The sequence below is a fragment of the Pseudomonas sp. NPDC089758 genome (assembly GCF_044748705.1).
GTDB classification, from domain to species: domain Bacteria; phylum Pseudomonadota; class Gammaproteobacteria; order Pseudomonadales; family Pseudomonadaceae; genus Aquipseudomonas; species Aquipseudomonas putida_X.
In genome coordinates, this window is the sequence record NZ_JBIVGN010000014.1 from 32,284 (window position 1) to 88,554 (window position 56,271).

General features: G+C 63.3%; 50 protein-coding genes and 1 riboswitch (1 of these 51 only partly in view). Of the genes, 23 read left to right on the top strand and 27 right to left on the bottom strand.

What is annotated here, in order from left to right:
- The first annotated feature begins 296 nt into the window (after positions 1-296).
- The 3 genes from ACIPZH_RS18560 to ACIPZH_RS18570 are packed head-to-tail and all read left to right on the top strand — an operon-like array spanning position 297 to position 4,460.
- The gene (locus ACIPZH_RS18560) at positions 297-953 is read left to right on the top strand and encodes an ABC transporter ATP-binding protein (RefSeq protein ID WP_400637252.1); all 657 of its coding nucleotides are present in this window, start codon (positions 297-299) and stop codon (positions 951-953) included.
- Complete coding sequence (locus ACIPZH_RS18565; RefSeq protein WP_400637253.1) at positions 953-3,412, top strand: FtsX-like permease family protein; 2,460 nt, start codon at positions 953-955, stop codon at positions 3,410-3,412. The genes ACIPZH_RS18560 and ACIPZH_RS18565 overlap by 1 nt, the downstream gene beginning before the upstream one ends.
- Positions 3,402-4,460: a lipocalin-like domain-containing protein gene (locus ACIPZH_RS18570; protein WP_400637254.1), complete on the top strand. Its 1,059-nt coding sequence runs from the start codon at positions 3,402-3,404 to the stop codon at positions 4,458-4,460. The genes ACIPZH_RS18565 and ACIPZH_RS18570 overlap by 11 nt, the downstream gene beginning before the upstream one ends.
- 63 nt (positions 4,461-4,523) lie before the next feature.
- Here the strand turns inward: ACIPZH_RS18570 and ACIPZH_RS18575 are convergent, their stop codons facing one another.
- A complete protein-coding gene (locus ACIPZH_RS18575) occupies positions 4,524-5,519 on the bottom strand; it encodes an aldo/keto reductase (RefSeq protein ID WP_241806875.1) in 996 nt (331 codons plus the stop codon).
- Positions 5,520-5,614: 95 nt separating this feature from the next.
- Positions 5,615-6,466, bottom strand: coding sequence for a LysR family transcriptional regulator (locus ACIPZH_RS18580; RefSeq protein ID WP_400637256.1), 852 nt, complete (start codon positions 6,464-6,466; stop codon positions 5,615-5,617).
- Between the two features lie 241 nt (positions 6,467-6,707).
- Here ACIPZH_RS18580 and ACIPZH_RS18585 point away from each other — a divergent pair, with 241 nt between their 5' ends.
- The 8 genes from ACIPZH_RS18585 (at position 6,708) to ACIPZH_RS18620 (ending at position 15,860) form a co-directional block, all read left to right on the top strand.
- Positions 6,708-7,445 (top strand): gluconate 2-dehydrogenase subunit 3 family protein, encoded by a 738-nt coding sequence (locus tag ACIPZH_RS18585; RefSeq protein WP_241806879.1) that lies wholly within the window; start codon positions 6,708-6,710, stop codon positions 7,443-7,445.
- 3 nt (positions 7,446-7,448) lie between these two features.
- Positions 7,449-9,233 (top strand): GMC family oxidoreductase, encoded by a 1,785-nt coding sequence (locus tag ACIPZH_RS18590; protein ID WP_241806881.1) that lies wholly within the window; start codon positions 7,449-7,451, stop codon positions 9,231-9,233.
- An 11-nt stretch (positions 9,234-9,244) separates the two neighbouring features.
- Positions 9,245-10,492 carry a c-type cytochrome gene (locus tag ACIPZH_RS18595; protein ID WP_400637257.1) on the top strand — a complete coding sequence of 416 codons (1,248 nt, stop codon included), beginning with the start codon at positions 9,245-9,247 and terminating at the stop codon, positions 10,490-10,492.
- 221 nt (positions 10,493-10,713) lie between these two features.
- Positions 10,714-11,736: a LacI family DNA-binding transcriptional regulator gene (locus ACIPZH_RS18600; protein WP_400637258.1), complete on the top strand. Its 1,023-nt coding sequence runs from the start codon at positions 10,714-10,716 to the stop codon at positions 11,734-11,736.
- A gap of 72 nt (positions 11,737-11,808) precedes the next feature.
- Positions 11,809-12,594 (top strand): sugar phosphate isomerase/epimerase family protein, encoded by a 786-nt coding sequence (locus tag ACIPZH_RS18605; RefSeq protein WP_400637260.1) that lies wholly within the window; start codon positions 11,809-11,811, stop codon positions 12,592-12,594.
- Positions 12,581-13,531 (top strand): sugar kinase, encoded by a 951-nt coding sequence (locus tag ACIPZH_RS18610; RefSeq protein ID WP_400637261.1) that lies wholly within the window; start codon positions 12,581-12,583, stop codon positions 13,529-13,531. Before ACIPZH_RS18605 ends, ACIPZH_RS18610 begins: the two co-directional genes overlap by 14 nt.
- Positions 13,532-13,592: 61 nt before the next feature.
- A complete protein-coding gene (locus ACIPZH_RS18615; RefSeq protein ID WP_241806887.1) occupies positions 13,593-14,885 on the top strand; it encodes an MFS transporter in 1,293 nt (430 codons plus the stop codon).
- A 9-nt stretch (positions 14,886-14,894) separates the two neighbouring features.
- Positions 14,895-15,860, top strand: a complete 966-nt coding sequence (locus ACIPZH_RS18620; protein WP_400637262.1) for a 2-hydroxyacid dehydrogenase — start codon at positions 14,895-14,897, stop codon at positions 15,858-15,860.
- Positions 15,861-15,902: 42 nt separating this feature from the next.
- Here ACIPZH_RS18620 and ACIPZH_RS18625 read toward each other — a convergent pair whose 3' ends face one another.
- The 7 genes from ACIPZH_RS18625 to ACIPZH_RS18655 all read right to left on the bottom strand — a co-directional run bounded on the left by ACIPZH_RS18625 (position 15,903) and on the right by ACIPZH_RS18655 (position 25,162).
- Positions 15,903-17,090, bottom strand: a complete 1,188-nt coding sequence (locus tag ACIPZH_RS18625) for an MFS transporter (RefSeq protein WP_400637264.1) — start codon at positions 17,088-17,090, stop codon at positions 15,903-15,905.
- Between the two features lie 87 nt (positions 17,091-17,177).
- The gene (locus tag ACIPZH_RS18630) at positions 17,178-18,551 is read right to left on the bottom strand and encodes an APC family permease (protein WP_400637266.1); all 1,374 of its coding nucleotides are present in this window, start codon (positions 18,549-18,551) and stop codon (positions 17,178-17,180) included.
- A 191-nt stretch (positions 18,552-18,742) separates the two neighbouring features.
- Positions 18,743-21,280 (bottom strand): HWE histidine kinase domain-containing protein, encoded by a 2,538-nt coding sequence (locus tag ACIPZH_RS18635; RefSeq protein ID WP_400637267.1) that lies wholly within the window; start codon positions 21,278-21,280, stop codon positions 18,743-18,745.
- A gap of 230 nt (positions 21,281-21,510) precedes the next feature.
- The gene (locus tag ACIPZH_RS18640; protein WP_400637269.1) at positions 21,511-21,681 is read right to left on the bottom strand and encodes a hypothetical protein; all 171 of its coding nucleotides are present in this window, start codon (positions 21,679-21,681) and stop codon (positions 21,511-21,513) included.
- 140 nt (positions 21,682-21,821) lie between these two features.
- Positions 21,822-22,961 (bottom strand): FUSC family protein, encoded by a 1,140-nt coding sequence (locus tag ACIPZH_RS18645; RefSeq protein ID WP_400637270.1) that lies wholly within the window; start codon positions 22,959-22,961, stop codon positions 21,822-21,824.
- Between the two features lie 135 nt (positions 22,962-23,096).
- Positions 23,097-24,104, bottom strand: a complete 1,008-nt coding sequence (locus ACIPZH_RS18650) for a zinc-binding alcohol dehydrogenase family protein (RefSeq protein WP_400637271.1) — start codon at positions 24,102-24,104, stop codon at positions 23,097-23,099.
- Between the two features lie 137 nt (positions 24,105-24,241).
- Entirely contained in the window at positions 24,242-25,162 is a 921-nt protein-coding gene (locus ACIPZH_RS18655; RefSeq protein WP_400637273.1) for a bestrophin family protein, read from the bottom strand.
- Positions 25,163-25,333: 171 nt separating this feature from the next.
- Between ACIPZH_RS18655 and ACIPZH_RS18660 the strand changes: the two genes are divergently transcribed.
- Positions 25,334-27,403, top strand: coding sequence for a PAS domain-containing protein (locus ACIPZH_RS18660; RefSeq protein WP_400637275.1), 2,070 nt, complete (start codon positions 25,334-25,336; stop codon positions 27,401-27,403).
- Between the two features lie 63 nt (positions 27,404-27,466).
- Here ACIPZH_RS18660 and ACIPZH_RS18665 read toward each other — a convergent pair whose 3' ends face one another.
- The 5 genes from ACIPZH_RS18665 to ACIPZH_RS18685 all read right to left on the bottom strand — a co-directional run bounded on the left by ACIPZH_RS18665 (position 27,467) and on the right by ACIPZH_RS18685 (position 32,744).
- The gene (locus ACIPZH_RS18665; protein WP_400637277.1) at positions 27,467-28,021 is read right to left on the bottom strand and encodes a membrane integrity-associated transporter subunit PqiC; all 555 of its coding nucleotides are present in this window, start codon (positions 28,019-28,021) and stop codon (positions 27,467-27,469) included.
- 17 nt (positions 28,022-28,038) lie between these two features.
- Positions 28,039-29,694 carry an intermembrane transport protein PqiB gene (locus ACIPZH_RS18670; protein ID WP_400637278.1) on the bottom strand — a complete coding sequence of 552 codons (1,656 nt, stop codon included), beginning with the start codon at positions 29,692-29,694 and terminating at the stop codon, positions 28,039-28,041.
- Positions 29,675-30,319 (bottom strand): paraquat-inducible protein A, encoded by a 645-nt coding sequence (locus tag ACIPZH_RS18675; protein WP_241806901.1) that lies wholly within the window; start codon positions 30,317-30,319, stop codon positions 29,675-29,677. The genes ACIPZH_RS18670 and ACIPZH_RS18675 overlap by 20 nt, the downstream gene beginning before the upstream one ends.
- Complete coding sequence (locus ACIPZH_RS18680; protein WP_400628278.1) at positions 30,316-30,912, bottom strand: paraquat-inducible protein A; 597 nt, start codon at positions 30,910-30,912, stop codon at positions 30,316-30,318. The genes ACIPZH_RS18675 and ACIPZH_RS18680 overlap by 4 nt, the downstream gene beginning before the upstream one ends.
- A gap of 179 nt (positions 30,913-31,091) precedes the next feature.
- A complete protein-coding gene (locus ACIPZH_RS18685; RefSeq protein ID WP_349975497.1) occupies positions 31,092-32,744 on the bottom strand; it encodes a mechanosensitive ion channel domain-containing protein in 1,653 nt (550 codons plus the stop codon).
- A gap of 189 nt (positions 32,745-32,933) precedes the next feature.
- Here ACIPZH_RS18685 and ACIPZH_RS18690 point away from each other — a divergent pair, with 189 nt between their 5' ends.
- Positions 32,934-33,551 (top strand): dTMP kinase, encoded by a 618-nt coding sequence (locus tag ACIPZH_RS18690; protein WP_400637280.1) that lies wholly within the window; start codon positions 32,934-32,936, stop codon positions 33,549-33,551.
- A gap of 12 nt (positions 33,552-33,563) precedes the next feature.
- Here ACIPZH_RS18690 and ACIPZH_RS18695 read toward each other — a convergent pair whose 3' ends face one another.
- The 6 genes from ACIPZH_RS18695 to ACIPZH_RS18720 all read right to left on the bottom strand — a co-directional run bounded on the left by ACIPZH_RS18695 (position 33,564) and on the right by ACIPZH_RS18720 (position 39,791).
- Complete coding sequence (locus ACIPZH_RS18695; RefSeq protein ID WP_400637281.1) at positions 33,564-34,508, bottom strand: PDR/VanB family oxidoreductase; 945 nt, start codon at positions 34,506-34,508, stop codon at positions 33,564-33,566.
- The gene (locus tag ACIPZH_RS18700) at positions 34,505-35,935 is read right to left on the bottom strand and encodes an amidohydrolase family protein (RefSeq protein ID WP_400637283.1); all 1,431 of its coding nucleotides are present in this window, start codon (positions 35,933-35,935) and stop codon (positions 34,505-34,507) included. The genes ACIPZH_RS18695 and ACIPZH_RS18700 overlap by 4 nt, the downstream gene beginning before the upstream one ends.
- Before the next feature lie 16 nt (positions 35,936-35,951).
- Positions 35,952-36,680, bottom strand: a complete 729-nt coding sequence (locus ACIPZH_RS18705; RefSeq protein ID WP_400637365.1) for an ABC transporter permease — start codon at positions 36,678-36,680, stop codon at positions 35,952-35,954.
- A gap of 111 nt (positions 36,681-36,791) precedes the next feature.
- Positions 36,792-37,646 carry an ABC transporter ATP-binding protein gene (locus tag ACIPZH_RS18710; RefSeq protein WP_400637285.1) on the bottom strand — a complete coding sequence of 285 codons (855 nt, stop codon included), beginning with the start codon at positions 37,644-37,646 and terminating at the stop codon, positions 36,792-36,794.
- A 66-nt stretch (positions 37,647-37,712) separates the two neighbouring features.
- Entirely contained in the window at positions 37,713-38,738 is a 1,026-nt protein-coding gene (locus ACIPZH_RS18715) for an aromatic ring-hydroxylating dioxygenase subunit alpha (protein ID WP_241806908.1), read from the bottom strand.
- Between the two features lie 39 nt (positions 38,739-38,777).
- Positions 38,778-39,791 carry an ABC transporter substrate-binding protein gene (locus ACIPZH_RS18720; protein WP_400637287.1) on the bottom strand — a complete coding sequence of 338 codons (1,014 nt, stop codon included), beginning with the start codon at positions 39,789-39,791 and terminating at the stop codon, positions 38,778-38,780.
- 645 nt (positions 39,792-40,436) lie between these two features.
- Here ACIPZH_RS18720 and ACIPZH_RS18725 point away from each other — a divergent pair.
- The 3 genes from ACIPZH_RS18725 to ACIPZH_RS18735 all read left to right on the top strand — a co-directional run bounded on the left by ACIPZH_RS18725 (position 40,437) and on the right by ACIPZH_RS18735 (position 43,392).
- Entirely contained in the window at positions 40,437-41,243 is an 807-nt protein-coding gene (locus ACIPZH_RS18725) for an outer membrane protein OmpK (RefSeq protein ID WP_400637289.1), read from the top strand.
- Positions 41,244-41,447: 204 nt separating this feature from the next.
- Entirely contained in the window at positions 41,448-43,070 is a 1,623-nt protein-coding gene (locus ACIPZH_RS18730; protein WP_400637291.1) for a methyl-accepting chemotaxis protein, read from the top strand.
- An 88-nt stretch (positions 43,071-43,158) separates the two neighbouring features.
- Positions 43,159-43,392: a hypothetical protein gene (locus ACIPZH_RS18735; RefSeq protein WP_400637293.1), complete on the top strand. Its 234-nt coding sequence runs from the start codon at positions 43,159-43,161 to the stop codon at positions 43,390-43,392.
- A 33-nt stretch (positions 43,393-43,425) separates the two neighbouring features.
- Here the strand turns inward: ACIPZH_RS18735 and ACIPZH_RS18740 are convergent, their stop codons facing one another.
- Positions 43,426-43,617 carry a hypothetical protein gene (locus tag ACIPZH_RS18740; protein ID WP_241806913.1) on the bottom strand — a complete coding sequence of 64 codons (192 nt, stop codon included), beginning with the start codon at positions 43,615-43,617 and terminating at the stop codon, positions 43,426-43,428.
- Between the two features lie 197 nt (positions 43,618-43,814).
- On the opposite strand from ACIPZH_RS18740, the gene ACIPZH_RS18745 reads away from it, so the two are divergent.
- Positions 43,815-44,192 carry a VOC family protein gene (locus ACIPZH_RS18745; RefSeq protein ID WP_267823670.1) on the top strand — a complete coding sequence of 126 codons (378 nt, stop codon included), beginning with the start codon at positions 43,815-43,817 and terminating at the stop codon, positions 44,190-44,192.
- A gap of 168 nt (positions 44,193-44,360) precedes the next feature.
- Here the strand turns inward: ACIPZH_RS18745 and ACIPZH_RS18750 are convergent, their stop codons facing one another.
- The 3 genes from ACIPZH_RS18750 to ACIPZH_RS18760 all read right to left on the bottom strand — a co-directional run bounded on the left by ACIPZH_RS18750 (position 44,361) and on the right by ACIPZH_RS18760 (position 46,920).
- Positions 44,361-45,002, bottom strand: coding sequence for a 3-oxoacid CoA-transferase subunit B (locus ACIPZH_RS18750; protein WP_241806915.1), 642 nt, complete (start codon positions 45,000-45,002; stop codon positions 44,361-44,363).
- An 8-nt stretch (positions 45,003-45,010) separates the two neighbouring features.
- Positions 45,011-45,706, bottom strand: coding sequence for a 3-oxoacid CoA-transferase subunit A (locus ACIPZH_RS18755; protein WP_039601534.1), 696 nt, complete (start codon positions 45,704-45,706; stop codon positions 45,011-45,013).
- Positions 45,707-46,011: 305 nt separating this feature from the next.
- Positions 46,012-46,920 carry an AraC family transcriptional regulator N-terminal domain-containing protein gene (locus ACIPZH_RS18760; RefSeq protein ID WP_400637294.1) on the bottom strand — a complete coding sequence of 303 codons (909 nt, stop codon included), beginning with the start codon at positions 46,918-46,920 and terminating at the stop codon, positions 46,012-46,014.
- Positions 46,921-47,180: 260 nt separating this feature from the next.
- Here ACIPZH_RS18760 and ACIPZH_RS18765 point away from each other — a divergent pair, with 260 nt between their 5' ends.
- Both ACIPZH_RS18765 and ACIPZH_RS18770 read left to right on the top strand, forming a co-directional pair.
- Entirely contained in the window at positions 47,181-48,209 is a 1,029-nt protein-coding gene (locus ACIPZH_RS18765; RefSeq protein ID WP_372490484.1) for an alpha/beta hydrolase, read from the top strand.
- 79 nt (positions 48,210-48,288) lie between these two features.
- Complete coding sequence (locus ACIPZH_RS18770) at positions 48,289-49,503, top strand: MFS transporter (RefSeq protein ID WP_400637296.1); 1,215 nt, start codon at positions 48,289-48,291, stop codon at positions 49,501-49,503.
- A gap of 27 nt (positions 49,504-49,530) precedes the next feature.
- Here ACIPZH_RS18770 and ACIPZH_RS18775 read toward each other — a convergent pair whose 3' ends face one another.
- The 3 genes from ACIPZH_RS18775 to ACIPZH_RS18785 form a co-directional block, all read right to left on the bottom strand.
- On the bottom strand, positions 49,531-49,803 hold the full coding sequence (locus ACIPZH_RS18775; RefSeq protein ID WP_400637298.1) for a hypothetical protein: 273 nt from the start codon (positions 49,801-49,803) through the stop codon (positions 49,531-49,533).
- 194 nt (positions 49,804-49,997) lie between these two features.
- Positions 49,998-50,537: a type 1 glutamine amidotransferase domain-containing protein gene (locus ACIPZH_RS18780; RefSeq protein WP_400637299.1), complete on the bottom strand. Its 540-nt coding sequence runs from the start codon at positions 50,535-50,537 to the stop codon at positions 49,998-50,000.
- 81 nt (positions 50,538-50,618) lie between these two features.
- Positions 50,619-51,944: an SDR family oxidoreductase gene (locus tag ACIPZH_RS18785; RefSeq protein ID WP_400637300.1), complete on the bottom strand. Its 1,326-nt coding sequence runs from the start codon at positions 51,942-51,944 to the stop codon at positions 50,619-50,621.
- A gap of 237 nt (positions 51,945-52,181) precedes the next feature.
- On the opposite strand from ACIPZH_RS18785, the gene ACIPZH_RS18790 reads away from it, so the two are divergent.
- The 4 genes from ACIPZH_RS18790 to ACIPZH_RS18805 form a co-directional block, all read left to right on the top strand.
- Positions 52,182-52,568, top strand: coding sequence for an NUDIX domain-containing protein (locus tag ACIPZH_RS18790; RefSeq protein ID WP_241806918.1), 387 nt, complete (start codon positions 52,182-52,184; stop codon positions 52,566-52,568).
- Between the two features lie 212 nt (positions 52,569-52,780).
- Positions 52,781-52,989: riboswitch (cobalamin riboswitch) on the top strand.
- 108 nt (positions 52,990-53,097) lie between these two features.
- Positions 53,098-55,236 (top strand): TonB-dependent receptor, encoded by a 2,139-nt coding sequence (locus ACIPZH_RS18795; RefSeq protein WP_400637302.1) that lies wholly within the window; start codon positions 53,098-53,100, stop codon positions 55,234-55,236.
- 47 nt (positions 55,237-55,283) lie between these two features.
- A complete protein-coding gene (locus ACIPZH_RS18800; RefSeq protein ID WP_400637304.1) occupies positions 55,284-56,069 on the top strand; it encodes an ABC transporter ATP-binding protein in 786 nt (261 codons plus the stop codon).
- Positions 56,066-56,271, top strand: the start of a protein-coding gene (locus tag ACIPZH_RS18805) for an ABC transporter substrate-binding protein (RefSeq protein ID WP_400637305.1). It continues 763 nt past the right edge of the window; only the first 206 of its 969 coding nucleotides appear in the window; its start codon is at positions 56,066-56,068; its stop codon lies beyond the right edge, outside the window. Before ACIPZH_RS18800 ends, ACIPZH_RS18805 begins: the two co-directional genes overlap by 4 nt.

Here is a 56,271-nt window from a genome sequence, read left to right on the forward strand (position 1 = left end):
GAAGGCAGCCCAGGTCCGCGCAGTGCTTGAGCTCTGTGCTGTACCTGGACTGCCCAGGGCATTGGATTGGTGTCCAGATTCCTGAAGGCAGCCCAGGTCCGCGCAGTGCTTGAGCTCTGTGCTGTACCTGGACTGCCCAGGGCATTGGATTGGTGTCCAGCTTCCTGAAGGCAGCCCAGATCCCTGTGGGAGCCGGCTTGCCGGCGATGAGGCCAGTGAAAACGGTGCAAACAGTTGCCCCAAAGCGGCGTTTGCAGCTATGCCTACTGTTGCCCCCCAAACAAGGTCCCAAGCTAATGTTGGTCGTCGAAAACCTGCGCAAGTCATTCGCCACCGCCCAAGGCCCTCTGGAGGTGCTGCGCGGGGTGGACCTGACGCTGGACCGTGGCAGCAGCCTGGCCCTGATGGGCGAGTCGGGCAGCGGCAAGAGCACCTTGCTGCACCTGCTGGCAGGCCTGGACCGCGCCGACAGCGGGCGCATTCTGATCGATGGCCAACCACTGGACAACCGCGGCGAAGCTGCCTTGGCACGCTGGCGGCGCGAGAGCATCGGCCTGGTGTTCCAGCAGTACAACCTCATCAGCAGCCTGGACGTGGCGGCCAACCTGGCCTTCCAAGCGCGCCTGGCGGGGCGCCAAGACCCGGCCTGGGTGACCCACTTGGCCAGCCGGTTGGGGCTGGCCCCATTGCTGCAACGTTACCCGGAGCAACTGTCTGGCGGGCAGCAGCAGCGCGTTGCCATCGGCCGCGCGCTGGCCAGCCGGCCGTTACTGCTGCTGGCTGACGAGCCCACCGGCAGCCTTGACGAGGCCAGCAGCGACGAGGTGTTGGCGCTGCTGCTGCAACTGGTGCACGAGGCGGGTAGCAGCGTGCTGATGGTGACCCACAGCCAGCGCCTGGCCGCCAGGCTGCAGCGCCGCTGCATGCTGCAGATGGGCCGGGTGCAGGGGTGATGAACAGTTTACGGATCACCTTGCAGGCCCTGTGCAGCCATTGGTGGCGCCACCGGCTGCAGTGCATCAGCATCTTCACCGGGCTGTGGCTGGCCACGGCGCTGTGGAGCGGCGTTCAGGCGCTCAACACCCAGGCCCGTAACGACTACGCACAAGCCAGTGCAGTGCTCGCCGGGCCTGCCCGCCCACAACTGGTAGCACGCTCGGGGCAGCGGTTCGACCAGGCGTTGTATGTGCAATTGCGCAGGCTGGGCTGGCCGGTGACGCCCGTGCTGGAAGGGCGCCTGCGCCTGGCGGGGCAGCAGCAGGTCGCGTTGCGGCTGATCGGCATCGAGCCGCTTGGCCTGTTGCCGGGCATGGCCGTGGCCGGTGCCGATGTGCAGAATTTTGACGTGCAGGCGTTCGTGGGCACGCCGGGGCAAGCGTGGGTAGGCCCGGACACGCTGCGCCAGCTGGGCCGCCAGCCCGGCGATCAGGTCAGCACGGTGGACGGGCAGGTACTGCCGCCGCTTACCTTGCACGCGCAGCTGGCACCGGGTGTAGTGGTGGTCGACATCGGCCAGGCGCAGGACTTGCTCAATGCCCCCGGGCAATTGTCGTGGCTGCTCAGCGACAGTGATCGGCCACTGCCGAGTGACATCGCCGCCAGCCTGAAGCTGCAGCCGCCCGGCGACGATGCCGACCTGCAGCGGCTGACCGCCAGCTTTCACCTGAACCTCACCGCCCTCGGCCTGCTGGCCTTCGTGGTGGGGTTATTCATTGCCCATGCTGCCATCGGCCTGGCGCTGGAGCAGCGCCGCGGGTTGATCCGCACCTTGCGCGCATGCGGTGTGAGCCTGAAGGTGCTGTTGACAGCGCTCGCCTTGGAGCTGGGGTTGTTTGCGCTGCTGGGTGGTGTGGCGGGCGTGGCTGCAGGCTACCTGCTGGCCGCGCTGATGCTGCCTGATTTCGCCTCCAGCCTGCGCGGGCTTTATGGGGCCCAGGTGGCAGGGCAATTGCACTTGCCGGCGCACTGGTGGCTGGCAGGCATTGCCGTCAGCTTGTTCGGCGCACTGCTGGCGGGGCTCGACAGCCTGCTGCGTGCGGCGCGCCTGCCATTGCTGGCCTTGGCGCAGCCCCAGGCCTGGCGCCTGGCGCAAGTACCTTGGTTGCGGCGCCAGGGTGGCGCTGGCGCGGTGCTGCTGATGGTGGCGGCAGGCTGCGGCTACCTGGGTCAGGGGCTGCCCAGTGCGTTTGGCATGCTGGCCGCTTTGCTGCTGGCGGCGGCGTTGTGGTTGCCGGGGTTGCTGGCGCTTTTGCTCGGCGGCCTGGCGCGGGTGTGCAAGCGCCCGCTGGCGCAGTGGTTCGTTGCCGACAGCCGTCAGCAACTGCCGGCCTTGAGCCTGGCATTGATGGCGCTGTTGCTGGCCTTGGCCGCCAGTGTGGGGGTCGGCGGCATGACCGAAGGCTTTCGCCGCACCTTCATCGGCTGGCTGGACCAGCGCCTGGCCGCCGATGTGTACGTCACGCCCCGCGACAGCGCGCAGGCGCAGCAGATCTACGCGCGCTTGCGGGCAGACCGTACCGTCAGCGCGGTGCTGCCCAGCTGGCGGGTGGACTGGCGCCTGCAGCAGTGGCCGGTGCAGGTACAGGGGGTGGATGATCACCGCTTCTATCGTCAGCACTGGCCATTGCTGCAGCAGGCACCGGGCGCCTGGCAGGCGCTGGCCGACGGCCGTGGTGCGATGCTCAGCGAGCAGCTGGCCCGTCGCCTTGGCCTGGCTGTAGGGCAGGCCCTGCAGTTGCCTGGCGAGCCACCGCAGGCCATGGCCGTGGTGGGCATCTATGCCGACTATGGCAACCCCAAGGGCCATGTGCTGGTCAACGCTGACTGGTTGCGCAGGCATGCACCAGCGGCCAGCCTGGCCGGCTTGAGCCTGCTGGTACCGCCTGAACGGGTAGCTGGGCTGAAGGATGAACTGCAACGACGCTATGCCCTGGATGACAATCAGGTGGTGGAGCAGGCCCGCCTCAAAGCCTGGTCGAGCGAGGTGTTCAGCCGCACCTTCGCGGTCACGGCGGCATTGAACAGCCTGACGCTAGGGGTTGCCGGCGTTGCGTTGTTCATCAGCCAGCTGACCTTGAGCCAGCGCCGTTTGGGGCAGTTGGCGCCGTTGTGGGCGTTGGGTGTGCCACGGCGCTGGCTGGCCTGGCTGAGCCTGGGGCAAACGCTGATGCTCAGTTGCTTCACCGTGCTGCTGGCGATACCCCTGGGCCTGCTGCTGGCCTGGTGCCTGGTGGCGGTGGTGAACGTGCAGGCTTTCGGCTGGCGGCTGCCTTGGCATGTATTTACCGGGCAGCTGGTGCAACTGGCCGTATTGGGTCTGTTGACCAGCCTGCTGGCCAGCGCCTGGCCGTTATGGCAGCTGGCACGCAGCCAGCCAAGCGCACTGTTGAGGCAATTTGCCGATGAAAGCTGAAACGTGGCTGTTGATGGCATGCCTGCTGCTGGCCGGCTGCGACCCGCCTGCGCCAGCAGCCAAGAGCTTTGCGGGCCTGGGTGAGGATGCGGCGGCGTTCGCCCAGGTGGTACCGGGGCATGCGCTGGCATTCCCCCGTGACCATGGCGCGCACGAGGGCTTTCGTATCGAATGGTGGTACGTCACCGCCAACCTGCGCGATGCCCAGGGCCGTGACTGGGGCGTGCAATGGACGTTGTTCCGCTCGGCCTTGCGGCCCGGGCCTGAGACCTGGAACTGGAACAGCCCCAACCTGTGGATGGGCCACGCCGCGCTGACCGGCCCGGGCGGCCATCAGGTCAGTGAAACCCTGGCGCGCGGTGGCATCGGCCAGGCTGGCGTCGAGGCGCAACCGTTCCGGGCGTGGATCAACGACTGGTCGCTGCTGGGCAAGCCCGGTGTCGAGCGCCTGCAGATGCGTGCCAGCGGGGAGGGGTTTGGCTATGACCTGGCCCTCACCAGCGATCAGCCGCTGCTGCTGCACGGGGTGCAGGGCTACAGCGAAAAATCCGGCAAGGGCCAGGCGTCGTACTACTACAGTCAGCCGTTCTACAGGGTCAGTGGAGAGGTCGAGCGAGCGGGGCAGCGTGTCGCCGTCACAGGGCAGGCCTGGCTTGACCGGGAATGGAGCAGCCAGCCGTTGGCCGCCGGGCAAAGTGGCTGGGACTGGTTTTCCCTGCACCTGGATACGGGCGCCAAGCTGATGCTGTTCCAGGTACGCGAGGATCAAGGGCCGCCTTACCGCGCGGGCACCTGGGTCGATGCCCAGGGGCAGGTACGGGCGCTGCAGGGCGGGCAGATCGAATTGGCACCGCTGGCCTGGACGCGGCAAGACAATGGCAAAAAGGTGCCCACCCGCTGGCGGGTGAAAGTGCCAGCGGTGCAGGTGGATGTCGAGGTGGATGCGCTAGAGCCCAAAGCCTGGATGGGCACACGCTTCCCTTATTGGGAGGGCCCGGTACGTGTGGGCGAGAAGGGCCGTGGGTATCTGGAGATGACGGGTTACTGAGGCCCGCACTGGCAGCGCAGTGCTGTGCGGGCATCGGATTGCCACAGGTGGGACTTCACCGGCCTACTTGAAGCCCGTCACCGCATGGGGCACGTACGGGGCTTGCAGGCGCTCCACTTCCTCAGCGCTGAGCTCGAACTGCAGCGCGCCAATCGCATCGTCGAGGTGCGCCACCTTCGATGCCCCTACGATCGGCGCCGAAACCCCTCGCTTGCCCAGGACCCAGGCCAGCGCCACCTGCGCCATGGGCACGCCACGTTCGCCGGCTATCTGTTCGACCACATCGATCACCCGACCGTCTTCCACTTCAGTTCTTTCATAGAACGACTGGCCGGAAATGTCGGTACGGGTACGCTCGGTCTGCTGGCCATGCGGGCGGGTCAGGCGGCCGCGGGCCATCGGGCTCCACGGCATCAGGCCCACGCCCTGGTCCAGGCACAGCGGGATCATTTCCCGCTCTTCCTCGCGGTAGATCAGGTTGAGGTAGTTCTGCATCGACACGAAGCGGCTCCAGCCGTTGCTGGCTGCCACCTGCTGGGCTTTGGCGAACTGCCAGGCATACATCGAGGAGGCGCCGATGTAGCGCGCCTTGCCGGCTTTGACCACATCGTGCAGCGCTTCCATGGTCTCCTCGATGGGCGTGTGGTAGTCCCAGCGGTGGATCTGGTAGAGGTCTACATAGTCGGTGCCAAGGCGGGTGAGGCTGGCGTCGATATTGGCCATGATCGCCTTGCGTGACAGGCCTTGCTCGTTGGGCCGGGTGCTGCCTTCCCACATGTTGGCCGGGAAGAACACCTTGGTGGCGATCACGGTTTCTTCGCGGCGGGTGAACGCCTTCAGCAGCTTGCCCAGGATCAGCTCCGAGGTGCCGGCCGAGTAGCTGTTGGCGGTGTCGAAGAAGTTGATGCCTTGCTCCACGGCGTGGCGGATGATCGGGCGGCTGTCGTCTTCGCCGAGGGTCCAGGGGTGGGTGCCGGCGCCCGGCTCGCCGAAGGTCATGCAGCCCAGGCACAGTTTCGAGACATCCAGGCCGGTGTTGCCCAACTTGACGTACTGCATCCGCTTCTCCTCGTGGTCGTTTGCGATGGGTGAAGCTTAGCGGGGCTATGGCCCTGCGGAAATCCCGTATCGCTGCAGGCGAGCTCTGCAGAAATTCACAAGCGCAGCAGGGGCTTGACCTGTTGCTGCAAAAAGTCGGTGACGGCCTTGATGCGTGGTGTATTGCGCACGTCCTCATGCACGGCCAGCCATATTTCGATGCTCATGGTTTGTGTTTCTTCCCCGATGGCCTGCAGGCCATGCTCCTGGGCCATGAACGCCGGCAGGCAGGCGATGCCGATGCCGCCGGCCGCCGCCTGGGCCTGGATACGCAGGTCGTTGCTTTGCAAGACAAAGGTTTGATGGTGGGTTTGCGCGAGCAACCACTGCTGCTGCGGCGACTTGGCCTGGGACTGGTCGTAGCCAATGTAGCGTGGCGCGCTGGTGCTGCGCAGGTAGCCGGGGGCGGCATACAGGCGGTAATCCAGGTGGCCGAGCAGGCTGGCCACCAGCGTCGGTTCGCTCGGCCTGGCCAAGGTGATGCTGATATCAGCCTCGCGCCGTGCCAGCGAGGCCCGGGACTTGCTGCCGACCAGTTTGAGGCGCAGCTGCGGATAGCGGCTGCACAACTCGCCCAGGCGCCGGGCGATGATGCTGCCCAGCAGCGCGGGCGGGGCGGCCAGCACCACGTCGCCTGCAACCTGTTGCTGGTCCGCCGTGGCGAAGTGTTCGAGGGCGAAAGACGACTGGGTCATTTGCTCGGCATATTCGCCCACGCGGCGGCCCTGCTCGGTCAGCACATAGGCCCTGGGGCGGCGGTCGACCAGTTTTAGGTTGAGCGCAGCTTCCAGCGCGGCGATGCGCCGGGCCACGGTGGCGTGGTCGACGCCCAATTGCTTGGCCGCAGCCGAGAGCGAGCCTTCGCTGATGAAGGCAGAGAAATGGCGCAGATCTTCCCAATCGAACATGGCGGGCCTCAGGTAAGGGGGCCCCATGATAAAGCCGTCAGGTCATTCTGTGGGCACGCGTTCACCCGCCAGACGCCTGCGCGAGGGGGCCTGCGCGGGTGGCCAAGGCCCATGCAAGTGATATGAAACCGGTTTCAAAATGTTTCCGAACCAGCTAGATTAGGCGGTTTATCAGGGCCTCTCCCTGACCGAAACCCAGACGGCGCAACCCAAGGCCGCCCAATGCTGATGAGGACTCGCAATGCCTGAGCATGCCCCCGACAACCCGCGCCGGGACTTCCTGCGCAAAACGTTGACCCTGATTCCCGTGGTCACCGTGGCGACCAGCACCGGCCTGGGTGCCGGCCAACTGCTGGCCCAGCCGGCCCGCGAACCGAAGGTGCCCGCGACACCACCCGCTGGCCATTACCAGCCGACGTTCTTCACCGCTGAGGAATGGGCCTTCGTGCAGGCGGCGGTGTCGCGCATCATCCCCGCTGACGAACTGGGCCCCGGCGCACTCGAAGCAGGCGCCGCCGAATTTATCGACCGCCAGATGAACACCCCCTATGCCACAGGTGCCCAGTGGTACATGCAAGGCCCGTTCAAGGCCGACGCCGCGCCGGAGCTTGGCTATCAGCTGCAACTGAGCCCACAGCAAATCTACCGTCTGGGCATCGCCGCTGCGGACGCCTGGTGCAAAAATGCCAGCGGCAAAACTTTCGCCGAGCAAGATAGCGCTACCCGAGACAAGGTTCTTGGCAAGATCGAAGCCGGTGAGATCGTTTTCGACCAATTGCCGGCAAAGGTGTTTTTCAGCCTGCTGGTGCAGAACACCCGCGAGGGGTTCTTCTGTGACCCGATTCACGGTGGCAACAAGGGCATGGTCGGCTGGACGCAAATCGGCTTCCCAGGTGCCCGCGCAGACTTCATGGACTGGGCCGAGCGCAACGAGCCTTACCCCTTCCCGGCAGTATCGATTCGTGGCGAGAGGGCGTAAGGCATGGCCAATGCAATGAAGAAGGTCGATGCGGTGATCGTCGGTTTCGGCTGGGCGGGCGCCATCATGGCCAAGGAACTCACCGAGGCCGGGCTGCAGGTGGTCGCGCTGGAGCGCGGGCCGATGCAGGACACCTACCCCGAGGGCAGCTACCCCCAGGTCATCGATGAGCTGACTTACAGCGTGCGCAAGAAGCTGTTCGTGGATGTCTCCAAGGAAACCGTCACCATCCGCCACAGCGTCCACGATGTCGCGCTGCCCAACCGCCAGCTCGGTGCCTTCCTACCCGGCAAGGGCGTGGGCGGCGCGGGCTTGCACTGGTCCGGCGTGCATTTTCGGGTAGACCCGATGGAACTGCGCATGCGCAGCCACTACGAAGAGCGCTACGGCAAACGCTTCATCCCTGAAGACATGACCATCCAGGACTTTGGCGTGAGCTACGAGGAGCTCGAACCTTGCTTCGACTTCGCCGAGAAGGTCTTCGGCACCTCGGGCCAGGCCTGGACCGTGAACGGCAAGGTGGTCGGCGAAGGCAAGGGCGGCAACCCCTATGCACCAGACCGCTCAAACCCCTTCCCGCTGGTGTCGCAGAAGAACGTGGTGTCGGCGCAGCTGTTCCAGAAGGCCGCCGCCAGCCTGGGCTACAAGCCCTACAACCTGCCTTCGGCCAACACCTCGGGCCCCTACACCAACCCGTATGGCGCACAGATGGGGCCGTGCAACTTCTGCGGCTTCTGCAGCGGGTACGTCTGCTACATGTACTCCAAGGCCTCGCCCAACGTGAACATCCTGCCGGCGCTGCGCCAGGTGCCGCATTTCGAGCTGCGGGCCAATGCCCACGTGCTGCGGGTGAACCTGGACGACAGCAAGCGCAAGGCTACCGGCGTGACCTACATCGATGCCCAGGGGCGGGAAGTAGAGCAGCCGGCGGACATCGTCATCCTGGCCGCGTTCCAGTTCAACAACGTGCGCCTGATGCTGCTGTCGGGCATCGGCAAACCCTATGACCCGATCAAGAACGAAGGGGTCGTGGGGCGCAACTTCGCCTACCAGAACATGGGCACGGTGAAAGCGTTCTTCGACAAGGACACCTACACCAACAACTTCATCGGCGCCGGTGGCAACGGTGTGGCGATCGACGACTTCAACGCCGACAACTTCGACCATGGGCCGCACGGTTTCGTCGGCGGCTCGCCGATGTGGGTCAACCAGGCCGGCAGCCGGCCGATTGCCGGTGTTGCCAACCCACCGGGCACGCCCGCGTGGGGCAGTGCCTGGAAGAAGGCCACGGCCGATTACTACACCCACCAGGTGTCGATGGACGCCCACGGCGCGCACCAGTCCTACCGTGGCAACTACCTGGACCTCGACCCGACCTACCGTGACGCCTACGGCCAGCCGCTGCTGCGCATGACCTTCGACTGGCAGGAAAACGACATCAAGATGAACCAGTTCATGGTCGACAAGCTAAGCAAGATCGCCCAGGCGATGAACCCGAAAACGATCGCTGTGCTCGGCAAGAAGGTCCAGGAGCACTTCAATACCGCCAACTATCAGACCACCCACCTCAACGGCGGCGCGATCATGGGCACCGACCCCAAAACCAGTGCCCTGAACCGCTACCTGCAAAGCTGGGACGTGCACAACGTGTTCGTCCCGGGGGCTTCGGCGTTCCCCCAAGGCCTGGGTTACAACCCCACCGGCCTGGTGGCTGCACTGACTTACTGGTCGGCGCGGGCCATCCGCGAGCAGTACCTGAAAAACCCCGGCCCGCTGGTTCAGGCGTGAGGAGCGATGGCATGAAACGACTGTTGATCGCGACCCTGCTGTTGGGCACGGGCCTGGCTGCCCAGGCTGAGGAAACCACCGATGCACTGGTGAAGAAGGGCGAGTACCTGGCCCGTGCCGGTGACTGCGTGGCCTGCCATACCGCCAAGGGCGGCAAGCCTTTTGCCGGTGGGCTGCCGATGCAAACCCCTATCGGCACCGTGTACTCCACCAACATCACCCCGGATGCCACGGGCATCGGCCAGTACAGTTTCGAAGAGTTCGACCTGGCCGTGCGCAAGGGCGTGGCCAAGGACGGCAGCACGCTGTACCCGGCCATGCCGTACCCGTCCTATGCGCGGGTCAAGGACGAGGACATGCGCGCGCTGTACGCCTACTTCATGCAAGGCGTGCAACCGGTGGCGCAGCCGAACAAGGCCACCGACATCCCTTGGCCCCTGAGCATGCGTTGGCCGCTGGCGATCTGGCGGGGCATGTTCGCGCCAGAGGTGAAAGCCTGGCAAGCGCCGGCCGGCGCAGACCCGGTGGTCAGCCGCGGTGCCTACCTGGTGGAGGGCCTGGGCCATTGCGGCGCGTGCCATACCCCGCGTGCCCTGACCATGCAGGAAAAGGCCCTGAGCCCCGCCGATGGCGCGCAGTTCCTTGCCGGCAGCGCGCCGCTGGAGGGCTGGATCGCCAAGAACTTGCGCGGTGACCACAAGGATGGCCTGGGCAGCTGGAGCGAGGAGCAGCTGGTGCAGTTTCTGAAAACCGGCCGCAGTGACCGCAGTGCCGTTTTCGGCGGCATGAGCGATGTGGTCGAACACAGCATGCAGCACTTGAGCGATGGCGACCTGACGGCCATTGCCCGCTACCTCAAGACGCTACCGGCAAGCGACCCGGACGACCAGCCGCATGTGTATGACAAGCAAGTGGCACAGGCTTTGTGGAATGGCGATGACAGCAAGCCGGGTGCGGCGGTGTACATCGACAACTGCGCCGCCTGCCACCGCACCGACGGCCAGGGGTATACCCGGGTGTTCCCGGCGCTGGCCGGCAACCCGGTGGTACAGACGGCCGATGCCACCTCGCTGATTCATGTGGTGCTCGAAGGCGGCACGGTGCCGGCGACCCATACCGCGCCGTCGAACCTCACCATGCCAGCGTTCGGCTGGCGCTTGAGCGATCAGGAAGTGGCTGAGGTGGTGAACTTCATCCGCACCAGTTGGGGTAACCAGGGCAGCGCTGTTTCGGCCAGTGATGTGAAGGCCATTCGATAGGGCAGGCGCTATCCCTTTGTGGGAGTCGGCTTGCCGGTGACCCCCGGCAAGTCATTAGCGACAGAGAGTGATTTCAGATCTGAAAATTGAATTACTCGGTGCCCCGTAAAAGGGGCACCCCTGTAAAATCCCGACGAACGGTAGGTGACGAAAGCGCGTGGTTTTGATGTATTGAAACCGGTTTCATTCACCGTCACCGACAATAATCACAAGGGACCGAAATGACCGATTTGCCTGCCCATTCCCGTGAGCGCGTGACCATCAGCGAGGTCGCACGCGTTGCCGGCGTCTCCAAGGCCACCGTGTCGCGCTACATCGGCGGCGATCGCCAACTGCTGGCAGAAGCTACCGCCAAGCGCCTTGAAGAAGTCATCGAACGCCTGGGCTACCGGCCCAACCAGATGGCCCGCGGCCTCAAGCGTGGCCAGACGCGTTTGATCGGCATGCTGGTCGCAGACATCCTCAACCCCTACTCAGTCGCGGTGATGCACGGCGTTGAAACCGCCTGCCGCCAGCACGGCTACAGCCTCGTGGTGTGCAACACCAACCGCGACGACGAGCAAGAGCGCCATCACCTGGCGGCCCTGCAGTCTTACAACGTCGAGGGCCTGATCGTGAACACCCTCGGCCATCACCCCGGCGAACTGCTGAACCTGCAGCGTGACATGCCCATGGTCCTGGTAGACCGGCAACTGCCAGAACTGAACGTCGACCTGGTGGGGTTGGATAACGCCCACGCCATCGGCCAGGCTTTGGACCATTTGCAGGCCCGCGGCTACCGCGACATCCTGGCGGTCACCGAACCGCTGGACGGCACCAGCTCCCGGCTGGAACGCACCCAGGCATTCACCGCGTCGATCAGCCGCCGCGCCGGCATGCGCCAACAACTGGTGGAAATAGACAACGCGTTGCACGCCCGGCTTGACGCCTTTCTCGCCAGCAAGGGCCATGGCCCGCAGGCCATCTTCACCTTCAACGGCGTGGCCACCCTGGCGGTGACCCGTGTACTGCACGACGCTGGTTGCAACCTGTTCCAGGACGTAGGCCTGATTGCGCTGGACGAACTGGACTGGTATCCGCTGGTTGGCAGCGGCATCACCGCGCTCGCCCAACCCACCCAACGCATCGGCGTGGCCGCCTTCGACTGCCTGCTCGACCGCCTGCGCGGGGAGAGCGGGGCGCCCCGGCGCCTGGACTTCGAAGCAGAGTTGATCATCCGAGGTTCCACTCAATCACGCGACTGAAGCAACGGCCGGCAACGACGCTGGTCATTGCTGCAGCCTATAAATGAAACCGGTTTCATAAGGATAAGAACAATGCACGCGAACCCCGTTTCCATCAGCCTTTCCAGCTACGGTGCCAGCCTGGTCCGGGAGCGTGGCCAGGAGAGCTTCGTTGAAATGCTGGCAGCTGCCGGCGTGAGCTGTGTCGAACTGCGCGAAGAGCTGTTCGACGAGGCGCCGGATGCCACCGCGCTGTCGGCGGCAATCACCGCGCTGCAGTTGCAGTGCCTGTATTCCTCGCCACTGGAGCTGTGGACGCCTCAAGGGCAGCTGGACGCGCGCTTGCCCGCCAAGCTGGCGCTGGCCCGCGCACTCGGCGCTGTGGCGCTGAAGGTGTCGTTGGGGCATTACCCTGGCGCAGGCGACCTGGCGGGCTTGCGAGCGCACCTGCGCCCGGGTGACCCGCTGTTGCTGGTGGAGAACGACCAGACCGTGCAGGGTGGGCGCATCGCCCCGCTGCAGCAGTTTTTCCAGCGCTGCGAGGAGCAGGGGCTGGCGCTGGGCATGACCTTCGATATCGGCAACTGGCAATGGCAGGGTGAATCCGCCGCGCAGGCAGCCCAGTCGCTTGGCCGCTGGGTGCGCTATGTGCATTGCAAGGCTGTGCAGCGCGAAGCCAGCGGGCGCCTGGTAGCCGTTGTGCCCCAGGCACGCGACCTGATGGCTTGGGAGGCACTGTTCGCCGAGTTCACCCCTGGGCTGATGCGCGCCGTGGAGTACCCGCTGGCCGGCGCTGACTTGCTGGCGTTGACCCGCGCCCAGGTCAACAACCTGGCCCGCATCGCCATAAGCGAGGAGGTGAGCCATGCCTACGCATGACGTTCTGTGTTTTGGCGAAACCATGGCCATGTTCGTTGCCGAGCAGGTCGGTGACCTGGCGGCTGTAGGGGCATTTACCAAGCGCATTGCCGGCGCCGACAGCAATGTGGCCATCGGCCTTGCCCGCCTGGGTTTTCGGGTGCGTTGGCTGAGCCGGGTGGGCAACGACTCGCTCGGCCGCTTCGTGCTCGACACCCTGCAGCAGGAGGGGCTGGACTGCAGCCACGTGGAGGTCGATGACCAGCACCCGACCGGCTTTCAGCTCAAGGGCCGTTGCGATGACGGCAGCGACCCGGTGGTGGAGTATTTTCGCCGTAACTCCGCGGCCAGCCACCTGTCGCTGGCGCAGCTCAGCCCGGCGTTGCTGCAGGCCCGCCACCTGCACGCTACCGGTATTCCACTGGCGCTGTCGGCCGGCTGCAGGGCGCTGGCCCATGAGCTGGTCGAACGCATGCGCAGCAAGGGGCGCAGCATCTCCTTCGACCCCAACCTGCGCCCGTCGCTGTGGCCCGACAGCGCGAGCATGGTTCGTGAGGTCAACGCGCTGGCGGTGAAGGCGCATTGGCTGCTGCCAGGGCTGGAGGAAGGGCGCCTGTTGACCGGTTTGCAAAACCCGGCAGATATCGCTGCGTTCTACCTGGACCGTGGTGTCGAGCATGTGGTGATCAAGCTGGGCGGCGAGGGAGCCTACTACCGCAATGCCCAAGGCCAAGGGCAGGTCGCCCCTGTACCGGTGGCCAGGGTGGTGGACACCGTCGGCGCCGGCGACGCCTTTGCCGTTGGCGTGGTCAGTGGCCTGCTCGAAGGCCGCCCGCTGGCCGAGGCGGTCGCTCGCGGCAACTGGTGCGGCAGCCGCGCCGTGCAATCGCGCGGCGACATGGAAGGCCTGCCCCTGCGCCGGGAGCTGGAAGCGTACGCGTTACTCAAGAGTGCCTGAAACTTTGATCGCCGGTACGCCGGCCGGTTGCTACAAAAACAACAAGCTCAGGAGCCGCATCATGCAATCGACAAGCCTCGCCCCACGCCGTTGGTGGTACATCATCCCGATCGTCTTCGTCACTTACAGCCTGGCGTACCTGGACCGCGCCAACTACGGCTTCGCCGCCGCCTCAGGCATGGCCGATGACCTGAAAATCACCCCGGCGCTGTCTTCCCTGCTGGGTGCGCTGTTTTTCCTCGGCTACTTCTTCTTCCAGGTGCCTGGCGCCATCTACGCGCAAAAACGCAGCGTCAAAAAGCTGATTTTCGTCAGCCTGATCCTCTGGGGCAGCCTGGCGACCCTGACCGGCATGGTCAGCAACGTCTACCTGCTGATCGGCATCCGCTTCCTGCTCGGGGTGGTCGAGGCCGCGGTGATGCCGGCGATGCTGGTGTACCTGTGCCATTGGTTCACCCGCGCCGAACGCTCGCGCGCCAATACCTTCCTGATGCTGGGCAACCCGGTGACCATCCTGTGGATGTCGGTGGTCTCGGGGTACCTGATCAAGCATTTCGACTGGCGCTGGATGTTCATCATCGAGGGCCTGCCGGCGGTGCTCTGGGCGTTCATCTGGTGGCGCCTGGTGGATGATCGGCCAGCCCAGGTGGGCTGGTTGAGCGAGCAGGAAAAAGCCTCGCTCGAACAGGCCCTGGCCGCTGAGCAGCAAGGCATCAAACCGGTGAAGAACTACCGCGAAGCGTTTCGCTCGGCGCAGGTCATCGTGCTGTCACTGCAGTACTTCTGCTGGAGCATCGGGGTGTACGGCTTCGTGCTGTGGCTGCCTTCGATTCTCAAGCAAGCAGCGAACGTCGACATCGTCGAGGCCGGCTGGCTGGCCTCGGTGCCCTACCTGGCCGCGGTGCTGGCCATGGTCGGGGTGTCGTGGGCCTCTGACAAACTGCAAAAGCGCAAGCGCTTCGTCTGGCCGCCCTTGCTGATCGCCGCGCTGGCGTTCTATGGCTCCTACGCGTTGGGCACCGAGCATTTCTGGGCGTCCTATGCATTGCTGGTGATTGCCGGGGCTTGCATGTACGCCCCCTACGGCCCGTTCTTCGCCATCGTGCCGGAGATCCTGCCCAGCAATGTGGCCGGTGGGGCCATGGCCTTGATCAACAGCATGGGCGCGCTGGGTTCGTTCGGCGGCTCGTGGCTGGTCGGCTACCTCAACGGCGCCACCGGTGGCCCTGGCGCTTCTTACCTGTTCATGTGCGGTGCGCTGCTGACAGCAGTGGCGCTCACGGCTGCACTGAAAACACCGCAAACCTCCGGCCAGGCCAAGCCCCGCGGCCAGCGCCTGGCCATGAGCCAATAGGAAACAGCCATGAAAAAGCGAATCGTCCTTTACAAGCGCCTGCCCGAGGCCCTGCTGGCGCGCCTGCAACAGCAGGTCGAGGTGACCTGGGTGGATACCACCGGCAGTGACGGCCTGGCCCGGCTGCGCGATGCCTTGCCCGGCGCCCACGGCCTGCTGGGCGCCAGTGTGCGGCTGGACAGCAGCCTGCTGGACCTGGCGCCCCAGCTTGAAGTGGTGGCCAGTGTCTCGGTCGGCGTCGACAACTACGACATTGCCGAACTCACCCGCCGTGGTGTGATGCTGACCAATACCCCTGATGTCTTGACCGAGACCACCGCCGACACCGGCTTTGCCTTGATCCTGGCTACTGCCCGACGGGTCGTGGAGCTGGCCGGCTGGGTACGTGACGGCCACTGGCAGGCCAACATTGGGCCGGCGCACTTTGGCAGTGACGTGCACGGCAAGATCTTGGGCATCGTTGGCATGGGGCGCATTGGCGAGGCCTTGGCAAGGCGTGGCGCCGCCGGGTTCGGCATGCGCGTGCTGTACCACAGTTCGCGGGCCAAACCAGAGGTGGAGGCCCGCTATGGTGCCCGCTATCGCACCCTGGACGCGCTGCTGAGCGAGGCGGACTTTGTCTGTTTGACGGTGCCTTTGAGCGCCAGCACCGAAGGCTTGATCGGTGCGCGGGAGCTTTCGCTGATGAAGCCCGAGGCCATTCTGGTGAACATTGCCCGCGGACGTGTGGTGGACGAGCAGGCACTGCTTGCGGCGTTGCAGGCCAAGCGCATACGCGGCGCCGGGCTGGATGTGTTCGTGCAGGAGCCGTTGCCGGCACATTCGCCCCTGTTGCACCTGGACAATGTGGTGGCAACCCCGCATATCGGCTCGGCAACCCATGAAACCCGCGAGGCCATGGCGCGCTGTGCGGTGGAGAACCTGTTGAGCGCGTTGGCGGGGCACAGGCCGGCGAATCTGGTGAATGAGGTCTGAACGTGAGCGCCGCCGGTGCGGCGCTCACTGGAAGGCAGCCTGCTACTGGCCACCCTTCATGCGCCGCGCCACCGCGTATATCCCCAAGCCCACCAGCGCCGCAGCGGCGCCGATATAGCCGGTGCTGGTCCAGCCCAGCCCGGCACTGATGGCCATGCCGCCAAACCAAGGCCCCAAGGCATTGGCCAGGTTGAAGGCCGCATGGTTGGAAGCCGCTGCCAGGCTCGGCGCTTCGTGGGCAATGTCCATCAGGCGGATCTGCAAGGGCGCGGCCAGTGCGATCATGGTGCCGACCAGGCCGATGCCCAACAACAGTGTCCACAGCGAATGGGCAGCGAAGGTGAAAAACACCAGCACGGCGGTCGACCACACCAGGACGATGCCCACGGCGCGGAACTGCAGCCGGTCGAACAGCTTGCCGCCGGCAATGTTGCCGATGATGCCGCCAAGACCGAAAGCTGCCAGGCCAAAGGGAATCCACTGGGGCGCTACTCGAGTCACTTCCAGCATGGTCGGCGCCAGATAGCTGAACACACAGAACATGCCGGCAAAACCGATCGAGGCGATGCCCAGCGCCATCCACACCTGCGGCAGGGTGAAGGCTTTCAGTTCCTTGCGTGGGTCGCTGCGTACTTCATCGCTGCGTTGCGGCACGTAGTGCCAGACCAGGGCGATGGTGCACAGGGCGATCAGGCCCACCAGCAAAAACGCCGAGCGCCAGCCAAAGTACTGCCCCAGGAATGTCGCCACCGGGTTACCCAGCAACATGGCCAGTGTGAGGCCCATCATTACCCGGGCTACGGCGCCGGCGCGCTGGTTGCTCGGTACCATGCTCGAGGCAACCACCGCAGCGATGCCGAAGTACGCACCATGGGGCAGGCCGCTGATGAAGCGGAAGGCCACCAACCCTGCAAACGACGGGGCGAAGGCGGTGGCCAGGTTGCCGATGGCATACAGCGCCATCAACAAAAGCAGCATGTGCTTGCGCAGCAGCTTGGCACCGAGAATGGCCAGTGCCGGCGCACCCACCACCACACCCAGCGCGTAGGCGCTGATCGCATGGCCTACCTGGGGCTCGCTCAGGTGCAGGTTGGCGGCGATGTCCGGCATCAGCCCCATGATCGCGAATTCGCCGGTGCCAATGGCAAAACTGCCCAAGGCCATGGCGGCTTCCATCTTGCCGATTTCGCCTTTGGAAAGGGCGACTGGCGGTACTTCATGAACTGACATTAAGGTCCCTATTGAAACATGCTGAAACGTTCAACGCGGGATCATAGTCAATTCGTCCACTGAGCGTCGAGGACGACGGGCAGTGGATCAGTCCATCATCTGCAGCTCGGGCAGCTTCACCCGAAAGGCGCGGGTCAGCCCGAGCAAGCAGACGAAACCTGCCGCCATCCAGCACAGGCCGATGGTGAACGACATGCTCGACAGGCTGCTCCACAGCCACAGTGTGCTCAAGAAACCCAGCGCCGGCAGGACGCCATACAGCAGGCAGTTGCGTGTGCCACGCAGCTTTTGGTCGACGAGGTAATGCTTGACCACCGCTAGGTTGACGGCCGAAAAAGCGAACAGTGCGCCGAAGCTGATCATGTTGGCGACGGTATCCAGGGTGATGAACAGGGCGACCAGCGACAGGGTGCTGACCAGCATGATCGCCGTGGCTGGCACGCGCTTTCGCGTCACCAGGCGGCCAAACGCCCGCGGCAATGCGCCGTCGCGGCCCATGGCGAACAGCACGCGGGACACGCTGGCCTGGGACACCATGGCCGAGGCGAAGCAGCCGGCCACGTAGGTGGCGGTAAAGCCGGTCACCAGCAGCTCGCCACCGACATGGCGCATCACATCCACCGAGGCGGAGTCCGGGTCAGCGAACGAGGCCCAGTCGGGGAAGACCATCTGGGCGCAGTACGACACCAGCAAAAACATCAGGCCACCGATCACCGACACTGCCAGGATCGCCTGCGGGATACGCCGGGTCGGCTCGCTGGTTTCCTCGGCCATGGTCGACACCGCGTCGAAGCCCAGAAACGACAGGCACAGCACCGCAGCGCCGGTCATGATCAGCGGAACACTGAAGCCCTCGTGATGGAACGGTGCCAGCAATGACACCGGTGCGCTCTGCTCGCTGAGGTTGCGCACCGACAGCGCGACGAAAACGATGATGAACACCAGTTGCGCCACCACCAGTATCCAGTTGACCCGGGTGATCGACTCGATGCCAATCAGGTTGAGGAAGGTGACCAGGGCGATCGAGCCCAGCACCCACACCCAGGCGGGCACCGCCGGGAAGTATTCGGACATGTAGATGCCGATCAAAAGGTAGCTGAGCAAGGGCAGGAAGATGTAGTCGAGCAGCAGGGTCCAGCCGGCGATGAAACCGAAGTGGCTGCCGAAGGCCTTGCGGGTGTAGGTGTAGACCGAGCCGGAGTAGGGGTGGGCCTGGACCATGCGGCCGTAGCTGTAGGCGGTGAGCAACATGGCGGCGAGGGTCAGCAGGTAGGCGGTGGGCAGATGCCCTTTGGTCATCTGGGTGACCAGCCCGTAGGTGGTGAACACGGCCAGGGGCACCATGTAGGCGAGGCCGAACAGCACCAGTGCGGTCATGCCCATGGATTTTCTGAAGCGGCCTGAAGCGGTGGGGTGCGACGCAGAGTGGGGCGGGTGGGCTGTATTTGTTGTTGTATGCATTGCTGACTCCTGGTTCTGGATGCAGGACGCCGCAATATGCGAGCAGGCTCGATACTGTTGATGGCGTTGGATCAGGGGCAGAGCTTGGGGTGGGACGTGGGAATGCTCCCACACTCGCGGCGCACCCGAAATCACCCTTTGGGGGGAGCCTGAACAGGGGCCGCACCCTGGCCCCTGCACGCAGTGGCGCGCTAGGCCAGCAGGTTTTCCAGGTTGTGTAGGATCGAGGCTGCGTCGTAGGGCTTGCGCACCACCGGCACATGTTTCAAATGCTCGGGGATGTTCATGCTGTCGCCGTAGCCGGTGGCGAACAGGAAGGGGATATTCAGGTTTGTCAGCGCTTCGGCCACGGCAATGGAGGTGCCGGTGCCCAGGTTGATGTCCAGCACTGCGACATCCGGGGTGTGGCTGGCAAGCAACTTCAGGGCTTCGGCTTCAGAGCTGGCGGTGAGCACTCCCTGCACCTGCGCGTCGGCCAGGATCTGCTCAAGGCCAACCGCAATCACCAGTTGGTCTTCGAGTATCAGCACGCGCGCCTTGGCCAGGCTGCTGCAGTCTAGCTGTGGCTGCTGTTGTGTAACGGCCGGGGTCTCGCTGGCGAGCTCTTCGACCAGCGTCAGGTGCTTCGCCGGAATCCGGAAGAAGCCCTGCAGGCCCTCTGGCCTGTATTCAAGGGTGCTGCTGCCACCCAGGTCGAACGGGATGCTTCGCTCGATCAGAACAGAGCCGAAGCCGCTGCGGGTCGGTGCGCGTACGGTTGGCCCGCCGCTCTCGCGCCAGGTGATGTCACAGGCCCCGCCCGTGTCGACCACCCAGTTGACGGCCAGCTTACCGCCCGCCCTGGACAAGGCCCCGTACTTTGCCGCATTGGTCGCCAGTTCGTGAAGCACCAGGGCCATCACCGAATAGGCGCGGGCATCGAGCAGCAGCGCGGGGCCGTTGAGCGCCAGTGCATCGGCGCTGGTGCGGTAAGGCGACAGTTCGGCCTCCAGCAAGTTGCCAAAGCGGCCGCCACCGTCACCGCGTACCACCTGATCATGTGCCAGGGACAATGCCTGGATCCGCCCTTTGAGCGTCGCCACATAGCCACTGAGCGTCTGGTTTTCCGAGGTGGGGTGGGCCACCAGCGCACCGATGAGCGAAAGAATGTTCTTCACCCGGTGGTTCAGTTCCTCGTTGAGCATCCGCTGGCGAACAGCCGCCCTGGAACGCTCATCGGCCAGCAGTTCGCTGTTATGCAGCGCCACCTCGACCACCGCCGCACGGATGGCTTCGCCAAACTGGCGGTCCTGCTCTGACCAGGGCAAGCAGTGGTGGTGGACTGTCTCTTTCCACACGGCGAAGCTCTTGCGGGGGGTGAGGCGGTCGCCCAGAGGGCCGCTTTCGTACGTCTTGTTGGGGTCGCCCGCCCAGCTCAGGGTTTCGACCACCTCCTTGCGAAACAGCATGAGGTAGTCACGTGGGTGCTGCGACATCGGGATGATCAGCACCCCCGCGACATCCATGGCATAGTCCTTGGCTGCAGGGTGCGCCAGCGACAGGCAGTTCGACGCCCAGGTACGGCCTTCGGCGACGCCTTCGGCAAAGCTGAGCAAGCCGGGTACCGCCTGCCTTGGCGGCGTCAGCCCGGCCACGGTCCATTGGCCTTGCAGCGACATGCCAATACCGTCGCAGGGGATCAGGCCCTGAAAGTCGGGCAAGCGCGCGCGCAGCAGTTCGTCGATGTCCGTTGTGCGGTGCGCATCGTGCAGCAGGTTGTCGAGCACCTGCCGGGCGTGGGCGGCGGCCTCCAGCGTTTGGCGGGCGTTGAGGGTCTGGATGTGCAGGGAAAAGAACTCGCCGAACATCTCAGCCGCGACCCGCTGGCCCATGCTCAGCGTGCGTGGTGCGTAATGGTGGCAGGCGATCAGCCCCCAAAGGGCACCGTCGACGATCACTGAAATGGACATGGATGCGCCCACGCCCATGTTGTTCAGGTATTCGCAGTGAATCGGCGAAACGCTGCGCAGGTGGGCATAGGAGAGGTCGAGGGGCTCGCCAGACAAATCCAGTACCGGGTCGAGCGGCACGGCCTTGAAGTTGGCGTCGGAAATGACCCTCACAGGGTTACGCAGGTACAGTGCACGGGCCTGCTGCGGAATGTCCGAGCCTGGGAAGTATTGCCCCAGGAAGCTCTCAAGCCCGCTACGCCTGGCTTCGGCCACGACCTTGCCAGCGCCGTCGGCGCCCAGCTGGTAGATCATCACGCGGTCGTAACCGAGCAGGGCGCGAACCCGCTTGGCGGTATCGGCCACGAGCCTGTCGGAGCGGTCGATCTCGCGCAATTGGGCGATGACCGTGCGCACCAGTTCGATTGGTTCGGCGATGCTTTGGCTGGCAGGCTCGAACTCAAGGATGACAGTGCCCTTGAACAGGTGGGCAGATACATCGAATGCTTTGCCAGAGGCCAGCACCACGCCGAACGACAGCGCTGGCCGGGAAGCTTCCCTCACACGCGCCAGTGAGTTGCGAACCGTATGGGCTGCCTCGACGCCGATGATTGTCTCCAGCCGTTGACCATTGACGCCGCCTGCCACGCCGAGCATGTGCGCGGTATTTGCCGAGTGGCGCAGGACCAGGCTGGCTGAGGCGTCGCAGGCGAGCAGACAGCCGTGTGGCTGGATGCTGCCCGGTATCTGGATCGGCTCGCGATCGCAATTGGTCAAGTTGACGTGAGGTTGCAAAGTCATGGGGTTTCCGCCGGCAGTGCTAAGACCGGCTGCCTGTGTGACCGCCGAGCATGTTCAAGCAAACGCAGTGTTCACAGTTGCATTAACTGGCGAGTCTAGCCTGCGCCTATGGCTTAGTCACCTTGGCGTTGCAGAGGTTTCGGCGGCTATCGCCCAAATTGCCATCAACGGGTGCCGGCGCAATGGCGTGGGTGTGCAGGCTTGGGCCAAGGGCGCCGGGGCGGGTTGACCTACGCCTGGAAGTCCGATGGGTTGGGCGCATCATTGGGTGCATCCTGGCGGATATCGAGATATACGGCCGCTCCACATACGCCGAGCAGGCCTACCGAGGCGATCACGATGTCGCCCAGCAGCATGCCCGCGAGCAGGGTCAACAAACTCAGCCTACAGAACAGCGCCATGGCCACCTCCTTGGCAATTGGGATGCGCGATGCCCCGTACCCTATCGCCTGAGGCCCAGGGATGCAGCCTTGCCCGCTGGTTGTGGCAATCCTGGCGCCTGCTTTGGCAGAACGAGCGCCTTCGGGGCGCCAACGGTGGTTCACCTGCCTGATCTGGTGTCCGTTTTGCCCTGCGCACGCAGGCGGACCAACAGGTTCGCCAGTTGCACTGCACCGATCAGGATGAAGCCGGCCACGATCCCTTCCAGGCGGATCAGCCCAGGTGCAGGGCTGGCATCGGCATAGGCGTCCGGCACCATCACCACCAGGTACACCAGCGCGAACTGAGTGCCGGCATAGGCGAAGGAGCGGTTGCTGTTCTCGATATGCCGGCCCAACAGCACCCCGATGGACATCATCAAGGTCATGGCCAGCCAGTTCGAACCCATCAACCCCAGTGCCAGCCAAGCGCACGCGGCACCGGCAGCACAGCCGATCAGGCGATGGATATTGCGCAGGGTCACTGCCTTGCTGCCAGGCACCAGCGCGGCTGGCGGCACCATCATCACCGCCATGATGGTAATGGCTGCCTGGCTCAGCCCCTCGACGGCGAGCCACTGGCCCAGCAGTGGAATCAGTGCCAGCGCAACGCCGGCCTGCAGGGCGTGCACCCGCATGCTGCGGGTAACCTTGGCGGGCAGGGCCGCCTTGGCAAGCGGGGCGTGCGCTGTGACGACAGGCAACGCGCGCCTCACTGTGTGGCCAGAGAGCATCGCCACGAACCAGCAGGCCAGGGTACCGCAGGCCACTTCTTCGATCCGGGTTCTGGCGAAGTACAGCACGGTATCGGAGTCGTCGGCCTGCAGGCTGGCGATAGACACCATGGCGAAGGTAAGCCCGGTGAACAACCACGCATAACCATGGGCATAGCGGATGGCACACAGCAACGTGGCAGCACCGACCAGGCCGATGACCAGGCCAAGCCAGTGCCCGGGCAGCCCCGTGCGCGTCGCGAGTACGGCAGCGGCCATGGCGCCGGCCGCGGTGCCGATGATTCTCAGCCCGCCCCGATAGACAGTGTCGTGCAGGCTGGAGCGCATGACCATGTACCCACTGAACGCTGCCCAGCCGACATTGGCAACGCCCAGGTAGTGCGCCATGGCAATGGCCAACAGCACTGAAAGCAGGGTTTCCGCCTCGTCGACCAGGCGCTGGGGCAGCCGCTGTGGGGTGACGAACTCCGAACGTATGCCTTGGCAGAATTTCGCCAGGCCGTGCCAAGGTGAGTGTTGATCGGACATTGCAGTACCGTGACCATGTTCGACGGCGTGGCGCGACCTGCCACTGGCCCCTGAGCACAGGATAGGCCAGCAGCGGGCAGTGGTCGGTTTACCTAATCCCCCTGGGGTACTGCACTGTTGCCATTAACCTCTGCTTCAGAAGCCTTCCAGCACGATCTTGCCGCGGGCTTTGCCGCTTTCGAGCAGGGCATGGGCGCGCCGCAGGTTGTCAGCGTTGATGGCGCCGTAGTGCTCGCCCACGGTGGTCTTGAGCACACCCTCGTCGACCAGGGCCGACACGCGCTCGAGCAACTGATGCTGTTTGATCATGTCTTCGGTCGTGTACAGCGAACGGGTGAACATCAGCTCCCAGTGCAGCGACAATGACTTGCGTTTGAGCGGCACGACGTCCAGTTGGGCGGGGTCATCGATCAGCGCAAGCTTGCCTTGCGGCCGAAGCACTTCCACCAGTTGCGCCAGGTAAGTGTCGGTGTGCGTAAGGCTGATCACGTAATCGACGGGCTCCAGGGCGTGTTCTGCCAGTTGCTGGGGAATCGAAACGGTGTGATCGATCACATGGTGGGCACCCAGTTCGCTGACCCATTGCTGGGTTTGTGGGCGCGATGCCGTGCCGATCACGGTCAGTTGCGTGAGCTGCCTGGCCAGCTGCACCAGGATCGACCCAACGCCGCCACCGGCGCCAATGATCAGCAGGCTTTGCCCCTTGCCACCGTGCTGCTCAACGCCCAGGCGGTCGAACAGCAGTTCCCAGGCGGTGATGGACGTCAGCGGCAAGGCTGCGGCACTGGCATCGTCCAGGCTGCGGGGTTTACGCCCGACGATGCGTTCATCCACCAGGTGGTACTCGCTGTAGCTGCCAGGGCGGTCGATGGCACCGGCATAGAACACCTCGTCACCGGGCTGGAACAGTGTCACCGCGTTGCCGACCTCGCGCACGATACCGACCGCATCCCAGCCCAGCACCTGGGGTTGGTCGGCGCTGCGCGAGGCCCTTACCTTGGTGTCCACCGGGTTGACCGCAATGGCCTTGACCTCGACCAGCAGGTCGCGGGCACCTGGGGTGGGCTTGGGCAGATCGGCCTCGTACAGCGATTGTGGGTCCTGAATCGGCAAACCGGGTTGGGTGAAAACAATGGCCTTCATTGCCATGACCTCGTTAGGGGAAGGAGTGCTGCTCAGGCTATCGGGATTGAGTTGAGTCAAAAACAGGGGCAATCGGATAAGACTTTCACTTTTACGGTGAAAATCAGCCGCGCCGCGCCTGTTTCGGTCGGCGCGGCTCAAAGCCTCTGCAGCGCCGGGGCTGGCTCGTGACACAGCGACAGCACCCCGCGTTCCGGCGAGTTGAACATCGACTTGAGATTGCTTTCGATATTGCGGCAAAAGTCTTCGGTACGAATGCGGTGCTGGCTGTTGCCGAACGGCGCCTGAAGGTCCGTGCCGATCCGTTCCATGGCCAGCAGCATGCAGCCCACGACCGTCGATACGACCGGCGTGAACCAGCCTAAGGTTGGAACCAGGCTCAGCGGCATGATGATGCAGAACAGCGTGCCAAACAGCCTGGGGAAATACACATAAGGGTAGGGCAGCGGTGTATTGGCGATACGCTCCATGCCGCCTTGCCAGTTCGACAGGTCTACCAGTGTCGACTCGATGCGCGCCAGCCGGATGCTGTCCAGGCGGCCTTCGTTGAACTCGTGCGTGATCAGTTCTGCCGAACCGCTGAGAATGTCGTTGGGCAAGTTGCTGGACCCGGCCAGGCGGGCCCGTTCACTTTCAGTGAGCAAAGCGCCCAGCGCTTCGGGGTTTCTGCCGCCGCCCAGGTGCATGCGCAGGGCATGCAGGTAAGCCACGTGTCGGCGCATGAGCTGGGCTTTGACCGGGTTCAGGCCCTGGGTGTCTTCGATGAGGGTAAGCACCTGCCGGCCCAGGCTGCGCGAGCTGTTGACCATCGAGCCCCACAGCGTCCTGGCCTCCCACCAGCGATTGTACGCACTGGAGTTGCGAAAGCTGATGAGCACCACCAGCGCGGAGCACAACAGCGTCAGGGGCATCAGCGGGAGCTCGAACCCGTAGCCTGTGACCAGCATGGCATCGAGGGTAACGGCCACGTCCCACAGCAGTAGCCACAGCAGCGACCACCCGACGTATGTGACCGTCCTGGCCAGGCATTTCCATTTCATATCCAGTGCGTGGGTCATGGCACAACTCCTTGTAAGCCCTTTGAAGACGGGCGAAAGCGCCTTTGCTGGGGACAGGTTAAGGTGCCAGACTTAAGCGCAGCTTAATCTTGAGCTTGAGCATGGTGGAGCCTTCCGGCGCTTGGCGCAGGTGTGCGACCATGGCCGACGGTTGCCACTGAGAGACAGGTTATGGATCGCGAAAGTCCTGGCATTTACAGCCCTACTGGCGCGTCTGCAGCGCAGAACCAGGAACATGCGTTTCCAACCAATACTGCAGAGCGATTGCAGCTGGCGCTCGATGCAGGTGCGATCATCGGCACCTGGTTATGGGATATCCCCAACAACCAGGTCACAGCCGATGAGCGCTTCTCCCGATCCTTTGGGCTGCCGGCAGACAGGTGCATGGCGGGCATACCGATCGAAGAAGCGTTCGCCTCCATTCACCCGCACGACCGTGAGCGAGTCTGGGCAGACATCCAGCAAGCGATGGACCGTGGTGGGGCATTCAGGTGCGAGTACCGGGTACGTCACGACGATGGCGGCTACAGATGGGTCGAGGCCAATGGCCGCGCACAGCACGACCTGCAAGGTGTGGCTGTGCGCTTCCCTGGCATACTCATGGATATCGAGTCGCGGCGCTCGGCAGAGGCTGAGCGCGACAGGATGTCGGCCCTTTTGCGAACATTCACGGCAGCGGTGCCCGGGGTTGTCTATGCCAAGGACCTGGCAGGGCGCATGCTGGTGGCCAACCATGGTGCCACGCAACTGATCGGCAAGCCGCCGGAGTTCTACCTGGGCAAGACCGATGTCGAGTTCCTGGAGGACAAAGCCCAGGCTCGCCAGGTGATGGAGACAGATCAGCGCATCATGCACGGCGGTGTGGCCGAGCAGATCGAGGAGCGGGTCGATATGCCCGATGGCTCGGCGACCTACTGGCTGTCCATCAAGGCCCCGCTACTGAGCGACACCGGCGAAGTCATGGGCCTGATCGGGTCCTCCATCGATGTAACCGCCCGCAAAAATGCTGAATCCAAGTTGCGTGAGCTCAACCGTACGCTGGAAGCACGCATCGAGGAAGCCGTGGCCGAGCGCGAAGCGGCCCAGGCGGCGCTGCGTCAGTCGCAGAAGATGGAAGCGGTCGGCCAACTGACCGGGGGGATTGCCCACGACTTCAACAACCTGCTGGCAGGCATCACTGGCAGCCTGGACCTGATCAAGCTGCGTTTGAACCAGGGGCGGGTCGCGGACGTGGAGCGTTACTTGTCGGTAGCGCAGGGGGCTGCCCAGCGTGCTGCCTCACTGACACACCGCCTACTGGCATTCTCGCGCCGCCAGACGTTGCTGCCTGAGCATACCGACGTGAATGCCTTGATCAGCGATATGGAAGAGCTGATTCGTCGAACGGTCGGCCCCTCGATCAACCTGCGGGTGCTGCTCAATGCGCAGGCCAGCACGTGCCTGGTCGACCCGGCGCAAGTCGAAAATGCGTTGCTCAATCTCTGTATCAATAGCCGTGACGCCGGCGGCGGTGAGATATCCATCAGTACATTCGACCAAGTGCTGCAGCCAGGGCCGGACCTCGATCCGGAGCTGTCCCCCGGAACGTATCTGACAGTTTGCGTGGCTGACAATGGCATCGGTATGAATGCCGAAACACTCAGCCGCGCATTCGAGCCCTTTTTCACGACAAAGCCGGTCGGTGCGGGCACCGGGCTGGGCTTGTCGATGATCTATGGGTTCGCCAAACAGTCAGGGGGCCAGGTGAAGATCGAATCGCAGGAGGGCGCAGGCACCCGCGTGTACCTGCAGTTACCCAGCCAAGCCGCCCGTGCAGGCCAGGATGCGTCTGTGCGAACGCCAGTCAAGGCGCCGCCGGTGCTATCCGGAGCCACGGTACTGGTGGTCGACGATGAGCCTTCGGTGCGGATGTTCGTCAGCGAAGCCCTGGGCAGCTGTGGTTATGTCGTGATTGAAGCGGCTGACAGCCTGGCGGGCTTGCAACTGCTGCGCTCGGATACGCGTATCGACCTGTTGGTGACGGACATAGGCTTGCCAGGTGGCATCGACGGCCGGCAGATGGCGCAGACGGGCCGCCTTTGCAGGCCTGGGCTGCCGGTGCTGTTCATGACCGGGTATGCGCAGCCGCATGTACTGGACCAGGCCCCGATGGAAGCGCACACGGCAGTGCTGACAAAGCCGTTTGCACTCGAAGCGCTGTCGCTGAACGTCAATACGCTGCTTGGACATTCAAGCCGATAACGGCTGGACGCTGCTGTTGCACCTCACGGTTCAGCGCGTGCAGCACTTGTGCAACGGCGGTGATCAGCGCTCGACAGGGCAAGTGCTGTTCGTCGACGAAGCCGCTTGACTGATCAGTGCCACCAGGCGCTTGACGTTGGCTTGCTGGGCGATCACAACGTCATCGATGCTATTGCCGGCCGCCGTCTGCAAGGTGCTGCGGCAAGTCAGCTGGGCATCGGCGCCGCGTGCTCGCAAGCGCCAGCGTGCGTCCAGCAGGGCATACTGCCCGGGCACCGAATCGAACCGTTGCACATCCACCCGCAGTGACAGCTTGCGCGCAGGGCGGGTGTTGCTCAATTGGTCGATCAAGGCGCTGCGCAGCTCATCCACCAGGGTGGCGCCCCACCACTGCGTCTCGAGGATGGCCAGGCTGCTATTACCTTGACGGATCACCAGTTGGGGCCGGTCGACCTGGGGCGGCACGCTGACACTTTCAAGCAGGATTTCGTCCGTGGCGGCGTGGGAGGACGGCGCGGGCATCGCCGGCGTGAGGGTATGGAACTGGATAGGGTCACTGCGGCAGGCGCCCAATGTCATCAGCGCGACCAGCAGGGTAATCCTTGGCAACGGGGTCATGCTCAACACTCCTGTGGTCAATTGCGTGGCGGCCCTTGCAGGTCCATCGGCGCGGCGTTGTCCGGGCGGCCACGCAGCAGGGACTCAGGGTTACGGCCCAGGTAATCGGCGAGCTCGCGCAGCGAGCGCGACATACGACTGAGCTCGTCCAGGGTCTGCGTCAGTTGTTCCCGCTGTGGCGAATCGTCTGCCAGCGTCGCGTTGGCAGATTTCAGCGTGCTGCTGACTTCGGCCAAAGTGCCTTGTACGCCCGGCAAGGTCTTGGCGTTGAACTGTTTCAGGCTCTTGCGCAGCTCGACCAGGTTGGCGTCCAGGTTGCTGGCAATACGTTCCAGCGGCAGCCGGTTGACCTTGTCTACCATGGTCTGCAACTGCTCTTGCAGCAGCTCCAGGCTGCCAGGAATGGTCGGGATCATCACCGGTCGGGCAGTAGGGTCGAATGCCACCTTCGGCGCTTTGGGGAAGAAATCCAGGGCGATGTACAGCTGGCCCGTGAGCAGGTTGCCACTGCGTGCCTGGGCTCGCAGGCCGTTGTCGATGAACGTCCCCATCAGTTTGGCGGCGGACGCTTCGTCATTAGGATCGTGCTGCAGGGCCTTGAGCATCTTCTCGTGCGCGCGCCCCAAGCGCTGGGGGTAGATCACGATGCCGACGTTGACCGGGAAGCTGCGCTGCTTCTCATCGAAGTCAAGGTTCACCGAGACCACGCGGCCAATCTCCACGCCCAGAAACTCTACCGGAGCGTCGACTTTCAGGCCGCGCATGGCCTGGTCGAAGCGCAGTGCCAGGTACTGCGCCTTGCCGGCGGGCGGTGCCAGCGCGCTGGCCTGGTCGGCGAACAGCTCGAAGCGCTGGTCTTCGCTGGCGGCGCTGTCATTGGGGTTGTAGTCCGGTGCACGGAAGGCGATGCCCCCGACCAGAATGGAAGACAGCGATTCGGTCTTTAGCGCGAAGCCATTGGCGCCGACGTCTATGTCAATGCCACTGGCGTTCCAGAAGCGGGTGTTGGCGGTCACGAAGGCATCGTTGGGCGCGTGGACGAAGATCTCTACATCAACCCCTCTGCCATCCTTGTCCAGGGCGTAGGCGACCACCTGGCCGACCGGGATCTTGCGGAAATACACCGGGGAGCCGATGTCCAGCGAGCCCAGGTCCTGGGTGTGCAGGGTGAAATGCTTGCCGGGCTCGCCGTAGGTGATGGCGGGTGGGTTTTCGAGGCCGGTGAAATGTTTGACGCGGGTGTTGGACTGGCCGATGTCGGCGCCGATGTAATCGCCCGAGAGCAGGGTGTCTATGCCCGACACGCCGCCGGCACCGATCCGTGGGCGGACCACCCAGAATTTCGAGTCCTCACGGGTGAAGCCTTCTGCCTGCTTGTCGAGTTTGACGGTGGCGTTGACGTTCTTCTGGTCGTTGCTGAGTGCGACCTCGGTCACGTGGCCGATCACGACGTTGCGATAGCGCACTTCGGTCTTGTTGGCTGCAAGCCCGGCACCGGTCTTGAAGGTGAGGGTAATGGTCGGGCCTTCCTGCATGAGGTTGTGCACCACCAGCGAGAGGCCCACAAGCACTGCCACGATCGGCACGATCCACACCAGTGAAAAGCTGAACCGACGGGTCTTGACCGGTGCCTTGCCCGGCACGGCTGGGCTGTCATTGCTGGATGGGTTCATCCATGAGCTCCTTGTCAGGTGGCGTGTCCCAGATCAGACGGGGGTCGAAACTCATCGCAGAAAGCATGGTGAACACCACCACCAGGCCAAAGAACAGAATGCCGGGGCGCGGCTCGATATCGCCCAGCGCCTGGAACTTCACCAGCGCCGCAACCAGGGCAACGACCAGCACATCGAGCATCGACCAATAGCCGATCAGCTCAACGAACCGGTAGAGCTTGGAGCGCTGCTGTTGCGCCCAATGGCTGCCACGCTGGACAGTGATCAACAACATCGACAATGCCATGAACTTCACGCCTGGTACGGCGATGCTGGCAATGAAGATGATCAGCGCGATATCCCAGGCGCCGTGCTCCCAGAACTCGATCACGCCGCTCATGATGGTGCTGTCGGCACCGCTGCCGAGCATGGTGGTGTTCATCACCGGCAGCACGTTGGCCGGTATGTAGAAGGCAAGCGCCGCGAGAAGGTAGGCCCAGGTACGGCCCAGGGAATTGGTCTTGCGCCGATGCAAGGGGGCGTCGCAACGGGGGCACCGATGCGGTTCGTCGCGCATGTCGCAGGCGAGCCCACAACTGTGGCACAGGCACAGGTTGAGTTCGCTGGCGGTTGGCGGCCTGTTCATGGCATATCCCACAGGTCGCGGATGTCCCGGCCGGCAATGCGGATCATCAGCAGGCTCAGGGCGGCCAGTGCGAGCAGGCCGATGCCCGGCAGCACATCGAGCATCCCGGCGAGCTTGAACACCGCCACCATCGCGCCGAGCAGGCACACTTCCAGCATGCTCCAGGGGCGCAGTGTCTCCAGCCAGCGCATGCACAGCTTGAATGCTGGTGAGCGGCGGGCGGCAAGGGCGTAACCCAGGACCCAGATGAGCAGAAGCAGTTGGAATGCCGGGGCGATGATGATCGAGATGGCCGCGACCATGGCCATGAACGTGATCGGCCCCTGGCTCAGTGCCAATACCGAATCCCACAACGTGGCGCTGTTCTTCAGGCCCTTCAGGCTGATGCTCATCACCGGATAGAAGTTGGCGAACAACCACAGCACCGCGGCCGTGAGCGTGAGCGCCAGGCGTTGCTCCACCGTCAGGCCATTGTGCCGCTGCAGCACACCGCCACAGCGGGCGCACAAGGTCTTCTGATGCTTGGCGAGCAGTGCTTTCTCGTACACGCAGTCGCAGTGCTCGCAGATGATCAATTGCTCTGTCGGGGGCATCATGACGCTCTGGTCAACTGAGGGCAGGCCTTTGTGAATATAGAAGCGCTGCTGTATTAGGCAAATGTTGTGCGAACAAACTGTAAACCCGTGGGCCAGCGCATTCAGCCGGCCTTATCGCTAACTTTGCCCGATAGCACCGGTGGCGGCCTGCGGGCCGGTAAGCATTGCCCTGATGCTCAGCTGACCGGGCCTTGTTCAGGGGAGTGGGGACTGGCCGGGGCGGTATGCCACTGCTCTTTGGGTACCCATTTGGCCTGCTCGGGGTCACCCAGGTAGTGCGGGGACATGATCTGCACCCCATATTCGTTGAACACGTCCTGAATGTTGGCGTGCAACAGGCTCAGCAGCAGCGCGCGCGGCCTGGGCTCAGCGGGAACGGCCTGCGCGACCAGGCGGTATTCGGGGTAGAAATCCGAGAGAGCCGTCTGGAACACCTGTGGTCTGGGGTCCTGGAGTACGCCGTCGGTGCGCCGTGCCGCTTCCAGCAACATGGCCTCCACCTGTCGCCAAGGCGTGTCGTAGCCGATGGTCACAACCGTGTCCACGACATAGCCTTGCCCTTGCACGATACGCGAGTAGTTCTTGGTCACCGCCCCTGTAATCATGGAGTTGGGCAGCGTCAGGACTTCGCCGAGCCCGGTTCTGATCGTCGTGGTGAACATCCCCACTTCGGTCACTGTGCCTTCGTATTCGCCCACCCGGACGAACTCGCCGGCCCGAAGGGTACGGGTGTAGGTCAGGATCAAACCGGCTGCGCCCTGGCCGATGACGCTGGTCGCCCCCAGTGAAATCATCAAACCGATCAACACCGACAGCCCTTTGAAGGCATCGGTGCCTGAACCTGGCAGATACGGGTAAGCCATCACCAGCGCGAACAGCCAGATGGCCAGCGAGGTCAGGCGCATGGTGGGTTGCAGGGTTTCGGCGGTGAGCCAGGTCAATGTGCCTGGGCGGGCCATGCGCCGCAGCACACGTTTGGAAAAGGCGCTGATGCCACGGGCGATGAAGAAGATCGAGATGGCCACGGCAAGGCCCGGCATGGCACGCAGAATGCCGCTGACCAGGTACCTGAACAGCTCCATCAAGTGGATATTCAGGCTTTCGCCCCAGGAGCGGGTGTAGGGGAACTGCGACAGCACGAACCCCAGCCACTGGTAACAGAGCAGCAGCACGATCAACCAGTACAACAGCCACAGTGAGCGGTCGATCAGGTAGTAGAGGTTCTGCAGATCGAACAGCGGCGTGTGCCCGACCTTGAAGCGCTCGGAGTGTTTGCCCATCAGGCGGGGCAACAGGCCCAGCAGCTTGCTGCGACCCAAACCTGCAGCCTTGAGCAGCAGGACGAACACCAAGGTGGCGGCCGCCGAGTAGCCCACCGCCGTCAACAGGAACTTCAGGCTGCGTGCCTGGCGGGTTTCCTCGACCACCAGGCGCAGGTTTTCGGCAGCACGTTCGGCAGCCTCGTTTGGCGTGATGGCGTCGGCTGCGGCATCGAGCGGTGTAACGATGAAGGCGCGACGGCCCCCCAGCAACACCAGATAACTGTTCAGGATAGGGTCGGTCCTGACTTGCAGGTCGTTGTCTTCCTGCAGGGTTTCTTCGATCAGGCTCTTTGCGCGCTGGGCGCGCGCCTTGGGGGTTTCGCCCAGCAAGGTAGAACGAAAGACGAAAACCGTGCGGTTGATCACCGTGAGCGCGGCTGGCTCGGCAATGACGCCCTCGACACCTGTGGCGGGCTGCTCGCCGTCGGCGTTAACGAGGGGCGAGACCATCATGTACAACCCCAGAATCAGCCAAGCCACCCGCCCAGACCAACGCTTGATCCCCATGCTTCACTCTCCGGCGCCTGCCTGCGAATTGTTTCCAGCATAGCCGGCTTCAGGCAACCCTCCGTGGCGTGCAGGAATCGGCTTCATCAAGCGGCGCAGGGACGTCACCACGCTGTAGAATGCTCATCTCTGCCTTCGCCAAGGAATCAAGATGCCGTTGCACCCTATGCCCACCGCAAGCCCCGCTTCATGAGCCGTTCGCTGTTCGTCTCCATGGACGGGCCCAAGGGCACCGGCAAAACCACATTGTTGGAGTCCGTCACCCAGGCACTGCGGGCTGACGGGCTGAAAGTCATCCGCATCTGCGAGCGAAAGAGCGACCCCTACAGGGCTGAAACCATGGCACTGGTCAACCAGTTCGTCAGAAACCCCAGCCCGGACCTTGAGCTGGCGATCTGTGAGCGCTTTGCCCAGAGCCGTGCGTGGATATCCCGGCACGTGCTGGCCAGACAGCCGCCGGACAGCATCATACTGATCGACCGCTGGTACCCTTCGGACGCTGCATTTCGCCGGCTGATCCCGTTCCCTGGGATTCTGCGCCTGAACACCGCTTGTGATGTGCGCATACCCGACCTGCATGTGGGGGTGGTCACCGCCCCGGCTATTTCATGGGCGAGGGCGACGGCACGCACGCGCGGGTTGAGCAGCACGGTGATGCACAGGTTCGAAGAGCATGTGGCCTGTACCCATGCTTTCGAGCGAGCCGTTGCAGACAACGGCTGGCTGATGTGCCGCAATGAAGGGACAATCGAAGACGCTACGCTGCAGGTGGTTTCAGCGATTCAGCGCGTGCTTCGACGCCCTTAGCGCGTGCCTCTTTCAGGCGTCGAGCACCAGGCGCGAAGAGCGCGCCCCTGAGACACACGGCGTGATCCATTCCCCTCTGCTGCGTTGAGCTTCGGTCAGGCACTCGTCACGGTGCTCTGGCGTGCCCTCGATGACCCGGCACATGCACGCGCCGCAAATGCCCATGCCGCACGAGATGGGCAGGTCCACCCCGACCCGCGCAGCGGCTTGCAACAGGCTCTCGCCCGTTTGTACCTGCACCTCATGCCCGCTCCGCTGCAACACCAGTGTGCAGCTGGAATGGGTTACGGCTGTGGGCTCGCCGGGCTTGAAGTGCTCGCGGTACAGGGCCGATGCTGGCCAGCCCTGGTTGAGAGCGGCGTGCTCCACACTGTCCATGAACCCTGCGGGCCCGCAGCAATACACGCTGGCGTGGGGCTGCCAAACGGGCAACAGCTCGCTCAAGGCTTGCTTGATCTGCGCAGCGCGCAAGCCGCTGAATACTTCGATGGGCAGGCCCTGGCGCTGGACCAGCGGCAGCGGGTGCGCATCACGGGTGAAATACAGCAGGCGCACCGCGCGCCCTTGTGCCAGGCATTGGCGGTACATCGGTAGCAGAGGCGTGATGCCGATGCCGGCCGCCAGCAATACCACTGAACCTGTCCCCGGTTGCAGGGCAAACTGGTTGCGCGGGGTGCCGACCTCGATCCGTGCACCCAGGCGCAGGTGCTCGTGCAGCCACTGTGAACCGCCGCGTGAGGCAGGCTCACGCTTGATACCTAGGTACAGATGGCCCTCTTCGGGCAGGCTGACCACCGAATACTGGCGGACCATGCCGTTGCCCAGGCGCAGGTCGACATGGGCGCCGGCCGCCCAGCTCAGCGGCAGCGGTGCGCCGCCCGGCGTGCCGAGCTCGACACCCAGCACGTCGTCAGCTTCCAGGCGCAAGGCGCGTACTTGCAATGAGGTCCAGCTCATGCGCGTACCCCCGCAGCGCGCTGCAGGCGCAGCACGGCCTCACGGGCCTGGCTACCGAGTTCGGCGAGGTCCAGGCCAGGGATCGTGTCGTTGTCCACGCTCAGGCGCCCACCTACCAACAAGGCCCGCAAGGTCGGACGGCCACCCCCCACCACGGGCGCAATGCCCGGGTCATGCAAGCCGAAGTACCGCGGCTGGTCCAGGCGGTAGACTGCCAGGTCCGCGGCCATGCCAACCTGCAGCGTGCCAAGGGCGTTCAGCCCCAGCACCTGAGCCCCACCGGCGGTGCCCCAACGCACCACGTCTTCCACGCTGGCGGCATGGGCGCCGCCTTCCAGCTCGCCGCCTGCATAGTCGGGCAACGCCCGCTCACCGGCCTTGGCCCGTTGCATCAGCCAGGCGGCGTGGGTTTCGCTGATCATGTCGCAGGCTTCGTTGGAGGCTGCGCCGTCGACACCAATCGAGATCGGCATGCCGGCCGCTTCCATCGCCAGGATATCGGCGATGCCGCTGCCCAAACGCCCGTTGCTTTGCGGGCAGTGGGCAATGCCGGTACCGGTAGCGCCCAGCAGGCGGATTTCCTCGCGGCTGAGCTTGACCAGATGAGCGAACCACACGTCAGCGCCGAGCCACTCGTGCTCTGCGCAAAACGCCACCGGAGACAGGTTGTAGCGGCGCTGCACCTCGTTCTGGTACTCCACCGTTTCGCTCAGGTGGCTGTGCAGGCGGATGCCCAGCTGGCGTGCAGCGCGGGCGGTTTCGCGCAGGTGCTCTGGCGGCATCGAGTAAGGCGGGCTGGTGGGCGCCATCACCACCCGGCGCCAGGCGTCGGGGGCAGGGTCGTGGTAGGTGCGCACCAGCCGTCCGACGTCATCAAGGTACTGTTCTAGGGTTTCCGGGCCGGCACTGGCGGTGCCTTCGGCCTGGCGCACCTGGGTTGCGCCGCCTCGGCACAGCACGAAACGCAGGCCTAGCCGCTCTGCCTCCTCGAACAGAATCTGCGCGCTATCAAAGGCCATGCCTGGCAGGTACAGGTAATGATGATCAGCGACCGTGCTGCAGCCGGAGCGGGCAAGCTCGACCAGGCCGATACGCGCGGCCAGGCGGAAGCTGTGCTCATCGAACAGGCCGCGGTAGCGATAGGGCACCGCGGCCAACCACGACCCCAGGCTGTGATCGATGCCAGCCGGGATCCCTTTGAGCAGTGATTGGAACAGATGATGATGGGTATTCACCCAACCTGGGTAAACCACGCAGTCGGTGGCGTCGAGCACTTGCTCTGCCGCCAGCGGTTGCAAAGCGCCAAGGGCGGCGATGCGCCCTTGGCTGATACGGATGTCCGGCCCGGCGTGGCGGGCGGCTGCGCCGGGCAGGCCGGTGAGGATGGCGCTGGCGTTGCGGATCAGCCAGCTGTCGGTAGGGTTCATGAGGGGCTCCAAGGGCTTAACCCAATTCACTTTCGTGCCAGTGGCGCAGGCTCAAACGTGCCAGCAGGGCCATCAGGCTGAACAATGCGACGCCGGTCAGGGCGATCAGCACCAGGGCGGCGAACAGCCGCGGAATATTGAGCTGAAAGCCCGCTTGCAGGATCTGGTACGCCAGCCCGGCGCCGGTGCCCCCGGTGCCGGCCACGAATTCGGCCACCACCGCGCCGATCAATGCCAGGCCACTGGCAATGCGCAGGCCGGCGAAGAAGCACGGCAGGGCACTGGGAATACGCAGGCGCAGCAGCACCTGCCAGCGGCTTGCGCGATTGAGGCGGAACAGGTTGAGCAGCCCCGGGTTGACGCTGCGCAGGCCCAGCACAGTGTTGGCGATGATCGGAAATACCGCCACCAGGGTGGCGCAGATCACCAGCGCCAGGGTGGTGTCGCTGCACCAGATGATGATCAGCGGTGCAATCGCCACCACTGGCGTCACCTGCAGCAATATCGCGTAGGGGAACAGGCTGGCTTCCACCAGCCGGCTCTGTACGAACACGAACGCGGCCAGGGTGCCGATGACCACTGCGAGGGCGAACGAGAGGAAGGTGATCTTCAGGGTCATCCACAGCGCAGCGAGCAGCATGGGCCCGTCGCTGATCAGCGTGCGGCCGATGTCGGCGGGTGATGGCACCAGGTAGACCGGTACTTGCCAGGCAATGCATGCCAGCTGCCAGAGGCCCAGCAGCACAGCGCCGACCAGCAGCGGCGAAGCGATGCGCAGCACCGTGGGGTTGTGTAGCCAGGGAGTAGAGTGTCGACTCATGTCAGGGCTCTCAAGTTGTGCTCTGAAGTTATGCGCTCAAGCAGGCTCGCCGTTGGCCTGGGCCAGCAGCCGGGACAGGTGGGCGCACTGCGCGATGAAGGCGGGGGAGGTGCGGTAGGCCTCATCCCGCTGCAGCGGGCCGTCGATGGGCACATCGGCGATCACCCGCCCGGGCCGGGCACCCATCACCACCACCCGCGATGACAGGTACACCGCCTCGAAGATGCTGTGGGTGACGAACACCACGGTCAGGTCGCGCTGGCCCCAGAGCTGGCGCAGGTCGCTGTCGAGCTTGTTACGGGTGAACTCGTCCAGGGCGCCGAACGGCTCGTCCATCAACAGCAGGTTGGGTTCGGTGGCCAACGCCCGGGCGATCGATGTGCGCATCTGCATGCCGCCCGACAACTCGCGGGGGTAGGCCTGGCCGAACGCGCCCAGGCCAACCAGCTCCAGCGCCGCCTGTACCTTGGGCTGGCTGTGGGCTTTGGGCATGCGGGCGAGGTCAAGCGGCAGGCGTACGTTGTCCTGCACCTTGGCCCAGGGCATCAAGGTCGCCTCCTGGAACACCATCGCCAGGCTACGCCCCGCACCGGTGCCCAATGGCTCGCTGCCTGGGGCATCCTTGCCCCACCAGCGCACGTGGCCTGCCGAGGGTTGTTCAAGGCCGGCGAACATTTTCAACAAGGTGCTTTTGCCGCAGCCTGACGGGCCCAGCAACGACACGAACTCGCCGCGCTGGATCGCCAGCTTGACGCGGTGCAGGGCGACGGTGCCGTTGCTGTAGGTCTTCTCGACCTGGTTGGCGAACAGCGGCGTATCGCCACCCAAGGCGTCGGCGTTGGGTGGCGCCTGCAGCTGGGCGCGGGTTTCGGATAGGGTCTGCATCAACATGGCGCTCTCCCAAAAGGTCATGAGCGGTTGCATATGCCCCGGCACACCGGGGCGCCGAACAGGCGGTCAGTGGCTGGCGAACACTTCGCTTTCGCCGTGGGCTTCGAGCAGGCCCAGCAGTTGCCGGCGGATCACCAGGCCTGGCTTGTCCGAGGGCATGTGCAGCTCCACACGCCGCCGGGTATCGACGCAGGCGTCCGGGTCGGTGGCCTCAAGGATGTCACGGTCTTCGGCGGTGATCGCCGCGTCCCAGTCGATCAGCGCCTGGGTCGGGCAGTCGGTCTCGCTGTCATTGCGATAGAGCCACTGCACCAGCATCAGCCGGCCGTCATCGATCGGTGTGGCGCAGTTGTAGATGATGTGGTGGATGCCGCTGTCCGGGTACATGCAGCCAAAGCGGCGGGAAAACGGCAGGTAGTAGCGGTTGACCAGGTGGCGCTCGGTGATCGGCGCACGGGTGCCGGTAATGGCGAAGCTTTCTTCAGGGTTGCGGATGGGCACGCGGGTCTCGGCTTCAAAGCCGTAGTCGGTTTCGCGAAAGTCATAGCTGGCCGGTTGCGGCTGGTCGAACAGGCCGAAGTTGGCTTTGTGCACGAAGGAAAAATGCGAGTTGTCGAACGAGTTCTCCATTACCCGCAGTGGGCTGGTTTTCCACTCTTCATAGAACTGGAAGATACGCCGGTAACCGGGGGCACCGTCTTCGGGGAAGTCGGGGATCGGCTGCAGCGGATCGTCCAGCGCGACCCAGGCATAGCCATACTTTTCCTGGCAATGGTAGGCCTTGACGGCTGCGCCCGGTGGTATCGCCCCCGTGGGGTTCTGCGGGATCTTCACGCAGGCGCCGCTGCAGTCATACTCCCAGCCGTGGTAGCCGCAGGCGATATTGCCGTCTTCGCTGACAAAGCCCTTGGATAGTTTGGCGGTGCGGTGGCAGCACCGGTCGCGCATCGCTACCGGGGTGCCGTCGGGGCGCTTCCAGAGGACCAGGGCTTCACCCAGCAAAGTGAAGGGTTTTGGTCCGTCGTCCAGCGCCGTCATGGGCAGCAGGGCGTACCAGAAGCGTCGCAATACAGGTTGTTTGGTGACCAGCATGATCCAGTTTCCTCACGGTATCGGTTGTTGTTACAAGGCTCAGCGGCTGGCCGCCTGGACGGTGTCGGGCTGCACATTCAGGCCTTGCACGAAGCGAGTGGTGTAGGCGTTCTGCCAAGGGGCCGCGGCGCCGAGCAGGCCGGCCTGGACCATGAAGTCGCGGGTGGCTTGCCAGCGGGCGTCATTCATCGTGCCAATGCCGTGGCTGGCCGCATCGCCCCCGGTGACCAGCTGGTATTGCTTGAGCGTCGAGACGCCCCAGGCCAGCAGTTCATCGCTCATGTTGGGGTTGTCGCGCTTGATCAGCGCATTGCCCGCCGCGGGGTTGGCCAGGTAGCGTTTCCAGCCTTCGAGCGAGGCGCGGACAAAACCGGCGACCCGCTCGGGATGCTGGTCGATGACGTCCTGGCGGGTGACCACGGTGGAGCCGTAGGGCGGGTAACCGGCATCGGCGAACAGGAAGAAGTTGGGTTTCTGGCCGGCCTTGATGGCCTGGAACAGTTCCGAGCTGGCGTAGGCCTGCTGGGTGGTGTCGGCGCCGGCGAGGAAGGGCTGCAGGTTGAAGGTGTAGGGCCGTGCCTGGTTGTCCTCGAGCTGGTACTTGCCCTTGAGCCAGGGCCACCAGGTTTGCTGGCCGGACGTAGAGACCAGCACCTGCTTGTTTTTCAGGCCGTCCAGGCCGTTGACATCGGCGTGCGTCATCAAGCCCTGCGGGTCACCCTGGAAGGGTGCAGCCACCGCGACCACCGGCAGCCCTTGCTCCACGCTCTTGAGGATCTGCAGGTCGTAGTTGACGATGAAGTCGGCTTGCTTGCTGACCAGCAACTGCATGCCGTTGACCTGTGGGCCGCCCATGCGGATGGACACATCCAGGCCTTCTTTTTCGTACAAGCCATCGGCCACGGCCTGGTAAAAGCCGCCCTGTTCTGCCTGGGCGTACCAAGAGGTGAGCAACACGACTTTGTCGTTGGCCATGGCCAGGGAGGCGCTGCTGAACACTGCTGCGCCCAGCAGCGAGCGAAGCGGGTAAGTCAAAGCAAAGCGGTTTTTCATGATTGTTCTCCACCTCGATTCGAAATGCGCCAGGTGTTCGGGAACACGCCAGCGAGGACCGAGCGGAGAGAGAACGCAGCAAGAGGAGGGGGGCACAGCATGCAGCAGCCACGGCTGACACTTCTCTACTTGCCCAGGGCCGGCAGGCCTCGTGCAAATCATCCGCTCGGATGTACGCCCTATCCAAGGCGCAAGAGCAATGCCCCATGCCATGTCTGGCACTGACCGCTTCTACTCGAAGGCAGCTCAAGCCAGAAGCGTGCCAATGTGCGGCGACCGCCAAAAACGGGCTGTTCAGGTGCAGGTAGGTGTTGCCAGGTCAGGACAGTGATCCGGGAAGGTGCAGGGCAGGACTGCCGGGCGCCATTAGAGTGCGCAATCCATGGGTGGCCTGGTACTCAGTAATCCCCTAAATTGGCCACAATAACTGATCTAGACTGTATTCGATCAGTTGGCACGCGCCCTGCTATGGCACAGTCGAGTAGAAGCGGTCAGTGCCAGAGATGGCATGGGACATTGCTCTGGCGGCAGCACGCCGCACACCCGGCAAGGGTGGCGCCACGGTTTGCATCGTGGCCAGAGGAGAGGTCCGTCCGCTGAATCCCTTGCTGGTGAACCTCACCGACCTCGACCCAAGGGATGCCCATGAAACTCACCCCTCTTGCCTGCCTTAGCTACTGCTTCCTGCCCCTCTGTGCCCTGGCCAGTTCCGGCGCCCAGGCCGGCCCGCTGATGTGGTACGACAATAGCCTGAGCTACCTCTACGGCCACAATTACAAAGTCGACGGCACCGGCAACGACATCCAGCAGACCGTCACCTTCGAACACGCCAGCGGTTGGAGCTGGGGGGATGTGTTTCTGTTCGTCGACAACAAATGGTCCAACGGGTTGTCGGGCAATGACGGCCATACCTACTACGGTGAATTCTCTCCGCGGTTATCGCTGGGTAAGGTCAGCGGACAGAACCTGCGCTTTGGCATCGTCAAGGATGTACTGATCGCCGCCACCTACGAGCGTGGCGAGGGGCGTAATCGCAAGTACCTGCTGGGGCCTGCCGTGGACTTGATTATCCCGGGGTTCGATCGCTTTTCGTTCAATACCTATTACCGCAAGCCCGACGGGATTACCGGCAAGGCGTCAGGGCAATGGCAGATCAACCCGACCTGGGCGATGACCCTACCGCTGGGGCGGTCGGACATTCTGTTCGATGGTTACCTGGAGTGGTACGTGAATGACGTGGGCAGCAAGGGTACGTCGGATTACGTGGCCAAGAGCTTCCACTTCAATCCGCAGGTCAAATACGACGTTGGCAAGGCCCTCGGGCACACGCCGAAGCGGTTGTATGCGGGGCTCGAATGGGATTACTGGTCGGACAAGTATGGGATCGAGGACAGCCACGGGTTTCCGACGGATCAGAATGCGGTGAGTGTACTGGTCAAGGTGCATTTCTGAGAAAACATATTAGGATTGTGGCGTATCCCTTTGTTTATAAATGAGTATTGCATCGAGCGCAGCACGGGCTGCGCTCGAAGCTCACGAGCGCCAAACCGATAATGTTCGATTATCGGGCGCTAACGCCCTTCATGCACTCAACCTTCTGATCAACATGCCGAACGTAATGGGTAGTACATCCCACTGCCATCCGGATACGTCCCCATGCGCCTGCGCCATCTCAACATCGCTACTCGCTCTTACCTGAGTTTCAGCCTGATCGCTGCACTGGTCGTAGTGCTCGGGCTGTTTTCCATCAACAAGATCTCCAGCATGCGCGAAGCGGTGGTGTATACCGAGCAGGTGACCAACGTCGGCACCCGCTACCTGGGCGAAGTGCGCAGCCACATGCTGGGCCTGCGCATCATCACCATGCGCATGGCCATCGCCCGTGAGCCCGCCCAGCTGGCACCGACCCTGGCGCGCCTGGAGGTGCTCAAAGGCCTGCTCGACAAGGGTGTAGAGGGCTACGGTGCAGTATTGCCAGCGGCGGGCAAACCGGCCTTTACCGAGATGCAGCACCTGATCGACGAATACCGTGTGCTGCTCGACCAGTACAAGGCGTTGTCCGAGCAAAACCAGGTAGCCCAGATGCAGGCGATGCTCAGTGGCGCCATGCAGGACATTTCCAACCGAATCGGTGAGCTATACGACAACCTGGTCAAGATCAGCAGCGACACCGCCGAACAGCACACCGCCCACGCCCGCGCTGAGTACCAGAGTGCCCTGTACCTGACCTTCGGTGTGCTTGGCCTGGTGCTGGTGCTGACCATTGGCCTTGCCTGGTTGCTGACCCGCAGTATCGTCAGCCCGCTGCGTGAAGCCATCGACGTGGCACAGAACATTGCCCAGGGCGACCTCTCCCACACCGTGCATGCCACTGGCCGCGACGAGGCGACCCAGTTGATGCATGCCCTGGCGGCGATGCAGGCCAGCCTGAAGGACGCCCTGCGGCTGATCGGCGATTCCTCCCATCAGCTGGCTGCGGCCAGTGAACAGATGTCGGCGATTACCCAGCAAACCTCCCGCGACCTCAACCGGCAGAACGACGAGATCCAGCAAGCGGCGACTGCCGTGACGCAGATGAGCGTGGCGGTGGAAGAGGTGGCGCGTAATACCGTGAGCACCTCTGAAATCTCCCGTCAGTCCGAAGACGCGGCGCGGCGCGGTCGTCAGCGGGTGGGCGAGGCGATCAGTTCGATCGGCAAGATGAGCCAGGATGTACATGAGGCGTCGCGGCAGATCGAAGCGCTGGCGGTGCAGTCGCAGGAAGTGGGCAAGGTACTCGACGTGATCGGCGCCATTGCCGGGCAGACCAACTTGCTGGCGCTCAACGCCGCGATCGAGGCGGCGAGGGCGGGTGAAGCGGGGCGCGGCTTTGCCGTGGTGGCAGATGAAGTCCGCGCGCTGGCAGCGCGTACCCAGACCTCGACACTGGAGATCGAGGAAATGATCAACGCCATTCGCAGCGGCACGGCGCGCGTGGTGGAGTCGATGCACAGCAACAGCCAGCAGGTGGGGCATACCCTGCAGGTGGCTGAGTTAGCCGGGCAGGCACTGGATGAGATCACCGATGGCGCGACCACCATCCACGAGCGCAATATGGTGGTGGCCAGTGCCACTGAAGAACAGGCACAAGTGGCTCGAGAAGTCGATCGTAACCTGTTGAATATTCGGGAACTTGCCGTGCAGACCTCTGAGGGCGCGGACCAGATCAGCACGGCGAGCCAGGAGCTGGCCAGCTTGTCGATCGGCTTGAACGGGATGATGAAGCGTTTTCAGCTCTGACAACCGAGGGATGATGGTCGACATGAGTCGAACCATATGCTGACCCTCTGGTCAGGATATTTACCTATCCAGCACTAGAGAGGTCAGCATGCACACGTACAACCTGACGTACCTGTTCAAGGGCGAACCGCGTGAACACCGTTTCGAGCTCAAGCAGCACGGGCTTTCGCTTCATGAAGCCGCGTTGCATTTGATTGTGTTGCATTACGGGGATGGCGAAAACAGCCTGGTGATGCCAGCTGCAGATGCCTCCCCGACGGAGATCCTGCAGCAGGCCAAATCGCTTGAGATAACCCAAGTCGAAGTACATCCAGGCGAGTAAGCGTGGTCGGCGGGTTGCGCGCGTGCAGGCTGCTCAGCCTGCCTTCAAGCCGGCCAACTGCTGCTGAAGCTCGGCCAGCAACCGCCGACCCGCCGCTTCCACCAGGTCCCCGTACTGAGCGATGGCATTACACTCCCGGCAGGTGACAATCGATTTTCTGTGGAGCCTGCCGGGCTTTACCAAATCTTGCCCACCGCACTTGAGGCATTTCAGGGTGACACTCATGATCTTCCTCTCCATGGAACACGCGCAGGATCCTTCACTGCGTTTTTGTCGCGGCTGGCAATGATGATGCGGTACATGGAGTGGTCAAGTGGGTAAAACGTTCATTCCGAAAGCAATTTAAGCAGAGCGGGCCCTTCAAAAGTTGCCAGGGAACGTCTTGCGCGTCACCAAGCCCCAACAGAACCGGAGATCGCGAAGTGATTGACCATCTGGACCACCTGGTACTGACCACCGTCGATGTCGATGCATGCAAAGACTTCTATGGCCGCGTGCTCGGCATGCGCCTGGAAACCTTCGGCCAAGGACGCTTGGCGTTCTGCTACGGCAATCAGAAGATCAATGTACATGTGCGGGGGCATGAGTTCGAGCCCAAAGCTCATCTGCCTGTTCCAGGCGCATTGGACCTGTGCTTCATCGCCAGTGTCAGCCTGGAAGCGGTCATCGCGCAGCTGGAACGTCAGCGTTGGCCGATCATCGAGGGGCCGATTCAGCGAACCGGTGCGACCGGGCCTATCCGTTCCGTGTACGTGCGCGACCCGGATCTCAATCTGATCGAGATTTCCGAGCAGTTGTGACAAAAGCTGGCAATGGGCGTTACAGGCGTCACCAAGCGTGACAAGAGGCGCGCCCGGCAAGCCGGCGCAGAAGGCTGAAAAGGCGGGCTGGTATATCGCAGTACGACGGCGCCACGGCGGCAATGGGCTTCTCGGCCCCTTCGCCGCCAGGCGGATACAGGCAGCAGCTTACTTGATCAGCGGCACGCCACTGAGCTTCTGCAACTCGTCGAAGTCGATGTCAGCGCAGATCTCTACCACTTTCAGGCCGTCGGAGGTCACTTCCAGCACAGCCAGGTCGGTGTAGATGCGGCTGACGCAGCCGATACCGGTCAGCGGATACGTGCACTCAGGCACGATCTTGCTTTCGCCCGTCTTGGTCAGGTGGTCCATCATCACGAACACCTGGCGCGCGCCGGTAGCCAGGTCCATCGCGCCGCCTACGGCCGGGATCGAACCCTCAGCGCCGGTGTGCCAGTTGGCCAGGTCACCTTTGACCGACACCTGGAAGGCGCCCAGAACGGCGATGTCCAGGTGGCCGCCACGCATCATCGAGAAGGAGTCGGCGTGGTGGAAGAACGCACCACCGGTGAGCAGGGTCACGTGCTGCTTGCCGGCGTTGATCAGGTCATCGTCTTCCTCGCCCGGCGCGGGGCTCGGGCCCATGCCCAGCAAGCCGTTTTCGCTGTGCAGAAACACTTCCTTGTCGCCCAGGTAGTTGGCCACCAGCGTTGGCGCGCCAATGCCCAGATTCACATACGCGCCTTCCTGGATGTCTGCGGCCACGCGCTGGGCCATCTGGGTGCGGGAAAGTTTTGTGGTAATGGTCATGGCAGGCCTCAGACAGCGTTGGCGATCGAAGAAGCAGCAGCGCCGGTAACGGCGACCACGCGCTGCACGAAGATGCCCGGGGTGATGATGTGTTCCGGGTCCAGTTCACCGAGTTCGACGATCTGGTCGACCTGAGCGATGGCGGTCTTGGCCGCCATGGCCATGATCGGGCCGAAGTTACGCGCCGCCTTGCGGTAGATCAGGTTGCCCCAACGGTCACCCTTGTACGCCTTGATCAGCGCGAAGTCGGCGTGCAACGGCATTTCCAGCACGTACTGGCGACCATCGATCTCGCGGGTTTCCTTGCCTTCGGACAGCAGCGTGCCGTAGCCGGTCGGCGAGAAGAATGCACCGATGCCCGAGCCTGCTGCACGGATACGTTCGGCCAGGTTGCCTTGCGGCACCACTTCCAGCTCGATCTTGCCGGCCCGATACAGTTCGTCGAAGACGTAGGAGTCGGACTGGCGTGGGAAGGAGCAGACCACCTTGCGCACGCTGCCGGCCTTGAGCAGGGCGGCAAGGCCAATCTCGCCATTGCCGGCGTTGTTGCTGATGATGGTCAGGTCGCGAGTACCGGTATCGATCAGCGCATCGATCAGCTCGGACGGCATGCCGGCAGTGCCAAAACCACCGACCATGATGGTCGACCCGTCTGTGATTCCTTCCACCGCGCTGGCGATGGACTCATATGTTTTATTGATCAAAGCGAGCTCCTGGTTGTTCCTGGAGTATGGGTTGTGGGCCTGCCTGGCGCGCCCTTTGAACAGGGGGCCAGCCAGCGCTTGGGACATGTTTGCTGCATGTGCTAAGCGTGCCGCAAGATCGGGCACAAGTAGAGAGGGGGGAAGCGGATGGTGTGCGATTATCGAACCATTGTGCGATCTGCGGGCGGGGCTGTTACCCCTGTGGGCCATGCCGCGGAGCAATGCGCTGGACTATAGCTGAGTTCCTGCATGGCTGCGGACCGGGCGCGGCCTGACGCCGCTATACCATGGCTACAACCCAGGGCTCAGGGCACGCTGGGCGAGGACGCAGCTGATCTTTCCGCGCTCAGGCGCAGTTCTGCAATATCGCGCTTTGGCGGCGTGCCGAACTGGCGCCCGTATTCACGGCTGAACTGCGAGGGGCTTTCGTAGCCGACCTTGAAGGCCGCGGTGGCGGCATCCAGATGCTCGTTGAGCATCAGCCGTTTCGCCTCGTTCAACCGCAGCCATTTCTGGTATTGCAGCGGGCTCATGGCGGTCAGCTGACGGAAATGCTGGTGGAAGGTCGAGAGCCCCATCTGCACCTGGGAGGCGAGCTCCTCCACCCGCAGCGGCGCGGCGTAGTTCAGTTTCATCCAGTCGATGGCCTTGGCGATTCGGTGCCCCTTGCTGCCCACGCTAGCGATATGGCGCAGCAGCGGGGCCTGGTCACTCAGCAGCAACCGGTAGTGGATTTCCCGCTGAATGAGCGGCCAGAGCACAGGTATGGCGTCGGGCTCCTCCAGCAGTTCGATCAGGCGGGTGAAGCTCTGCAGTAACTTCGGGCCCAACTCACCGACTCCAGCGCTGGTGTGAAAGGACTGGCCACTCACTGGCAGGCGACCATCTTGTGCGATCAATTCCGCCAGTGTGCGCAGGTCCAGCTTGAACACCAGGCCCAGGCAAGGGGCCAGCTCGCTGGCCATGGTCACCGCCGAATTCGCCGGGATGTTCAGCGAGGTGACGAGAAAGCGGGATGTGTCGTAGGGGAAGGCCTGGCTACCGATGACCATCTCCTTGGCGCCCTGCACCACCAGCACGATACTCGGCTCGAGGATACAGGTAATCGGTGGGGCGGTTACGTTACGTCGGTAGACGCTGAGGTCTGCGATTTGAGTCGTGAAATCGCCAGCCGTGGGCGCGTGCGCGCCGATCACCTTGCACAGCTTGGCCATGGGTTTCGTTGAGGAGGGCGGTGGCAGCGTGGCAGGCATAGGAAGCTTCCGATCATCGTGTGAAAAACATTACGGGCGCAGTGCCTCCTCTGTCCATGCCCAGTCGCTAGGTGCTGGAGAATCAGGCAATAAAACTACCCGTTTGCTCTATTGATGAAGCGGTACGTGCGACGAAGATGGCTACTGGCGAAGGGGCCAGCGTGCTCAGCCGAGCAGGCCCCTCGCACCCATTCCATTTCGAGCAGACAAGCATGCGTGCGTTGAAGACTTTGTTCCTAGCGTTTGCCTTGATGGCCAGCTCATTCACTGCGGGAGCCGCCGATATGTCCCATGAAGCCGACAATTTCTACAAGAGTGACCAGGTGTCACGCGAACGGGTTTCCTTCAAGAATCAGTTTCAGATGACGACGGTCGGGAACCTGTTCGTTCCTCAAACCCTTGAGCGCGGAACCCGTTACCCCGCGATCATCGTCGGCCATCCGATGGGCGCCGTTAAGGAACAGAGCGCGAATCTGTACGCCCAGAAGCTGGCAGAGCAGGGCTTCGTCACCTTGGCCATCGATCTATCGTTCTGGGGTGAAAGTGGAGGGCGTCCGCGCAACCTGGTATCCCCGGATATCTACGCCGAAGACTTCAGTGCGGCGGTTGACTATCTTGGCGCTCAGGGATTCGTCGATCGCAATCGCATCGGTGTGCTGGGCATCTGCGGCAGTGGCAGCTTTGCCATCAGTGCGGCGAAGATTGATCCGCGGATGAAAGCCATTGCTACGGTCAGCATGTACGACATGGGCGGCGCCAATCGCAACGGCCTCAAGCATGCGGTAACGGTCGAGCAGCGCAAGAAGGCCATAGCTCAAGCAGCAGCTCAGCGGGATGTCGAGTTTGCCGGCGGTGACACCTTGTACACCAGTGGAACGGTCGACAAGCTGACCGAGCATTCCAACGCCATTGAGCGTGAGTTCTACGACTTTTACCGCACGCCTCGGGGCGAGTTCACCCCCAAAGGGTTGTCGCCGCTTTTGACGACACATCCCACACTGACCAGTAATGTCAGGTTCATGAACTTCTACCCGTTCAATGACATCGAGACAATCTCGCCACGCCCAATGTTGTTCATCGCGGGGGAGGACGCCCACTCCCGGGAGTTCAGTGAAGAGGCGTATCGCCTTGCCGGCGAACCCAAGCAACTGGTGATCGTGCCGGGTGCTGGCCACGTCGACCTCTATGACCGCGTCGCATTGATCCCCTTTGGCAAGCTGACGGCATTCTTCAGCGAACACCTCAAATAACCAGCACCACTGCCAGGCCCAGCCTCTCTCGGCTGGGCGTAGGTACCTGCGTCTTTGCAATGGGTAGACCGAGTCCGTTATGAGTAGCTCAGCAACATACCTTCACCACACAAGCCGTCAGGTCTGGAGCGCAGTCCTGGCAATGTCACTGTGTGCGTTCGCCCTGGTGGCTTCGGAGTTCCTGCCAGTGAGCTTGCTCACGCCGATTGCGGCCGATTTGTCACTGACTGAAGGCCAGGCAGGGCAGGCCATTGCCATCTCCGGTTTGTTTGCCGTGATCACCAGCCTGATGCTGGCCCCCCTGACTCAGGGTATCGACCGCAAGCCTGTACTGCTGGCCACAACCGCGCTGATGCTAGCTTCCGGGGGGATGGTGGCCTTTGCCCCGAACTACCTGACATTGATGGTGGGGCGGGCGGTGTTAGGCGTCGCCATTGGTGGGTACTGGTCGATGTCCACAGCGGTGATGATGCGCATCGCACCCGCACCGCTGGTTCCCAAGGCTATTGCCCTGATGCAGGGCGGTACCGCTTTGGCGACGGCAATCGCGGCGCCCGTTGGAAGCTACCTGGGGGGCATGATTGGCTGGAGAGGCGCGTTCGTGTGTGTCTTGCCCTTGGCCGCGCTGGCGTTGATGTGGCAAGCCTTCACGCTGCCTGCGATGCCGAGCGAACGCAAGGCCGCGCCAGCCACCGCAACCTTGCGTTTGCTGGCAGACTCCAGGGTCGCGCTCGGCATGGCGGCCGTGGCTTGCCTCTTCATGGGGCAGTTCACACTGTTCACCTATCTGCGGCCCTTCCTGGAAACGGTCACCCGTGTGGACGTGCCCACCCTCTCGCTTGTGCTTCTGGTCACCGGTACCGCAGGGCTGGTCGGTACCATGGTCGTTGGCGCGCTCGTTGGTCGACACCTGAATCGGGTGCTGCTGGGCGTACCCTTGATCATGACTGCCATCGCTTTCGCCGTGATCATGGTCGGTAGTTGGGTCGTTCCAGTCGCTGTCTTGCTCGGTATCTGGGGGCTGATCTCTACCTGTGCCCCCGTGGGATGGTTCACCTGGTTGGCCAAAGCGATGCCGCACCAAGCGGAGGCTGGAGGCGGCTTGATGGTCGCAGTGATTCAGCTGGCCATCACTGCGGGGGCTACCGTGGGTGGCGTGCTGTATGACGGGTTCGGCTACCAAGCCACATTCGTCGCCAGCGGCGTGCTCTTGCTGGCAGCAACCGTGCTAAGTGCTGCCACTAATCGCACACTCCCATGTACAAGCCGTACGCTACAGGGAACAAGCCAGTGAGACGATGCACTGGGGCATGGCCACAGATCAAGCCGGCCGAGAATGGACCCCATGCGATCGCTTTGACGCTACTTTGTTCTTCCACCAGCCTCTGAGGTTCATGAGGCAGAGCACGACCTGCAATACGATCAAAGCCCATGCCTGGGCATGCAAGCCCCAGATCGACCACAGCAGGTTGCTGGCGATGAAGCAGCAGAACCCCACTTTACGCCGGCCTGGGCGGCGCGAGCCGATGCACCAGGCCGCCACCACCGTCACAGCCATGGCAGGCCATTCCAATAAACCGATCCAGTCTTCCATCGGGCACAATCCAAATCATTCAATCAAGGCCATGCCTTCGACGGTCATGGCCATTTCCCTTGCGCGAGCTCCCGGCGTAGGCAGTGGCTTGTGATAGTGGACCAGGCCGAACACACCACAGCTCGCGCCGTTATTACTGACCGGGAGCAGAACAGCAAACACTGCTGTTCATGCGCTGGGCAGCTACGCGAAACTCAGCCTGCCAATGCTTTGATCAATCGCTCATTGAAGGCAGGAATATCGTCCGGCTGGCGGCTGCTGATCAGGTTGCCATCGACCACCACCTGTTCATCTACCCACGTGCCGCCGGCGTTGCGAATATCATCCTGCAAGGTCTTGTAGCTGGTCATCCGCTTGCCTTTGACCAACCCACTCGATATCAGCAACCAGGCACCGTGGCAGATGACCGCCAGGAGTCTGCCGGCAGCGTCATGGCTTTTGACCAGCTGTTGCGCGCCAGGGATCAAGCGAATGGTGTCGGAGTTCTGAACGCCGCCGGGCAGCACCAGGGCATCGTAAAGATCGACCTGGGCATTGTCGAAAGTCGTATCCACGGTGAATTCGTCGGCGGGCTTGTCATGGTTCCAGCCTCGGACCGTACCTTCTTTCTCACCCAGGATGTCGACTACCGCGCCGCTCTTTTCCAAAGCCTCACGGGGGCCGGTCAGTTCCACCTGCTCGAAGCCGTCAGTGACCAGAAAGGCCACGCGCTTACCGCTCAGTTGTGCATTCATCATTCATCTCCTTTACCAATAAACCTTCAATAGGGGCCCGCCATGGCGAGCAAAGTTCCTGCTCGATGCTCAGCGGTGTGCTCAGCGGCGCCTGCGTGGCGAGCGGGTGGCGGCGAGCCCGGCGATGACACCGACGGCTGCCGCAACCACCCACAGGGTCATGTTGCCGTTGCTGGATTTCCAGCCTCCCTCCACGCTGCGCCGGTCACTGGTTGGCTCGAACAGGTTGCCGGCGGTGATCTGTGCACTGGGGCTGCGGTTCAACGCCCTGCGTGTCAGCCACCCTGTGACCAGCGCCAGGCGCGGCACGAGGTAGCTCGCCAGGTGGGCAAGGCGGGCGGCAGTGCCAACGGTGGTGTGGGCGCGAGGGGAAATAGCGCTGGCCACCATGGCCTTGGCTACCTGCTGCGGGTCGTAGATCGGCCCGGGCGGTGTGAGCGCATGGCCGGTGTAATTGCCACCATCCCTGAAGCCCGGGGTGTCCATGACCGCTGGATAAATGTCGCAGACGTGGATGCCCGGGAACTCGGTCAATTCGCCGCGCAGCGCCTCGGTCAGCCCGCGCAGGCCGAACTTGCTCGCCGAATAGGCCGCCGCGTAGGGTTGGGCGATCCAGCTTCCCAGTGACAGGGTGTTGATGAGAATGCCGCTGCGTTGGGCCTTGAAATAGGGCAGGGCCACGTAGGCGCCACGCAGGTAACCGATCAGGTCGGTCTGAATGACCTGTTCGTGTGCTTGCAGCGGTGTTTGCTCAAAGTTGCCCACCGCGCCAACGCCGGCGTTATTGACCCAGATATCGATCCGTCCGTGGCCAAATTCGGCAGCCTGTGTGGCCAGCGCCTGCACCTGGTCGCTGCGGGTAACGTCGGTGACGATCGCCACGGCGTCTGTGCCACAGTCGGTGCATTCATCCAGCACATCGAACAAGGCTTGCTCATCGCGTGCAGCGAGCACCAACCGCGCACCGGTGCAAGCGAATGCATGCGCCGCGGCCCTGCCTATCCCACTGGAAGCGCCGGTGATGACCACGACCTTGCCGCGCAACGGGCCCTTTCCGGGGGTAGGGGCCGCGGGGTGGGCAGGTTCTGGGGCCTGCTCGAGGTTGTCGGTAGGTGCGAGGGTGGCGCTGGCGGGTATCTTCGAGAGCTGCAGGGCCGTGCCGTCGATCAGCACCAGCTTCATGCCCTCGATGGTGCCCGCCACCCGGTCCGGGAAAACGGGTTCACCCTGCGCATCCAGGCTGTCATAGAGGAATTTCGTCCCTTCGAGCCAGCCTACTGCCGTGAGCAGCTCGGGGCCGAGGTAATACTTACCGTCCTGAAAAAACCCAGGGAACTGATGAGCGCGCTCGACGTTCTCCACGCAGTAGCGTTCGCCTGGTTTCATGCCTGTCGCTTGATCGATCATGGTTCGAACCCCTTCGGTCAAAGGCCAGCAATCGCTTGGCGTTTGCTGTGTTCGTCGGACTCTGCGAGGCACAAGCCCCAATGTGGAGTGACTAAGCAAATGAAGCCGGCAGAGGCAGCAAAGTTCAGAGCAAGCGGCAGGCGGCGTTACCAAGGCAATAGCGCGAATGTGGATGGCTTGAACTTGCCAGATCTTCAGGCGGTCCACCGTCACTCAAGAATGGAAAAGGGAGTGAGGATGTCGACACCTGGCAAGCTCCGGACGCGTGCAACAGTGCTCTGCTTTCGCAGTGGCCGACTGTTGTTGGTGCGCCGTAAATCGCGTGGGTGGAATTTCCCAGGTGGCAGCGTCAAGCCGCATGAGTGCCCCCTCAGTGCTGCCGTTCGTGAACTGCAGGAAGAAACGGGTATTCGCCGGCAGCGCCTGGTACAGCTGTGTACGGTCCGTGCCGGTCGCATTGTCCATCACATCTTTACCTTGCAGATCGATGAACGAGACCGGCCTGTGCCGCAGAACGAAATCGTGGCGTGCAAGTGGGTACAGCGCCGCAAGCTGGGACCGTCCCGGCTAGGGCCCGCAGCTGCTGAACTGCTGGCGCGCAAGCTTCCGGCCTTGGTCGCTTGATTGGAGAAAGTAGCGCTGTAGCTCGGCAAATGATGCCCGAGGGTTGGGCACTAAGCCGGTGAATCTCCTTGTTTCAGGCGCGCCACGTTACAGGCCAGCCACTCCATCCGGCCCGATGGTGCAAGTGCCCGGCGCGTGCAAACCCAACGGCTCATTTCCAGACAAAGCCATTACTTCAAGGTGGCAGTTGACCTGAACCGGTTTTGATGGTCATCTGCGCGCCTGTTTCAGGTGCCCCCTGCCGCCGTGCATGGGGTGAAACGGGAAGCCGGTTCGTCATCCTCGCGATGATCAGTCCGGCGCTGCCCCCGCAACGGTATGCGAGCGAAGTATTCGACACACCACTGTGCCTCGGCATGGGAAGGTGAATGCTTCATGACCCTCGCGAGCCCGGAGACCGGCCTGAAGCACAGTTTGGCAAACCCGCGGTGGGCGGGCGCAGGCCGGTTTCCGTGGGCGTGCGCGCCTGCGCGTTCCCCATGCGTTGTTCCCTCCGGGATTCTTTCATTCCTGCTGCAAGTGGAAAGACATGTCCCGTTTCTCGCTTTTCAGTTCTCTGCCAGGCACGTTGATGCGTGCAAGCCTGGTGCCTTGTGTTTTCATCACCGTCCCGGCGCACGGCGCCGAAGCTGACCAGGCGCTGGCGTTACCGGCTACCGCCATTACAGGCACCCTCGGGCAAGACACCCAACCGGATCTGCATACCCCCAGCACCAGTGGTTCGCGCCTGAACCTCACACCCCTGGAAACGCCTGCGAGCGTCACCAGTATCAGCGCCGAGCAGATTCAAGCCCGCAACAACAACACCGTCCAGGATGCAGTGACGCGCTCGCCCGGCATCACCTTCATCGGTACCCCCGGCAACGGCGGCACGGCGCTCTCGGCTCGAGGGTTTACCGGACACAGTTCCACCATGCAGCTGTACGACGGCACCCGGCTGTACGTGGGCGCCGGCACCGTCACCTTTCCTGTGGACACCTGGTCGGTCGAGCGCATCGATGTGCTGCGCGGCCCGGCATCGGTGCTCTATGGCGAGGGTGCCACGGGCGCGGTCATCAACGTGGTGCCGAAAAAGCCCTTCGAGGGGGAAGTGCGCAACCATGTACGCTTGGGCTATGGCTCCAACGATCGTCGGCAGGTGGCGCTGGACAGCGGCGGCTCGCTGACCGATACGCTGAGATACCGACTGAACCTCAACAAGCTTGCCAGTAACGGCTGGGTCGACCGCGGTGAATCAGAAAGCATCGCCGTCAGCGGCGCGTTGCACTGGCAACCGAATGACGACCTCAGCGTCACCCTCAGCCACGATTACGGTGATCAGGACCCACAGCAGTACTTCGGTACACCTCTGGTCAACGGGCATTACCAGGAGTCGATACGCGACCACAATTACAACGTCGATAACGCCGAGGTCCACTACAACGACCAGTCCACGCGGCTGGTCACTGACTGGGTGATCAGCGACAACCTCACCGCCAGCAATCAGTTGTACTTCCTCAAGGCTCAGCGCCGCTGGCGCAATGCCGAGAGCTATACCTGGCTGCCGGGTGGTCAGGTGCAGCGCAGCAACTTCATCAGCATCAAGCAGGTCCAGGAGCAGATCGGCGATCGCCAGTCGTTTACCTTGCAGCATTCGCTGTTCGGGCTGGACAGCCAGACGGTGGTCGGCGCCGACTACAACTCGATCCGGTTCGTGCGCAAGCATGACTTCGGCAACACCCACACCGATACCGTGCCGCTGTCCGGTTCGGGTGGCGGCGACTACATCAGCACTGACCCCTACCGCTCGCGCGAAGCCAACCAGGCCAAGCAGTTCTCGTTGTTCGCCGAAAACCGTACGCAGCTTACCGAGCGGTTGTCGTTGATTACCGGGGTGCGGCGTGACCAGGTGCACCTGGACCGTGAAGATCTGGATACCGATACCCGGTCGGATCGCAGCCTGAGTGGCGACAACTGGCGAGCGGGCCTGGTGTTCGCGCTTAACCAGGACCTCTCGGTCTACGGCCAGTACGCCACCAGCACCGAGGGCGTCAGCAACCTGCTGACGCTCAGCGCCGCGCAACAAAGCTGGGACCTGAGCACCGCCAAACAGACCGAGGTGGGCATCAAGCAGATGCTGCCTGAGGGCCGTGGCGAGTGGACCCTGGCGGCCTACCACATCGTCAAGAAGAAGCTGCTCAGCACCGATCCGCTCAACCCGACGGTGCAACAACAGATCGGCCAGCAGTCTTCGGACGGCATCGAAGCCACGCTGGAGCTACGCCTGCCGTACGATATGCAGCTTTCAGCCAACGCCGCCTGGGTGCGTGCCGAATACGACGAGTTTGCCAGCGGCAGCAACGACTACAGTGGCAACCGGCCCGTCAACGTACCGCGGCGTTCGGCCAACCTGTGGTTGAGCAAGGACTTCGGTCAGCGCTTCAGCGCCGGGGCAGGGGCGCGTTATGTCGACAGCCGCTATGGCGATAACGCCAACACCGTGCAGGTGCCGAGCTACACCGTGGTCGATGCCAACGTCGACTGGCATGTCCAACCTGATCTCACGCTGGGCCTGCAATTGAACAATCTGTTCGACCGCCAGTACGCCACCACCACAGACAACAACGGCCTGCAGTGGTACCTGGGCGAGCCGCGTTCGTTCTTCGTGACGGCTGACTACAGCTTCTGACGGGGCCGCCACCGGCCTTCGGGCCGGTGCTTGCTGGAGTGGGTTCAATGATGCATCTGAAAATCGACGGCCTGCATTGGTCTGTGCCTGAGCGAGGCGGCAGGCAACGGCCGTTGCTGCACGCCGTGGATCTGTGTGTCGGCAAGGGAGAGTTCGTTGGGTTGATTGGCCCCAACGGCAGCGGCAAGACCAGCTTGCTGCGCTGCGCCTACCGGGCTACGCAGCCAACCGCAGGCCGGGTGAGCTTGAATGGCGTCGAGTTGTGGCAGCGCAGCCCGCGCTGGTGCGCCCAACGCATTGCCGTGGTTCTGCAGGAGTTTCCAGAGGAGTTCGGGTTGAGTGTCGGTGAAGTGGTCGCCATGGGCCGCTCGCCGCACAAATCGCTGTTTGAAGGGGACACAGCCGACGATCTGCAGCTGGTCGCTGAGGTGCTCGAGCGGGTAGGGCTGAGCGGCTACCGCGAACGCACCTTCGCCACGTTGTCGGGAGGTGAAAAGCAGCGAGTGCTGCTGGCCCGTGCGCTGGTACAGCGCCCTGAAATGCTCATTCTCGACGAACCGACCAACCATCTCGACCCCCGCTATCAACTCGGGTTACTGCAGCATTTGCGAGGCCTGGGCCTGAGCACCCTGGCCAGTTTTCACGACCTCAACCTGGCAGCGGCGTTTTGCGACCGCTTGTACGTCATCGACGGCGGGCGAATCATTGCCAGCGGCGCGCCGCAGCAGGTGTTGACCGTCGAGCTGCTGTGGCAGGTCTTCGGCCTGCAAGCGCTGATCGACACGCACCCGCTGCATCCTTACCCACGCATTACCTGGATAACCCGGCCATGAACATTCACGCCTTGATCGGCCTGTTGTCGCTGCTGATGGCATTGCCCATCGCGGCCAGTGAATACCCATTGAACATCCGCAGTTGTGAGCGTTCGGTGAGTTTCAGCAAAGCGCCGCAGCGGGTTGTGGTGCACGATGTGAACATGACCGCCATGCTGTTGCACCTGGGCCTGCGCGAGCGCATCGTCGGTTACACCGGCTT

Coding starts and splice junctions, on each gene's coding strand:
- ACIPZH_RS18770 (WP_400637296.1), top strand. CDS start 48,289: ATGAGTAGCTCAGCAACATACCTTCACCACACAAGCCGTCAGGTCTGG.
- ACIPZH_RS18665 (WP_400637277.1), bottom strand. CDS start 28,021: ATGACCCCGTTGCCAAGGATTACCCTGCTGGTCGCGCTGATGACATTG.
- ACIPZH_RS18615 (WP_241806887.1), top strand. CDS start 13,593: ATGCAATCGACAAGCCTCGCCCCACGCCGTTGGTGGTACATCATCCCG.
- ACIPZH_RS18570 (WP_400637254.1), top strand. CDS start 3,402: ATGAAAGCTGAAACGTGGCTGTTGATGGCATGCCTGCTGCTGGCCGGC.
- ACIPZH_RS18560 (WP_400637252.1), top strand. CDS start 297: ATGTTGGTCGTCGAAAACCTGCGCAAGTCATTCGCCACCGCCCAAGGC.
- ACIPZH_RS18730 (WP_400637291.1), top strand. CDS start 41,448: ATGCGCCTGCGCCATCTCAACATCGCTACTCGCTCTTACCTGAGTTTC.
- ACIPZH_RS18750 (WP_241806915.1), bottom strand. CDS start 45,002: ATGACCATTACCACAAAACTTTCCCGCACCCAGATGGCCCAGCGCGTG.
- ACIPZH_RS18670 (WP_400637278.1), bottom strand. CDS start 29,694: ATGAACCCATCCAGCAATGACAGCCCAGCCGTGCCGGGCAAGGCACCG.
- ACIPZH_RS18610 (WP_400637261.1), top strand. CDS start 12,581: ATGCCTACGCATGACGTTCTGTGTTTTGGCGAAACCATGGCCATGTTC.
- ACIPZH_RS18700 (WP_400637283.1), bottom strand. CDS start 35,935: ATGAACCCTACCGACAGCTGGCTGATCCGCAACGCCAGCGCCATCCTC.
- ACIPZH_RS18795 (WP_400637302.1), top strand. CDS start 53,098: ATGTCCCGTTTCTCGCTTTTCAGTTCTCTGCCAGGCACGTTGATGCGT.
- ACIPZH_RS18580 (WP_400637256.1), bottom strand. CDS start 6,466: ATGTTCGATTGGGAAGATCTGCGCCATTTCTCTGCCTTCATCAGCGAA.
- ACIPZH_RS18800 (WP_400637304.1), top strand. CDS start 55,284: ATGATGCATCTGAAAATCGACGGCCTGCATTGGTCTGTGCCTGAGCGA.
- ACIPZH_RS18620 (WP_400637262.1), top strand. CDS start 14,895: ATGAAAAAGCGAATCGTCCTTTACAAGCGCCTGCCCGAGGCCCTGCTG.
- ACIPZH_RS18780 (WP_400637299.1), bottom strand. CDS start 50,537: ATGAATGCACAACTGAGCGGTAAGCGCGTGGCCTTTCTGGTCACTGAC.
- ACIPZH_RS18630 (WP_400637266.1), bottom strand. CDS start 18,551: ATGCATACAACAACAAATACAGCCCACCCGCCCCACTCTGCGTCGCAC.
- ACIPZH_RS18760 (WP_400637294.1), bottom strand. CDS start 46,920: ATGGCCAAGCTGTGCAAGGTGATCGGCGCGCACGCGCCCACGGCTGGC.
- ACIPZH_RS18790 (WP_241806918.1), top strand. CDS start 52,182: ATGTCGACACCTGGCAAGCTCCGGACGCGTGCAACAGTGCTCTGCTTT.
- ACIPZH_RS18735 (WP_400637293.1), top strand. CDS start 43,159: ATGCACACGTACAACCTGACGTACCTGTTCAAGGGCGAACCGCGTGAA.
- ACIPZH_RS18720 (WP_400637287.1), bottom strand. CDS start 39,791: ATGAAAAACCGCTTTGCTTTGACTTACCCGCTTCGCTCGCTGCTGGGC.
- ACIPZH_RS18590 (WP_241806881.1), top strand. CDS start 7,449: ATGGCCAATGCAATGAAGAAGGTCGATGCGGTGATCGTCGGTTTCGGC.
- ACIPZH_RS18710 (WP_400637285.1), bottom strand. CDS start 37,646: ATGTTGATGCAGACCCTATCCGAAACCCGCGCCCAGCTGCAGGCGCCA.
- ACIPZH_RS18785 (WP_400637300.1), bottom strand. CDS start 51,944: ATGATCGATCAAGCGACAGGCATGAAACCAGGCGAACGCTACTGCGTG.
- ACIPZH_RS18575 (WP_241806875.1), bottom strand. CDS start 5,519: ATGCAGTACGTCAAGTTGGGCAACACCGGCCTGGATGTCTCGAAACTG.
- ACIPZH_RS18660 (WP_400637275.1), top strand. CDS start 25,334: ATGGATCGCGAAAGTCCTGGCATTTACAGCCCTACTGGCGCGTCTGCA.
- ACIPZH_RS18565 (WP_400637253.1), top strand. CDS start 953: ATGAACAGTTTACGGATCACCTTGCAGGCCCTGTGCAGCCATTGGTGG.
- ACIPZH_RS18625 (WP_400637264.1), bottom strand. CDS start 17,090: ATGTCAGTTCATGAAGTACCGCCAGTCGCCCTTTCCAAAGGCGAAATC.
- ACIPZH_RS18725 (WP_400637289.1), top strand. CDS start 40,437: ATGAAACTCACCCCTCTTGCCTGCCTTAGCTACTGCTTCCTGCCCCTC.
- ACIPZH_RS18775 (WP_400637298.1), bottom strand. CDS start 49,803: ATGGAAGACTGGATCGGTTTATTGGAATGGCCTGCCATGGCTGTGACG.
- ACIPZH_RS18595 (WP_400637257.1), top strand. CDS start 9,245: ATGAAACGACTGTTGATCGCGACCCTGCTGTTGGGCACGGGCCTGGCT.
- ACIPZH_RS18585 (WP_241806879.1), top strand. CDS start 6,708: ATGCCTGAGCATGCCCCCGACAACCCGCGCCGGGACTTCCTGCGCAAA.
- ACIPZH_RS18600 (WP_400637258.1), top strand. CDS start 10,714: ATGACCGATTTGCCTGCCCATTCCCGTGAGCGCGTGACCATCAGCGAG.
- ACIPZH_RS18685 (WP_349975497.1), bottom strand. CDS start 32,744: ATGGGGATCAAGCGTTGGTCTGGGCGGGTGGCTTGGCTGATTCTGGGG.
- ACIPZH_RS18605 (WP_400637260.1), top strand. CDS start 11,809: ATGCACGCGAACCCCGTTTCCATCAGCCTTTCCAGCTACGGTGCCAGC.
- ACIPZH_RS18635 (WP_400637267.1), bottom strand. CDS start 21,280: ATGACTTTGCAACCTCACGTCAACTTGACCAATTGCGATCGCGAGCCG.
- ACIPZH_RS18740 (WP_241806913.1), bottom strand. CDS start 43,617: ATGAGTGTCACCCTGAAATGCCTCAAGTGCGGTGGGCAAGATTTGGTA.
- ACIPZH_RS18655 (WP_400637273.1), bottom strand. CDS start 25,162: ATGACCCACGCACTGGATATGAAATGGAAATGCCTGGCCAGGACGGTC.
- ACIPZH_RS18675 (WP_241806901.1), bottom strand. CDS start 30,319: ATGAACAGGCCGCCAACCGCCAGCGAACTCAACCTGTGCCTGTGCCAC.
- ACIPZH_RS18650 (WP_400637271.1), bottom strand. CDS start 24,104: ATGAAGGCCATTGTTTTCACCCAACCCGGTTTGCCGATTCAGGACCCA.
- ACIPZH_RS18715 (WP_241806908.1), bottom strand. CDS start 38,738: ATGCTGGTCACCAAACAACCTGTATTGCGACGCTTCTGGTACGCCCTG.
- ACIPZH_RS18690 (WP_400637280.1), top strand. CDS start 32,934: ATGAGCCGTTCGCTGTTCGTCTCCATGGACGGGCCCAAGGGCACCGGC.
- ACIPZH_RS18645 (WP_400637270.1), bottom strand. CDS start 22,961: ATGTCCGATCAACACTCACCTTGGCACGGCCTGGCGAAATTCTGCCAA.
- ACIPZH_RS18680 (WP_400628278.1), bottom strand. CDS start 30,912: ATGCCCCCGACAGAGCAATTGATCATCTGCGAGCACTGCGACTGCGTG.
- ACIPZH_RS18695 (WP_400637281.1), bottom strand. CDS start 34,508: ATGAGCTGGACCTCATTGCAAGTACGCGCCTTGCGCCTGGAAGCTGAC.
- ACIPZH_RS18640 (WP_400637269.1), bottom strand. CDS start 21,681: ATGGCGCTGTTCTGTAGGCTGAGTTTGTTGACCCTGCTCGCGGGCATG.